Raw genomic sequence first — 52,050 nt, 5'->3', positions numbered from 1 at the left:
GTTAGCAGTGTGCAGAAACAAGTGTTTCGGTTTGATGACAGATCAAGCGAAGCCCTTCTTTCTGATCACTGGGTCAGATTTGCTCTTTAACAAATTGGACGAGATAGAACACGAATATTGTTTCTCATTATCTCCGAGGAACAATGTTCAATGTGATAGCGATTTCAAGCGTTATCCGGTGTTGTCGTTGAAGTGGTTGTTATATCGCTTCAAGAGACTGTCTCGAAACAAGATTCTTTGTCAGGCTTGCCTGGTGAAGGGTGTTGGGTCGTGATCAGTTGTCTTGGGGTTATATAGTCAAGCAACTAAGCGCATACGGTGGATGCCTTGGCAGTCAGAGGCGATGAAAGACGTGGAAGCCTGCGATAAGGTTCGGGGAGCTGGCAAACGAGCTGTGATCCGGACATCTCTGAATGGGGAAACCCACCGACTTTCGGGTCGGTACCGTGCGGTGAATACATAGCCGTACGGGGCGAACTCGGGGAACTGAAACATCTAAGTACCCGAAGGAAAAGAAATCAACCGAGATTCCCTCAGTAGCGGCGAGCGAACGGGGACCAGCCCTTAAGCTGGACAACTGGTAGGAGAAGGCCCTGGAAAGAGCCGCCATAGTGGGTGATAGCCCCGTATCCGAAACCTGAGTCCAGTGAAATCGAGTAGGACGGGACACGAGACATCCTGTCTGAACATGGGGGGACCATCCTCCAAGGCTAAATACTCCTGACTGACCGATAGTGAACCAGTACCGTGAGGGAAAGGCGAAAAGAACCCCTGTGAGGGGAGTGAAATAGATCCTGAAACCGTATGCGTACAAGCAGTCGGAGCGGACTTGTTCCGTGACGGCGTACCTTTTGTATAATGGGTCAGCGACTTATGTTCAGTGGCGAGGTTAACCGTCTAGGGGAGCCGTAGGGAAACCGAGTCTGAATAGGGCGATTTAGTCGCTGGGCATAGACCCGAAACCGGGCGATCTATCCATGAGCAGGTTGAAGGTTGAGTAACATCAACTGGAGGACCGAACCCACTGTCGTTGAAAAGCCAGGGGATGACTTGTGGATCGGAGTGAAAGGCTAATCAAGCCCGGAGATAGCTGGTTCTCCCCGAAAGCTATTTAGGTAGCGCCTCGGACGAATACCACAGGGGGTAGAGCACTGTTTCGGCTAGGGGGTCATCCCGACTTACCAACCCGATGCAAACTCCGAATACCTGTGAGTACTATCCGGGAGACACACGGTGGGTGCTAACGTCCATCGTGAAGAGGGAAACAACCCAGACCGCCAGCTAAGGTCCCCAAGTACCAGTTAAGTGGGAAACGATGTGGGAAGGCTCAGACAGCTAGGAGGTTGGCTTAGAAGCAGCCATCCTTTAAAGAAAGCGTAATAGCTCACTAGTCGAGTCGGCCTGCGCGGAAGATGTAACGGGGCTCAAACTGGTCACCGAAGCTGCGGCTGCATACTTTGTATGCGGGGTAGGGGAGCGTTCTGTAAGCCTGCGAAGGTGTGTTGAGAAGCATGCTGGAGGTATCAGAAGTGCGAATGCTGACATGAGTAACGACAATGGGAGTGAAAAACTCCCACGCCGGAAGACCAAGGGTTCCTGCGCAACGCTAATCGGCGCAGGGTGAGTCGGCCCCTAAGGCGAGACCGAAAGGTGTAGTCGATGGGAAACGGGTTAATATTCCCGTACCTTGGATCACTGCGATGGAGAGACGGAGAAGGCTAGGTGAGCCGGGCGACGGTTGTCCCGGTTTAAGCGAGTAGGGAGAGGACTTAGGCAAATCCGGGTCCTCAATCCTGAGACGCGACGACGACTGCTCATGAGAGCGGGAAGTCATTGATGCCCTGCTTCCAGGAAAATCTTCTAAGCTTCAGGTGATTCGAGACCGTACCCCAAACCGACACAGGTGGTCAGGTAGAGAATACCAAGGCGCTTGAGAGAACTCGGGTAAAGGAACTAGGCAAAATGGTGCCGTAACTTCGGGAGAAGGCACGCCGGTATGTACGTGAAGCCCCTGCGGGTGGAGCGGAAGCCGGTCGAAGATACCAGGCCCCTGCGACTGTTTATTAAAAACACAGCACTGTGCTAACACGAAAGTGGACGTATACGGTGTGACGCCTGCCCGGTGCCGGAAGGTTAATTGATGGGGTTAGCATTCGTGCGAAGCTCTTGATCGAAGCCCCGGTAAACGGCGGCCGTAACTATAACGGTCCTAAGGTAGCGAAATTCCTTGTCGGGTAAGTTCCGACCTGCACGAATGGCGTAACGATGGGGGCGCTGTCTCTACCCGAGACTCAGTGAAATTGAAATCGCCGTGAAGATGCGGTGTATCCGCGGCTAGACGGAAAGACCCCGTGAACCTTTACTATAGCTTCACAGTGAACTTTGAGCATGTTTGTGTAGGATAGCTGGGAGGCTTTGAAGCGAGAACGCCAGTTCTCGTGGAGCCAACCTTGAAATACCAGCCTGATATGTTTGAGGTTCTAACTTGGTCCCCTGATCGGGGATGAGGACACTGTGTGGTGGGTAGTTTGACTGGGGCGGTCTCCTCCCAAAGCGTAACGGAGGAGCACAAAGGTGGGCTAAGCACGGTCGGACATCGTGCGGTTAGTGTAATGGCACAAGCCCGCTTAACTGCGAGACAGACACGTCGAGCAGGTACGAAAGTAGGTCATAGTGATCCGGTGGTTCTGTATGGAAGGGCCATCGCTCAACGGATAAAAGGTACTCCGGGGATAACAGGCTGATACCGCCCAAGAGTTCACATCGACGGCGGTGTTTGGCACCTCGATGTCGGCTCATCACATCCTGGGGCTGAAGCCGGTCCCAAGGGTATGGCTGTTCGCCATTTAAAGTGGTACGCGAGCTGGGTTTAGAACGTCGTGAGACAGTTCGGTCCCTATCTGCCGTGGACGTTGGAGATTTGAGGAAAGCTGCTCCTAGTACGAGAGGACCGGAGTGGACGAACCGCTGGTGTTCGGGTTGTGTCGCCAGACGCATTGCCCGGTAGCTATGTTCGGATAGGATAACCGCTGAAAGCATCTAAGCGGGAAGCCCCTTCCAAGATGAGATCTCCCTGGACCCTTGAGGTCCCTGAAGAGCCGTTCAAGACCAGGACGTTGATAGGTCGGGTGTGTAAGCGCTGCGAGGCGTTGAGCTAACCGATACTAATTGCTCGTGCGGCTTGACTATATAACACCCAAGACAATTGCGGATAACGCAACGAAATCGATATCACAGTCGAAAGACACACGTTCCATCTCGTCCACCCAGTGATCAACCGTTTTGCCTGACGACCATAGCGGTCTGGAACCACCTGATCCCATCCCGAACTCAGAAGTGAAACAGACCTGCGCCGATGGTAGTGTGGCGTTGCCCATGTGAGAGTAGGTCATCGTCAGGCTCCTAATACCAAAAACCCCAGCATCCTTGATGTTGGGGTTTTTTATTTTGGATCGAGGCCCTGCTGTGCACTACAACGGCCCCCATGTGACCAGCTTGCCGCAGGCAAGCGCAGGACGCGGGAGCGCAGCGACGGCGGGCCCGAAGGGCCGAAGGCCGCAGGCCTGAGCAATGTAGGTCATCGTCAGGCTCCTAATACCGAAAACCCCAGCATCCTTGATGTTGGGGTTTTTTATTGCCCGAAAGATAAGTTCATCCAGCTGCCACATGCCGGTGCGTCCCATGTGTGCGTCGCCTTCCTATAGTGCGTTCTTAGTGGCTCCTGCCCGGCCATTTGGTTGTAGGGTGTTGATTAATATAAAAAATACATCTGTGGAATGTATCTTGCTGTAGTTCCGGTGAACAATTCCCCATCAGGCAATCGGCAACGGCGCCGTCGCATGAAGTCACCCGGTGTCGACCAGGTCGGTTCCTGATCCAGATCAGTTTCCCTCGTTGGTATCTGTAGGCTTCATTCAACCCGGTGGGACCATTTGCCAGGTTTTGACAGGATCAGCCATGACGGATACAGCTTTTCGCTTCTTTTCCTATGCCGGAAAAATCAAGGTGCTCCACCTCAGTTGGGTGGCCTTTTTTATCAGCTTTCTGGTGTGGTTTAACCACGCACCGCTGATGTCTGCAATCCGCGAGCAGTTTGGCCTCAGTGCAGCGGAGGTCAATACACTGCTGTTGCTCAATGTGGCGCTGACCATACCGGCGCGAATCCTGATCGGTATGCTGGTTGACGGGCTCGGACCGCGTAAGGTTTACAGTCTGGTGTTGGTCATCTCAGGTGTTCTGTGTATAGCGTTTGCGTTGTCGACCACCTTTGAGCAGCTGGCCTTTACCCGCTTCCTGCTGGGGTTTGTCGGTGCCGGATTCGTGGTCGGGATTCGCTTGATCAGCGAGTGGTTCCCGGCCCGGGAATTGGGGCTGGCCGAGGGCATCTACGGAGGCTGGGGGAATTTCGGTGCTGCCTTTGCTGGCCTTTCACTACCGGCCCTGGCGCTCTGGTATGGAGGCGATGATGGCTGGCGCTGGGCCATAGGTACAACCGGTGTTATTGCCATCCTGTATGCCGCAGTGTTCTACCATCAGGTCAGGGACACGCCCAAGGGCTCTACTTATTTCAAACCCAAGCGCGGCGGCGCCATGGAAGTGACCAGTCGGGGGGATTTCATTCTCTATGTGGTCATGAATCTGCCATTGTTCCTGGCTCTCGGATTAATCGTCTGGCAATTGGGCCCGCAAAAGCTAGGCATGCTGGGCGCGGTAACAACCTACGTTTTATACAGTGTCATTCTGCTGATGCTGGTGGTGCAGGTTGTTCGTATCTGGCAAATCAACGGCCATGTATTCCAGCGCCCGGTGCCGGCTTTTGATCGCTACCCTTTCAAACAGGTGGCGCTTCTGAATCTGGTTTATATGGCCAGCTTTGGTTCCGAGCTTGCCGTGGTGTCCATGCTGCCACTGTACTTCCTGGATACCTTTGATATTTCACCGGTACTGGCCGGTATGTTGGGTGGCAGTTTTGCGCTGATGAACCTGTTTGGTCGTCCGGGCGGCGGATACCTTGCCGATCGGTTTGGCCGCAAGTTCATTACTCTGGTGATGTTGGCCGGTATTGCCCTGGGCTATTTGTTGATGGCGCAGATCGATAGCCATTGGCCATTGCCGGTAGCTGTGGCCCTGGTTCTGTTCTGTTCTGTGTTTGTGCAGGGAGGCTGCGGCGCGGTGTATGCCTCCGTACCGCTGGTCAAGCGCCGGTTGACCGGGCAGGTGGCCGGTATGGCCGGAGCCTATGGCAACGTTGGTGGTGTGGTGTTCCTGGTGGTTTTGGCGATGGTCACGCCCAAGGTGTTTTTCCTGGTGCTGGGTGGGATCGCCGTCGTGATCATGGCGATGGTGATGATCTTCATGGATGAGCCCAGCCCGCAGACGAGCGAAGTTATGCCGGATGGTTCCGTACGGATGATTGATGTGACATGAGCCCGCAATTGCACCTGCGAATCGGCCAACACAGCACGGCCGGTCGCAAGGAGACCAATGAAGATAGCCTGGGCGTCTGTTATCCGGAGGGTGAGGCGCTTGCCCTGAAGGGGGTTGTGGCGGTGGTTGCTGACGGCGTCAGTGCTTCCGAGTCCGGGCGCGAGGCGGCTGAGGCATGCGTCAAGGGCGTATTGCACGATTACTACAGCACCCCCGACTCCTGGTCTGTGGAAACGTCGGTTGGACGGGTGCTCGGAGCCCTCAACCGGTGGTTGCATGGCCGGGGACATCGCAGTCATGGTGATGCCAGGGGCATGGTATGCACCTGTAGTCTTGTGGTGGTCAAGAATAATCGTGCCTACGTGTTCCATGTGGGGGACAGCCGTGTCTATCTGTACCGTGACGGACGGCTGGAGTGCCTGACTCGCGACCATCACGTTCTGCTGGGATCTGACAGAACGGCCTTGTCCCGTGCCATGGGCGTGGAACTCAACGTCGAAATCGACATGAATCGGGTCGGTTTGCAGCCGGGAGATTGCCTGGTGCTGACCACGGATGGCGTTCATGGTTATCTGAGTGATGCGGCGATGGCTGAAAGGGTCCGCGACGCTCATCCGGAGGATGCAGCCAGGGCCCTGGTAGAGGCGGCCATGAAGCAGGGTAGTCCGGATAACCTGAGCGCTCAGGTGTTGGTGGTGGACAGACTGCCAGAGGAGGATATTGAGGCCCATTACGAACGTTTGCTAGCCTTGCCGTTTCCGCCGCCCCTGGAGCCTGGCCAACGTCTTGATGGCTATCGCATCGTTCGGGAGATCCATGCCAGCAGCCGAACCCAGGTGTACCTCGCGGAGTCGCAGGAAAGCGGGGAGCTGGTGGCCATGAAAACGCCTTCGCCCAATTTTGTCGATGATGCAGCCTACATTGATCGCTTCCTTACCGAATCCTGGGTGGCGAATCGGATTCAGAGCCCGCATATCGTGCGTTTTCTTGATCCCCCCCAGAATCGCCAATGCCTCTACTGCCTGACCGAATTTATTGAAGGTCAGACCTTGCGCGAGTGGATGAATGATAACCCCATGCCAGCTCCCGCTGTGGTGAGGGGTATGGTACGGCAGGTGGTGTCCGGGCTGCGTGCACTGCATCGCCTGGAAATGGTGCATCAGGACCTGAAGCCGGAAAACCTGGTGATCGACCAGCAAGGCACCATCAAGATCATAGATCTGGGGGCGGTCCGTATCCGGGGTATTGAGCAGATCGACGTGCCCTGGGGGCATGATGCGCGTCTGGGTACGGAAAGCTATGCCGCACCTGAATGTCTGGAGGGGGAGTTGGCCACTGCCGCCTCTGATCGGTACTCCCTGGGAGTGATCGCCTATGAGCTGTTAACCGGTCGCCTCCCGTACGACAAGCCCCCCAGGCCGTCCAGTCGGCATAAGCTGGTCTATCGGAGCGCTCGAGAGGTGAACCCAGATTTGCCGGTATGGCTGGATGCCTGCCTGCAGAAGGCCGTGGCTCTGAAGCCGGACGCCCGGTATTCCGCCTTGTCAGAATTCCTGAGGGATCTTGAGTTCCCGAATCCTTCTCTCACACCGTCCACCCGTGGCCCTCTGGTGGAACGTGTTTCAACCAAGGACTGGCGTTTTATCGCGGCGCTGTCACTGATGTTCAATCTGGTCTTGCTGGCTGCCCTGCTGCTCGATTACTAATGGTATACTCTCCCGACACGATAAAGTTCCGTTGCCATGGAGAATCAAATGCCGGTCCAAGATCACCTGGTCATTTTTGATACCACCCTGAGGGATGGCGAGCAGAGCCCTGGCGCTACCATGACCAAGGCAGAGAAGCTGCGTATTGCCAAGGTACTGGAGAAGCTTCGGGTGGACGTCATCGAGGCCGGCTTCCCCATTGCCAGTCAAGGCGATTTTGACGCGGTAAAGTCCATTGCAGAGGCCATCAAGGATTCCACTGTTTGCGGCCTGGCACGTGCGACAGACGGCGACATAGACCGCGCAGCCGAAGCGATACAACCTGCGCAAAGCGGTCGTATTCACACCTTTATCGCGACCTCCCCGATTCACATGAAGCACAAGCTGCAGATGCAGCCGGACGAAGTCGTAGAGCAGGCTGTCCGGGCGGTGAAACGGGCCCGTGGCCATGTCGACGATGTTGAATTCTCCTGTGAGGATGCCGGTCGCTCCGAGCTGGATTTCCTGTGCCGTATCATTGAGGCGGCCATTGATGCCGGTGCCCGCACGATCAATATTCCCGACACCGTTGGTTACGCCATCCCGGAACAGTTCGGGGAAACCATTCATCAGCTGCTGAACCGTATTCCCAATGCCGACAAGGCGGTATTTTCCGTGCATTGCCACAACGACCTGGGACTGGCAGTGGCGAACTCGTTGGCAGCAGTCAGCCGCGGCGCGCGCCAGGTAGAATGTACGATCAACGGTCTCGGCGAACGGGCGGGCAATGCTTCGCTGGAAGAAATTGTCATGGCGGTGCGCACCCGTCAGGATCTGTATTCCATCGATACCCGCATTGACACCCAGCACATTGTGCCCGCCTCACGACTGGTTTCGACTATTACCGGCTTCCCGGTACAACCCAATAAGGCAATTGTTGGCGCCAACGCCTTTGCCCATGAATCCGGCATCCATCAGGATGGCGTGCTCAAGCATCGTGAAACCTACGAGATCATGCGGGCCCAGGACGTCGGCTGGCACACCAACAGTCTGGTTCTGGGCAAACACTCCGGGCGAAATGCGTTCCGCACCCGCCTGCTTGAACTGGGTATCCAGTTTGAGACAGAGACCGAACTTAACGAAGCCTTCACCCGCTTCAAGGCATTGGCGGATCTTAAACACGAGATCTTCGACGAGGATCTGCAGGCAATTGCCAGCGATACTCGACAAAAAGAGGAAGAAGGCCGGTTCGGGCTGGTGTGCCTGCAGGTATGTTCGGAAACCGGCGTCGTCCCCAGGGCCAGCCTCACGTTGCTGATGGACGGCAGAGAGCACAAGGTTGAAGCCGAGGGTAGTGGGCCGGTGGATGCCACCTTCAAGGCGATAGAATCCCTGGTCGACTCCGGCTGTAATCTGCAGCTGTATTCAGTAAACAATATTACCAGTGGCACCGATGCCCAGGGTGAAGTGACGGTTCGTCTTGAGCGAGGTGGTCGGATTGTGAATGGCGTTGGCGCGGATACCGATATTATCATCGCCTCCGCCAAGGCCTACATTGAGGCCCTGAACCTGATCAGTCGGGGCGGCATTCGCCAGCACCCCCAGGTTGCCGATGTTTGATGTGTTCGATGTGAGAGTAACAACCGGGGCGTTCGGATGAGAGTGTCGGAAGCTGAGAGACAGTTCTATCTCGGGGTCGCAGGTATCCGTACATGGTATGCCCGTGAGCCCCTGCCGGGCGCCGCTCCCAGTCCGGTTTTTGAGTTTCCCGAGGAGGTTGCGCCGCCCGAATCGGCGGAGCCAGCGGCCCGCGTTGCCCCGGTGGCTGCGAAAACGTCGGCCAACAGGAAGCCTGCTCCGGAAGTGGCAGGGCGGGCCGTTGAGCGGATTGCCCATCTGCAGGCGCTGATGGCTGGAGAAAATACACCTGCGAATGCCTCTGCCCCGGAAGCGACGACGGAGTCCGGGACTGACGATGTCGTGTCCCGGCAGGCATCGGATGACGATGTGAATGAGGCGCCTGAGGAGCTGAGCCTGGCGCCATTGAAGGGGGGCGAGCTGAAGGTAACCCTCGGACTATGGGCGGTTGATGGCGTGCTGTTGTTGGGAGAAGTGTCGGATGACGCCAGTGCCCGTCTGCAGGACTCTCTGGCCGGCAATATTCTCAAGGCCCTGGGTTATGCGGAGCAGGCGAAGACTGAGAGTCTGCAATGGCCGGTTTTTGCCAACCCGCTGGTGCCGGGGAACGGCTTCGCCGATTTTACCCGGGTATTGAAGTCCCTGGCGGGAGAACGCGACGGTCGGCGGATCATCCTGCTCGGGGTCTTGCCCGCGGATTTGCCTACTGATCGCGATTCGTGGCTGGCCAGCACGCTGGGACAGGTGACCGTTGATTTTCCCCACACCCTGGCAGAGCTGGCTGCGGTGCCTTCCTACAAGCGCGCACTCTGGAAGCAGCTCAAACCGTTGACAAGGTCCCGGGCGTGACCCAATCGCAATACGATCAGGTTCGCCAGAATGACCGGGTGATCCGTCCGCTGTTGCCCGACGACTTGCCAGCTGTTCTGGATATCGAACTGCGGTGCTATTCCCACCCCTGGAGCGAGTCCGTGTTCCGTGACTGTTTCCGGCAGGATTACCGGCTATGGGCCTACCATTGTGGCGGCGCGCTGAGCGGCTATGCGATTGTTGCGTACCTGTATGATGAAGCACATCTGCTGAACCTGTGCATTGCCCCGGACATTCGCCGGGAAGGAGCCGGTCGTCGGTTGCTGCGGCATCTGCTGGCATACGCAGCGCACGACGGGATGCAGCAGGTGATTCTCGAAGTCCGCGAGTCCAATCGCAATGCAGCGGCGCTCTACCAGTCGGAAGGGTTTCGGGTTATCGGGGAGAGGCCGGGCTATTACCCTGCGCCCGAAGGGCGGGAGGACGCCATTGTCATGGCCTTCGGCTTGCCCGGCGCCTAGGGGCTATCCACGACTTTCCGGCCGCTACAGTGTTCGCGTCTGGATCTTATTCCCCCTATAATGGCGGCCTTTTCAGCGTATTTGATTCAGGTTGCTGTCCATTATGTCCACCCTTTCACAAGAAGTTTCCAAACGTCGTACCTTTGCGATCATCTCGCACCCCGACGCCGGTAAGACCACCATCACGGAAAAGGTCCTGTTGTTCGGGCAGGCGATCCAGAAAGCCGGAACCGTCAAAGGCAAGAAGTCCGGCCAGCATGCCAAATCCGACTGGATGGAGATGGAGAAAGAGCGGGGCATATCGGTGACCACCTCCGTCATGCAGTTCCCCTATGGCGACCGTTTGGTGAACCTGCTGGACACGCCGGGTCACGAAGACTTCTCCGAGGATACCTACCGCACGCTGACGGCGGTCGATTCCTGCCTGATGGTGATTGACAGTGCCAAGGGTGTTGAGGAACGGACCATCAAATTGATGGAGGTCACCCGTCTGCGGGATACCCCGATCCTGACGTTCATGAACAAGCTTGACCGGGATACAAGGGATCCGGTGGAGCTGATGGACGAAGTGGAGGATATCCTCAAGATCGCCTGCTCCCCGGTGACCTGGCCCATTGGCATGGGCAAGAATTTCAAGGGGGTTTACCACCTGCTGCGTGATGAGGTGATTCTGTACCAGTCGGGGCAGGGTCATATGATCCAGGAGCGTCGTGTCATTTCCGGTCTGGACAATCCGGAGCTGGATGACGTACTGGGCGCTTATGCCTCCGAGCTGCGTGATGAAATCGAACTTGTAAAAGGGGCGTCCCACGAGTTCGATCATGACGCGTTTCTCAAGGGCGAACTGACCCCGGTTTTCTTCGGGACTGCCCTGGGTAACTTCGGCGTCGACCATATGCTGGACGGTCTGGTGGAGTGGGCTCCGGCGCCGCAGCCAAGGGAGACCGATTTGCGGCCGGTGGAGCCGGCTGAAGATGTGTTTTCCGGCTTTGTCTTCAAGATCCAGGCGAACATGGACCCCCAGCACCGGGACCGGGTAGCGTTCCTGCGGATCGTGTCGGGGCGTTACAATCAGGGCATGAAAGCCCGCCATGTGCGGATTGGCAAAGAGGTGCGTTTTTCAGATGCGCTGACCTTCATGGCAGGTGATCGTGAACATGCGGAGGAAGCCTTTGCCGGGGATATTATCGGGCTTCACAATCACGGTACCATTCAGCTCGGTGACACCTTCACCTCCGGTGAGAGCATGAAATTTACCGGTATTCCGAATTTCGCCCCGGAACTGTTCCGTCGTATCCGCCTCAAGGACCCGCTCAAGTCCAAGCAATTGCAAAAAGGGCTCATCCAGCTGTCCGAGGAAGGCGCCGTCCAGGTATTCCGGCCGCTCAAGAACAACGACCTGATTGTGGGAGCCGTCGGTGTCCTGCAGTTCGATGTGGTGGTTAGTCGTCTCAAGAGTGAGTACAAGGTCGAGGCTGTGTACGAGGCAATCAATGTGGCGACCGCGCGATGGGTAAGCAGTAGTGATGAGCGTAAACTGGACGAGTTTCAGCGCAAGAACAATGATTACCTGGCACTGGATGGCAGCGACCAGCTGGCTTACATCGCACCGACCATGGTGAACCTGCAGCTGGCCCAGGAGCGTTATCCCGACATCCAGTTCCACAAGACCCGGGAACATTAATCACGGCGGAACGCTATGGAACTGGTTGATGCCCATTGTCACTTCGATTTCCCGGAATTTGACGGGCAGCGAGAGAGGGTGCTTGACCAGACGCGCGATGCAGGCGTTTCCCGGCTGGTGATACCCGGTGTTGATCGACAGAATTGGGAGCGGGTTATCGCGACCGCCGCCAGTTTGCCCGGCGTGTCGTATTGTCTGGGCATCCATCCGTGGTTTGTTGATGAGCACCAGCAGGACGATCTGGTCGTCCTGGAGGCGTTGCTTTCAGGCCAGGACAGGCGCTGCGTAGGGCTCGGGGAGTGCGGGCTGGATCGCCTGAGGGGCGAGTTGTCCAGCCAGATTCCGTGGTTCGAGGCGCAGGTGGACCTGGCCGGTCGGCTGGGGCGTTCCCTGGTTATCCACTCGGTACGAACCCACGATGAAATCCATGGAATATTGAGGGCTCGGGGCTTTCACGGCAAAGCGCTGGTTCATGGTTTTTCCGGAAGCTATCAGCAGGCCCGTAAACTGGTGGACCTCGGATGTTATATCGGTGTTGGTGGCGTCATTACCCATCCGCGCGCGAAGAAGACGCGGGATACGGTGGCGCGCCTGCCGCTGGAAGCTCTGGTGCTGGAGACCGATGCGCCGGACATGCCGCCGGAGGGTGTGAGGAAGGGGGCGAATTCGCCCGTTTTCCTGCCCCGGATATTCAGTGCGCTCGCAGGGCTGCGCCACGAAAACGCCGATCAGTTGGCCGGGCAGCTTAGGGATAACGTCTACCGGCTTTATGACTGGAAGCTGCAGGTGTAAGGGAATAACGAAACACCGAGCTTCGGGGTTGGCTTTCCTGTGAGGTTCGGATATACTTCGCGCCCTGGCTTTTCAAGGCGATGCCATCATCTCAGCCCCGAATGATGTCACTGCCAATCAATACAGGTACAGAACCCCTCCGGATGCCAAGCGTTTACCGGTGGTGGTTTTTAACGTTTCTTATATAGCGTTCAAGGCGGAATCAATGAAGACTCTGAGTGCGAAACCAGAAACAGTAACACGTGACTGGTACGTTGTAGACGCAGCCGGCAAGACGCTGGGTCGTCTGTCAACCGAAATCGCCCGTCGTCTGCGGGGCAAGCATAAGCCTGAGTATACCCCTCATGTAGACACTGGCGATTACATCGTTGTTATCAACGCAAGCCAGGTCCGGGTTACCGGGAAAAAAGCATCTGCAAAGATGTACTACAGCCACACTGGCTTTCCGGGTGGAATCAAGTCCATCAACTTCGAGAAGCTGGTCGACAAGGCTCCTGAGCAAATCATTCAGAAGTCTGTCAAAGGCATGCTTCCGAGTGGCCCGCTCGGCCGTGCCATGTTCAAGAAGCTGAAAATCTATGCCGGCGCTGAGCACCCTCATGCAGCCCAGCAGCCCAAAGAACTCGACATTTAACGGAAGGCGGATATGTCTGTAGCACAAAATTACGGTACTGGTCGCCGCAAGACATCCACGGCTCGGGTTTTCATCAAGCCGGGAAGCGGTAACATTTCTATTAACGGTCGCTCCATCGAAGAATTCTTCGGTCGTGAGACCCTGCGCATGATCGTTCGTCAGCCGCTGGTTGTTGCTGAGTCTACTGATCGTTTCGACATCAACATCACCGTCAAGGGTGGTGGTATCAGCGGTCAGGCAGGCGCGATCCGCCACGGTCTGACCCGTGCCCTGATGGATTACGATGAGACTCTGCGCCCGGCGTTGCGTCAAGCGGGTTACGTTACCCGTGATGCGCGTGAAGTTGAGCGTAAGAAAGTGGGTCTGCGCAAGGCGCGTAAGCGTCCTCAGTTCTCCAAGCGTTAATTTCGCTGGAGTATTGCAGCAGTCCAGAAAGCCCGGCCCGATGGTCGGGTTTTTTGTTGTCTGGAAAGTATGTTCCAATCTGTCGGGAGGTTGGGCGTTGGGTTTGCCTCCGGCTTTCCGACTTGTAAGGTCAGGGTAATTTCATTACCATTTGTGCGCTTATAATTTTGGGTTGTGAAGTCCTTTATGAAGTGTGGCAGCGCCGATTCGCGGTGCTCTGCGCCTCGCCTGATGGGAGAAAACCATAATGAGTAATGGCGACGTGAGCCAAGGCCGGCGCCGGTTTCTGATCGGTGCTACGTCGGTGGTAGGTGGAGTCGGCGTCGTCGGTGCGGCAGTCCCTTTCGTGGCGTCCTGGAATCCCAGCGCCAAAGCGGAAGCAGCTGGTGCGCCGGTTACCGCTAATGTCAGTAAACTGGAGCCGGGTCAGCAGATGACTGTGGAATGGCGAGGTAAGCCTGTCTGGGTTATCCGCCGTACACAGGAAATGCTGGACAACATTGAGAAGCTGAACGATGAGGTCAAGGATCCTCGGTCAAAGGATGCCGCTCAGCCTGCCTACATTGACGGCATTTACCGTGCCGTCAAGGAAGAGTACGTGGTTCTGGTCGGTATCTGTACGCACCTTGGCTGCTCGCCGCAGTTCCGCCCCGAAGTGTCTCCTGCCGATCTGGGAGAGGGCTGGCTGGGCGGATTCTACTGCGCCTGTCACGGTTCCCGGTATGACCTGTCCGGACGTGTCTTTGCAAACCAGCCGGCACCGCAGAACCTGGAGGTTCCTCCGTATCGTTTCGATGATGAGAACACTCTGACCATAGGTCTTGATCCGGAGGGGGCAGCGTAATGCAAAAGCTAGTATCCTGGATTGATGAGCGTCTTCCGGTTGTTGACGCCTGGAACAAACACGTTGGCAAGTATTACGCGCCAAAAAACTTCAACATGTGGTACTTCTTTGGCTCACTGGCCATGCTGGTGCTGGTCAATCAGCTGATTACCGGTATCTGGCTGACCATGAGTTACAACCCGACCGCCGAGGGCGCCTTTGCGTCGGTCGAGTACATCATGCGTGATGTCGAGTGGGGCTGGCTGCTTCGCTACTTGCACTCCACCGGCGCGTCAGCGTTCTTCGTGGTGGTTTACCTCCACATGTTCCGTGGCCTGATGTACGGCTCCTACCAGAAGCCCCGGGAGCTGATCTGGATCTTCGGCATGTTGATCTATCTGGTGCTGATGGCAGAGGCCTTTATGGGGTACCTGCTGCCCTGGGGGCAGATGTCCTACTGGGGTGCTCAGGTTATTGTTAACCTGTTTGGAGCCATTCCGGTTATCGGTGATGATCTGTCTCTGTGGATTCGCGGTGACTATCTGATCTCCGGCATCACCCTGAACCGTTTCTTTGCGCTCCATGTGGTCGCTCTGCCGATCGTTCTCCTTGGTCTTGTTGTGCTGCACATCCTGGCGCTCCATGAAGTGGGTTCCAACAACCCCGATGGCATCGATATCAAGAAGAACAAAGACGAGAACGGTATCCCCAAGGATGGTATTCCTTTCCATCCGTATTACACCGTCCACGACTTGCTCGGTGTGGGTGTGTTCTTCTTCATTTTCTTTATCGTGGTGTTCTACTTCCCGGAGATGGGCGGCCTGTTCCTGGAGAAGCCGAACTTCGAACCTGCCAACGCTCTGAAGACGCCGGATCATATCGCGCCGGTATGGTACTTCACGCCATTCTACGCAATGTTGCGGGCCGTGACCGTGGATCTGTTCGGTCTCGACGCGAAGTTCTGGGGTGTTGTCGTCATGGGTGCGGCCATCGCTATCCTGTTTGTCCTGCCCTGGCTTGACCGGAGCCCGGTACGTTCCATGCGTTACAAGGGCTGGATCAGCAAGATTGCCCTGGCGATCTTTGCCGTCAGCTTTGTGATTCTGGGCTACCTGGGTATCGTACCGGCAACAGAAGGGCGGACCATCGTTGCTCAGATTCTGACAACGCTGTACTTCCTCTACTTCATTCTCATGCCGTTCTACACGCGCATGGAGAAAACCAAGCCAGTACCAGAGAGGGTGACAGGATAATGAGAAAGCTGATTTTTGGTCTTTTCATCGCGATCCTGCCAGCCCTCGGGCTGGCAGCGGGTGCCGCCGTGCCTCTGGACACCATGGAGCCTGATCACACTAACAAGGCATCTCTTCAGCGTGGTGCGGCCTTGTTCACCAACTATTGCATGGGTTGCCACTCTGCCGAGTTTGCACGTTACAAGCGTGTTTCCGACGATCTGGGTATTCCGGCAGAGCTTTACGAGGAGAATCTGATCTTCACTGGTGCCAAGATTGGCGAGCTGATGAAGGTTTCTATGAGCAAGGACCAGTCCGCTGACTGGTTTGGTGCGCCTCCTCCTGACCTGACCCTGGAGTCCCGTCTGCGTGGCGAGAGCTGGATTTATTCCTACCTTCGGGGGTTCTACAAGGATGACACCCGCCCACTCGGCGTGAACAATGTTGTCTTTGAAAATGTTGGTATGCCCCATGTTTTGGCTGACTTGCAGGGGCTGTGTGCGGTTGAACCCAGAATTGGTGAGGGTTCCAGCGTTGATCCGTTGAGCGGTAACATTAACAATGCCGATGTCTGCCCTGAATATGCCATTGAGGGCAGCATGTCTGCAGCGGAGTTTGATCGGGCAATGTACGACCTGACCAACTTCCTGTCCTATATGGGCGACCCGGTGAAACAGGAGCGTGAACGTCTGGGGATCTTCGTACTGATCTTCGTGGCGATCTTCTTTATTTTCGCCTACCTGCTCAATCGGGAGTACTGGAAGGACGTACACTGAGATTTCAGGTATAATCTCGTACCCTGAGTTCCAGCGGGCAATCGCCGGCCCGCTGGATTTTTGCGTTTTTCAGGATCATTTCGGTTTGTTTACTCGTGAGGTAGTTCTATGGGCGTTGTGACCAAGCGGTCATCAATGACGTTTTTCTCGGACCCGGCCAGCCATTACAGTCATCGTGTACGCATTGTACTGGCAGAGAAGGGTGTAACGGTTGATGTCGTCGATGTTGACCCGGATAACCCCCCGGCGGAGTTGGCCGACCTTAATCCGTATAATGCCCTGCCTACCCTGGTGGATCGTGATCTGGTTCTCTATGAACCGAATATCATGATGGAATATCTGGATGAGCGTTTTCCCCATCCGCCGTTGCTGCCGGTGTATCCGGTCGCGCGGGCCAATAGCCGGCTGATGATCCATCGGATCCAGAAAGACTGGTGTGGCCTGGTAGACCAGATCCTGGCACAACCGGGAGCCAAGGCTTCCGAGGCTGCCCGCAAGGAGCTGCGGGAAAGCCTGCTGGCGACAGCCCCCCTGTTCGGAGAGATGCCATTCTTCCTGTCCGAAGAGTTCACGATCGTGGATTGCTGTATCGCTCCGATCCTCTGGCGTCTTCCGGCTCTGGGGATTGAGCTTGACGACAAGCAGGCCAAGCCATTACAGAAATACATGGAAAGTATCTTCAGTCGTGAGGGGTTCAAGGCGAGCCTTTCCGATCTGGAAGAAGATATCCGTAGCTAACACAGCAATGCAGGGCCTGAAGAACGGGTCAGGAGAAAGGCAGTGCCTGATAGCAAAGTTACCATGACGTCCAGTCGCCCTTACCTTGTCAGGGCGTTCAATGAGTGGGTCCTGGACAATGACTGTACTCCCTATATCGTCGTTGATGCGGGTGTGCAGGGGGTTCAGGTGCCAACCGAGCATGTTGCCAATGGTCAGATCGTTCTGAACATCAGTCCGGGTGCGGTGCGTGGGCTGGTGATCGGTAACGGTGCGTTGGAGTTCAGCGCCCGGTTTGGTGGTGTCCCCATGCAGGTGTTTATACCGTTGCAGGCGGTCATGGCCATTTATGCCAAGGAGAATGGAGAAGGGATGGTGTTTGGCAGCGAGCCGGGCTCCCCCGATCCTGATGACGACGGTACCCATGATTCCGGGGGAAGTGGTCAAAGCTCCGGAGAGCGTCCGTCAGGTCGTCCAACACTGAAGGTCGTCAAATAGGCGTCCAGAAGTAAAAAAGCCAGCATCCCGCTGGCTTTTTTATTACCCGCCGAAAAGTTTGCCGTCGATCAGTCCGCAGAGGGCATTGATAATGACAAGCAGCAATGGCGTCGCTGCGGTGGCGGACAGGTTGTCCAGGGCTATTTCATGGTCCTCCGGGTGGAGAAGGGAGGTGATGTCGGATTTTTCCTTCGCGCTTAGAACCACTACCCGCATTTCCCGGTCATGGGCGGCCTGGATGGCCTGAATAAGGTTTGCTTTGTGCCCGTCATCCACAATGACAAAGAGCAGGTCATCGGCCTTTCCAATGGCGCGAACCTGCCTGGAAAACGTGTCATTAAAACGATTGTCGCGACAGATCGCGGAGTAGGTGGTGGCGTCAGCGCCGAGGTTGATGGCGGGGAGTGCTGGCCGGTCGTTTTCAAAGCGGTTCAGCAGCGCCGTGCAGAAGTACTGGGCAAGGATATTGGCATTCCCGTTGGCGCAGGTGATGATCTTGCCGTCGCTCAGGAGGGTGTGCACAAAGGCATCCGCCGCTGCTTCAATGGCGGGCGCTGTCGTGCTGGCAGCGTGGGCAGTGTGCTCCATGTGCGCAGCAAACCACTGGTTGATCTGTTGTTCGGTATCGGTCATGTTCACGCCTGAATTGCATTTTTTATCCATTGTACCCGGTATTTTTTGATATCGCCGGGCGCGATCGCAATGACATCAATGCGGCTGGGCACGTTCCAGAGTCCGTTCCGATGCAGATAAAAGGATGCTGCTTTCACCAGTCTGCGCTGTTTTTCCCGGGTCACAGACTCCGCGCCGCCACTGAAGCTGCCATGGCCGCGGTAGCGGACTTCGAAGAAGACCAGTGATTCACCGTCGCGGCCGATGAGGTCAATTTCGCCACCACGACTGAACACGTTACGTTCCAGGATGGTGACGCCGCGGCTCTGCAGATATCTTGCAGCGACAGCCTCTGTGTGGTTCCCAATGGCTTTGCTGCCTGGTTTGCCGTCCATGGCGAGTTTCCCGTTTTCTGGTGGTTATTCTTCTTCCCTGGTGATGTCATCTTCCGGCCCGGATGTTAACAGTTCTGGCGTTCCGCCCGAGAAGCGTGCCCACAGCTGTTGGCGGTGAATGCTCCCTTGCGGCGCCATGGTCAGAACCCCGGTCTGACCCTTGATGCTCGATCCTTCGACCTGCCGCAGAAGTGGCAGGCGCTTGCTCAGGTTCCACGCATCCGCGCCCATGGCGAACAATCTGCCCAGTTGGCCCCGCATGTCCGGTAGTGCCTGGAGCGCAGTATTGCGGAACTCGTTTTCGTCATCAAGAACCCAGGGAATGTCAGTGAAGATGACGTTGTTGAGGTCGCGATCCCGAGAGGGATCCTCATTGCCCTCATACACCATGGATGGTGAATACACGGGAAGATCACCGCCAAAATAGAAAGCAAACAATGGCTTGAACTGCCTGGCAATGGTGGGTTCGGCGACCATCACCACGGCATCCGCGTCTTGCCTGCGACGGGGTTCAAACTCGACATTCACCCCTGCGGTGCGCTCTACATCAATCGCCCGCTCACGGGAAGCGGTGATGCCGAGTAAGTCGGCGGTTACTGCCCGGAAATTGTCTTCCTTGAAGTAGCGTTCAATGTCCAGTGCGATACTGCCATTCTCCGCCATGCGCTCCAGCAGCGCGGATTCCAGGCGGTCCCCCCATTCACCCTGGGGAATCAATGCCAGTATCTGGTCATTGTTTTCGCTGGCAAGCCGGTCGGCGATCTGGCGGGCTTCGTCTTCGGCGGAGAGGCCAAACTGGTATAGGCCGGATGGTGCTTCAGAGCCCTGTGGCAGATAGTTCAGGCCAAGTACCGGTACCGGCATGGACTCCATCTCGGCGAGGCTGGCCAGTGCCTCTTTTTCCAGCGGGCCGACAACAAGATCCTGCCCGTCCGCCGCAAACTCCTGATAGAGGTCCCGGAAGTCCTTGCCGGAAGAATCGACTACCCGAATCTCGGTTTTGCTGCGGTCGGCGGACTGGTCATCATAGTAGGCGGCAAAAAAGCCGTCCCTGATGGCTTTGCCTGCGTTTGCCAGTGGGCCATCTAGCGGCAGTGCGAGTGTGATTCGCTCTGGCCGGGTCTCGGCCAGGCTGGCAATCAACTGAAGCTCGGAAGGCATGGCGATGGCGGCGGGATGCCCTGGCCAGTTGCTTTGCCACTGGCGTACTGTGCGACCCTGCTCATCCAGATTCATGCCAGGTTTCCTCAACATCCCGGCAAGCTCTATCCAGCCCTGACCTTCATATCCGATGATCTGACCGCTGTCCTCTGATAGCTGCTTGTCTGAGGTGGCCTTGAGGGCTTGCCAGATGCGGTCGTGGATTTCCTGCATATCCTGGTGGGAGTCGGATTGCGCAAGCAGTATCAGGGTAGCTGCGGCGGACAGGTTGTCGCCGGCCAGCTGCAGGGTGTCGGCCTGCAGATTGGCAGCGCGCGCCATCAGGCCTCGCTCATAGTTCAGGAACTGCTCTGGCTTCAGGCTGCTGGAGAGTTCGTCGGCCCATGCCCGATCCTCCAGGGCGGTGGCACTGCCCATCGAAAGTAACAGATACTGATCCATCAGGTTGCCAGTGGGCTGGCTCAGCAGGTCGCTCTGTAGAATGATTCGTGCGGCTTGGTGATCACCCTGATTCTGGAACCGGTCTGCGGTGCGTAGCAGGTATTTCTGAGCCTCGTTCCGGTCACTATGGGCACTTGCGGTCTCAATAGCCTGGCTGGCGGTTTCGGCCACCTCGGACTCCAGGTTGACGCTGGCACATCCGGCGGCCAGCATTGTCAGTAGCAGAACGGTGATGAAAGTTCTCGGGGTCAGACAGTGTTTGGTCATGGCGGGCTCACGATACTCCGGGTAAATACGCTTGTGACGCTGGATAAACGACGGCATCATGCCGGGAGTCCGGAATTTGGCGGGCTCCCCTGTATCATTCTCAGGCCGGCAAGTTTAACAGCTCCCGGGCCATTTCACATGACGTTGGTGTCATGGTCCCCAGACAAGAGAGGCATAAGTGAAATCAGCCCCCGGTTCCCAGGCCAGGTCAGGCACCCTATACATTGTGGCAACGCCCATTGGTAATCTGGAGGACCTGTCCCCCAGGGCGTCCTCAACGCTGGCAAGTGTCGCCGTAATTGCCGCTGAGGATACGCGCCACAGTGGCCGGCTGTTGCAACACCTTGGTATCAGCAAGCCGATGCTGGCGCTTCACGATCATAACGAGCGCGACAGGGCTTCCCGATTGCTCGATCGACTGGAATCCGGGGAGGATGTGGCGCTGGTATCCGATGCCGGTACGCCGTTGATTTCTGACCCGGGTTATGTGCTGGTGCGCCAGGCGAGAGAGCGGGGTATCAGGGTGAGCCCGGTTCCCGGTCCTTGCGCCCTGGTAACCGCCCTGAGCGCGGCCGGCCTGCCTACGGACCGTTTTCTGTTTGCTGGCTTTTTGCCTTCCAAACGTGGCGCCCGTCGGTCCGAGCTGGAGGCGTTGGCTGCGGAGACGGCTACGCTGGTCTTCTATGAGTCGCCCCACCGGATCCTGGAAACCGTTGCTGAAGTTCGCGATGTGATGGGGGGGGAGCGCGAAATCGTCCTTGGTCGCGAACTTACGAAAACCTTCGAAACCTTCTACGCCGGGCCGGCGGGTGAGGTCTGTCAGGTTATTGAGGCGGACCCCAACGGGGCTCGTGGTGAGTTTGTGGTGATGATCCATGGGGTGCGACGTGAGTCGGACATGGATGACACCGGGGCTGTCGATACGGATAAACTGTTGCAGTTGCTGGCGGCTGAGTTGCCGGTCAAGAAGGTGGCGAAGATAGCCGCGGAACTGACGGGGCGCTCCAAAAACGAATTGTATCAGCGCGTGTTAGCCCTGAAACCGGAGTGAGTGAGCGGGTTTCGCTTGCACGCTTTCGTTCGCAGGAGTATTGTCGTGCCCGAGCTCGCCAGACAGTCGCCGCCAGTACGCTGGGGGAGGAAAGTCCGGGCTCCGCAGGGCAAGGTGCCAGGTAACGCCTGGGCGGCGTGAGCCGACGGAAAGTGCAACAGAAAGCAGACCGCCTAAGCGCCTTCGGGCGCCGGTAAGGGTGAAACGGTGCGGTAAGAGCGCACCGCGTGACTGGTAACAGTTCACGGCGATGGTAAACCCCACCTGGAGCAAGACCAAATAGGAATCCAATGGCGTGGCCCGCGCTGGATTCGGGTAGGTTGCTTGAGGCCTGTGGTGACGCAGGCCCTAGATGAATGACTGTCCACGACAGAACCCGGCTTATCGGCGAGCTCGTTTTTCCTGCCTTTGCTGTTTGTCATTCTCAGACGGCGCCTTTTATAGCCAAAAAATCTTAAACCTCACTTGCCATCTTCAGACCTTTTTGCAGGTCTATGATTTTTATCCCTTTCTTTTTCGTAATCCGTGTCCTCTGGTGAATCCTGAGCTGTAACCTCTTGTCATAAAAGGAACTTTTACAGGTGCGACGCCGTTAGCGGCGCTTGCATTGTGTATTGCGTGTTTCTATAGTGTGCAGAAGTGGGAAAAAGTGGTTTTTAGTGGTTTTTTTTGGTTTCTGAACCCCAGAGTCGGTGCAAATGAGCAATTTTCTTGGCAGTCATGCCATCAATATGGATGCGAAGGGTCGCTTGGCGATCCCCGCCAAGGTGCGTGAGGAACTCGCGCAAGCCTGTGGTGGTCGCATTGTATTGACTGCCAATGCTGATGAAGAGCGCTGTCTGTTGGTGTATCCAGAGCCGGAATGGGAAATCCTCCGGCCCAAGATTGAAGCCTTGCCCAATATGAACAAAGCGGCCCGTCGGCTGCAGCGCTTGATTCTGGGTAATGCTGCGCCCATGGAGCTTGATGGCGCGGGGCGCATTCTTGTTCCGCCTACACTGCGCAGTTATGCGCACCTGGAGAAAAAACTGATGCTGATCGGGCAAGGCAAAAAGCTGGAGCTCTGGAGCGAAGAGCGCTGGTTCGCCTGGCTGGATGAGTCCTCGGACGACGAAGACATGCCGCCAGAGATGGAGGCACTTTCCTTATGACCTCCGAGCGCAAGCAGGGGGCTGCGGGCCAGAAGTTCTCGCATCGCTCCGTGCTCCTGGATTCGGCGGTCGATTATCTGATTAATGACCCCGATGGTTTGTACGTCGATGGCACCTTTGGTCGTGGTGGCCACAGTCGGTTGGTGCTCGGAAAGCTCGGGGAGCAGGGCCGGTTACTGGGAATAGACAAGGATCCCGAGGCAATTAGGGCGGCCCGTGAGCTGGCTTCCGAGGATACACGCTTCTCCTGTTATCACGGATCTTTTGCCGAGCTTGATGCGGCTATCCGGGAGCAGGGATGGGAAAGCGTGAACGGAGTGTTGCTGGATCTGGGGGTGTCTTCGCCGCAACTGGATGACGCCGCCCGTGGATTCAGCTTCATGCGCGATGGTCCGTTGGATATGCGCATGAATCCCGAGCAGGAGCCCAGCGCCGCGCAATGGCTGGCGAAGGCCGAGGAACGCGAAATTGCGGACGTCATCTACCGCTACGGAGAGGAGCGTTTCTCCCGTCGCATCGCTCGCCGAGTTGTCGAACGTCGGCAGGAAGCGCCGCTGCAGACCACCCGGGAGCTGGCGGAGCTGGTCAGTCAGGCGGTCCCGAAAAAGGAAAAGAACAAGCATCCTGCAACCCGGACATTTCAGGCAATCCGGATTTTTATCAATCGGGAGCTTGAGGATCTGGAGGTGGTGCTTGCTGCGGCGGCGGAGCGGCTTGCACCGGGTGGGCGTCTGGTGGTGATCAGTTTCCACTCGTTGGAGGACCGTTTGGTCAAGCGGTTCATGCGGGATATTGCCCGTGGGCCCAGGTTGCCAAAAGGGGTGCCGGTGACGGCTGCCGAGGAGGCCTCGGAGTTTCGTTTGATCGGCAAGGCCAATAAAGCCAATACGGAAGAAGTGAGCGATAACGTTCGGGCGCGAAGTGCAGTCATGAGAGTGCTTGAGCGTGTTCATAACAATCAGGGTTTACAGGGGAGCGCATGAGTATGGGCGCCGTAGCTATTGAGCCAGCGGTCAGGACCGCGGGTCTGAACAAGCAGAAGGTCAAGGACGGGCTGGCGAGTGCGGTTCGTGTGTCGCAGCAGGTGTTTGAGTCGTTGCAACAGAAACGAGTGCTGATTTCCGTTGCGCTGGTGGGCTTGCTGATTGCGTCTTCCATTGGCGTGGTTGTGAGCGCTTATGAGAACCGGGAGCTGTTCAACACCTTGTCACAGCTCCAGGGTGAGCGGGATCAGTACCAGCGTGAATGGAGTCAGTTGCTGCTGGAGCAGAGCGCATTAAGTGCCCATAGCCGGGTGGAAGCTCTTGCGGCTCAGCGTTTTGGAATGGTTGTGCCCGGTAAAGAGGATATTGTGCTGGTGCCGCTGATGACGCCGGTAGCGGGCCTTTGAACACTGATAATAACTAACTCAGGGTGACTGTTTTGTCCGATCAGGGAAAGAACTCAACATGGAGTCAGCGATTGGCTGCCGGGCTGAAAGCCTGGCGCTATGGCTCTGTGCTGGGCGTTTTCCTGGTTGTGGTGGCCGCTCTCGGCTGGCGCCTGGTGGACCTGCATGTGGTCGATAACGAATTCCTGCGCAAGCAGGGCGATGTGCGCACCATCCGCGTGGAATCCATCGATGCCCACCGGGGTGTTATCACGGATCGTCATGGGGAATCCCTGGCTGTCAGCACGCCGGTACAGACGGTGTGGGCCAATCCATCCGAACTGGGCCCGGACGAACCCCGTTTAAGTCATCTGGCGCGCCTGCTCGACATCAATGAAGCTCGTTTACGGCAGCGGCTGGCATCCTACGAAGGTCGTGAGTTCATGTACCTTCGTCGCAAGATCCAGCCGGGCCTTGCCGAACAGGCGTTGGCGCTGGGTATCCCGGGGGTATACAGCCGTCAGGAATATCGCAGGTATTATCCGGCGGGCGAGGTGACTTCCCATGTGGTCGGGTTTGCCAACATAGATGAAAGCGGGCAGGAAGGCATAGAGCTGGCCTACAACCAGTGGCTGAGTGGCGAGAGTGGCCGCAAGCGGGTGCTCAAAGATAATCGCGGACGGGTCATCAAGGATCTGACGTTGATCCGTGATGCCAGACCCGGAAGAGATCTCGCCTTAAGCATTGATCTGCGCCTGCAGTACCTGGCCTATCGGGAGCTCAAGGCGGTTGTCGGAGCACACAGTGCCCGCGGCGGAACCCTGGTCATGCTGGACGTGGATACCGGGGAAGTGCTGGCGATGGTCAACCAGGGCTCCTACAACCCCAATGACCGTAGTCAGTTGAGTGCGGGCCGGTTGCGGAACAAAGCCATTACGGATCTGTTTGAGCCCGGTTCCACCATGAAACCGGTCACTATGGCGGCGGCCCTGGAGTCCGGAAAGTTCAATCACAACAGCACGATTGATACAGCGCCGGGTTATCGGCGCTTTGGTCGTTTTACCATCCGCGACAGTCGCAATTACGGCGTAATAGACATGACCACCATCATTTCCAAGTCCAGCAACGTGGGGATGAGCAGAATTGCCACAGAGCTTGGTGGTGACGTCATCCGGGATCTTTACTCCCGACTCGGTATTGGCCAGCCGACAGGAATCGGGTTCCCCGGCGAAGCCGTTGGCGTTCTGCCGGCACCGCCCAAGTGGCGCCCCGTGGAAGAGGCGACCTTGTCCTATGGCTACGGCATGAGCGTGAACGCCCTGCAACTGGCGCAGGCATACATGGTGCTGGCCAATGGCGGCATTCGCTATCCATTGAGTCTGCTGAAGCGGGAAGAGCGGCCACCGGGGGAACGCGTGCTGTCTGAAAAGGTCTCATTTCAGATACGGGAAATGCTGCGCGAGGCCGTTGAGCATGGCACGGGCAAACGCGCGCAGCCGGGTTTTTATTCCGCCGGCGGCAAGACCGGTACTGTGCACCTGGTGGGGAAAGGTGGCTATCAAGACAGTCAGTACAAGGCCATCTTCGCCGGTATGGCACCTATTGATCATCCGAGAATCGTAACAGTGGTGGCGGTAGACGCACCTCAATCCGGTGAATATTACGGTGGCGAAGTGGCGGCACCGGTATTTGCCAGAGTCATGAGCGATGCGCTGCGGCTGCTGAATGTGAAACCGGAACTGGAAGTCGGTGACGCACCAGCAGGACCGAAAACACCCGGGGAGCGGGGGTAAGCTATGTGTATCACATCACTCAGCACATTGTTACAGGGTATCGCACCGGTACCGTCGGTCTTCGACGTGACCATCCACGGCTTGCAAACGGACAGCCGGGAGGTGACCTCGGGGGACGCCTTTATTGCACTGGCTGGCAGTCAGACCCCCGCCGATTATTATGTCGATCAGGCCGTGGCGGCGGGAGCAACCGTCATTATTCTTGAGGTCGATGAGCCCGGCGAGTGCCGTGAACACCACGGTGCCCTGATCGTTCCTGTCACCGGCCTGCAAAGCAAGCTGGGCAAGATTGCCGATCGATTTTTCGAACACCCCTCCCAGCGCCTGCGCCTGATCGGGGTGACCGGAACCAATGGCAAAACCTCGGTCAGTCAGTACATCGCACAGCTGCTCCAGCAAACCGGAACACCCTGTGGGGTGCTGGGTACCCTGGGGTACGGCATGCCGGGTGCGCTTCAGGTGGCATCCCACACCACGCCGGATGTGGTTCAGGTCAACCGGGTGTTATCCCGGATCCTGGCGCAGGGTGGCCGTGCCGCGGCGATGGAAGTGTCTTCCCACGCGCTTGTGCAGGGCAGGATCGACCGGCTCACCATGACGGGTGCCGTGTTTACCAACCTGACCCGGGACCATCTTGATTATCACGGCTCCATGGAAGCCTACGGCGCGGCCAAGGCCCGCCTGTTTGAGCGAGAGGAACTGCACTTCGCCGTGGTCAATTTTGATGATCCGTTCGGACGTCAGCTGTACGAGCAGCTTGAAGGCAAATGTGATCGTGTGCGCTACAGCCTGCACGAGGCCCAGACGGAATTGTGGCTGACGGAATTCGAGCCAACCCTGCACGGGTTCAGCGCATCGGTGGATGGCGAATGGGGCGCGTTCGACATCAGTGTGCCGTTGATGGGCAGCTTCAACGCCAGCAACGTGCTCGCGGCGATGGCAGCTGTGCTCAGTCTTGGCGTGCCGGTAGAGCGGGTTCAGAAAGCCGTCGACTCGCTGCAACCCCCGCCCGGTCGGCTGGAACCGTTCACCGGCGCCAATGGCGTGCGTGTGGTGGTGGATTATGCCCACACACCGGATGCCCTGGCCAATGCGCTGGCGGCGCTTCGTCCCCATGTAAAAGGCCGGTTGTTCTGTGTGTTCGGTTGTGGTGGTGACCGGGACAGCGGCAAGCGTCCCGAAATGGCGGCGGAAGCGGAAAAGGGTGCGGATGTTGTCGTGGTGACTGATGACAACCCCCGGGGTGAGCATCCGGACTCCATTGCCCGCGATATTCTGGAAGGGTTTTCAGATCCGGGCCAGGTTGCGGTGATTCATGATCGCGCTGAGGCGATTGCCCGAACGGTCCGTCAGGCTGGCGAGGGTGATGTCGTGCTGATCGCTGGCAAGGGCCATGAGACCTACCAGGAAATCGCCGGGCAGAGGAGCCATTTCAGCGACGCGGAACAGGTTCGCCATATTCTCCAGCTCAATGGAGGTGTGGCGTGATCCGCGCCTTCTCGCTGGCGGAAGCCATCGCGCTGACAGGCGGCCAGTGTCGGGCGGCCGACGCCGGGCAGCGTCTGTTTTCAGGTGTTTCCACGGATACCCGCAGGATTGGTCGTGGGGATCTGTTTCTGGCGCTACGGGGCGAACACTTTGACGGTCACCAGTTCCTTGCGACCGCTCGGGATGCCGGCGCCGTGGGTGCGGTGGTGGATGCCGAAGACCGGACCGTGGATATACCGCAGGTTGTGGTCAAGGATACCGTGGAGGCATTGGCACAGCTGGCAGCAGGCAACCGTAACGAGAGCGCCGCCCGGTTTGTGGCGGTCACCGGCAGCAGCGGCAAAACCACGGTTCGGGAAATGGTGGCGTCCATTCTGTCACAGATGGGAACCACCCTGGCGACAGAGGGCAATCTGAACAACCACATCGGAGTTCCTCTCACCCTGTTCCGGCTGGAGAAGGAACACCGTTTTGGCGCCATTGAACTGGGCGCCAGTGGGCTGGGGGAAATTGCCCACACAGTGGCGATTACCCGTCCGGACGTGGCCATCCTGACCAATGCCGGTCAGGCCCACCTGGAGGGGTTCGGCAGTTACAAGAATATTGTCGGCGCCAAAGGCGAGATCATTGATGGCGTTGGCCCCGACGGACTGGTGGTCCTTAACAGCGATGATCCTGCGTTTGGTGCCTGGCAGCAGCGGGCGGGCCAACGAAGGGTCGTTGCCGTCAGTGGCAAGGCCCGGGACTCAGTGGATTATTACCCGTCCGGGATCAGCGTTGATATCGATGGACAAAGTTTCATCGCACACGGCGCCGATGACTGGCAGTGTAGCGTCTCTCTGGCTCTCCAGGGCGAACACAATATCACCAATGCCCTTCTGGCTATCGCTGCTACCCGTGAGCTCGGGGCGACGGATGAAGCCATCCGCAAGGGGCTGGCGGCGTTGGAAGCAGTGAAGGGGCGGTTGCAGATGGTGGCGCTGTCCGGAGATCTGACGCTGATCGACGACAGTTATAACGCCAACCCGTCGTCCATGAAGGCCGCCATCGATGTTCTGGCGGCCAGGCCGGGTACCCGCGTAGCGGTATTTGGCGCCATGGCGGAGCTCGGGCCCGAGAGCCTGGCGTTGCATCGCGACGTGGGCGCCCATGCCCGCGACTGCGGGATAGAACGCCTGGTGGTCGTGGGCCCGGGGTGTGAGGGGTATGTCGAAGGTTTTGGGGAAACGGCTGAAATATGCCCGTCCCACAATGATGCCGTGGACCGCCTGTTGGCTGGCCCGCAGCTTCCGATGACCGTTTTGGTCAAGGGTTCTCGCAGTTCCGCCATGGATCGCGTGGTGGAGGGAATGAAAGAAAAGGTGAATAACTCATGCTGCTCTGGCTAACAGAGGTTCTATCACAATATTTTACCGCCCTGACGGTGTTTCAGTATCTGACGCTGCGCGGGATTCTGGGCACGCTGACGGCGTTGGCCATATCGCTGCTGATCGGTCCGGTGATGATTCGCAAACTGAGTCAGTATCAGATCGGTCAGGCGGTGCGTGACGACGGTCCGCAGACACATCTGAGCAAGGCCGGAACGCCTACCATGGGAGGCGCGCTGATCCTGGTTGCCATTGGCATCAGTACCCTGCTGTGGGCGGATCTCAGCAACCGCTATGTGTGGGTAACGATTCTGGTCACGCTGCTGTTTGGCGCTATCGGCTGGGTCGACGATTACCGCAAAGTTGTGGAGCGCAATCCGCGGGGCCTGCCGGGCCGCTGGAAATACTTCTGGCAATCGGTGATTGGTGGCGCCGCCGCGGTTGCATTGTTCTTCAGTTCTTCGTTGCCACAGGAAACGTCGTTGTATGTGCCCTTTTTCAAGAGCGTATCGCTGACCCTCGGCCCGGTGATTTTTATCCTGCTGACCTATTTCGTGATTGTCGGTAGCAGCAACGCGGTCAACCTGACGGATGGTCTGGACGGCCTGGCGATCATGCCAACGGTCATGGTGGCCGGCGCACTGGGTCTGTTTGCCTATCTGTCCGGCCACGCCCAGTTTGCCAATTACCTGCTGATTCCGCACTTGCCGGGTACCGGGGAACTGATTGTGTTCTGTGGCGCCCTCGTTGGCGCCGGCCTCGGCTTTCTCTGGTTCAACACCTACCCGGCCCAGGTGTTCATGGGGGACGTCGGTGCCCTGGCTCTCGGGGCAGCCCTGGGGGTCGTGGCCGTGATCGTCCGCCAGGAAATTGTGCTGTTCATCATGGGCGGGGTGTTCGTCATGGAAACCGTATCGGTGATCCTGCAGGTGGCGTCCTACCGGCTGACCGGTCGGAGGATCTTCCGCATGGCGCCGTTACATCACCATTTTGAATTGAAAGGCTGGCCCGAACCACGAGTCATCGTGCGTTTCTGGGTCGTTACTGTGGTTCTGGTTCTGATTGGCATTGCTAGTCTGAAACTGCGATAGGGGAATGGCGTCTCTATGAGTGTCATCGTGTCAGATCGTCGCACACTGGTCGTGGGGCTCGGTAAAACCGGGCTTTCCTGCGTGCGCTATCTGTGCGGGCAGGGGCGCGAAATTGCCGTGGCTGACAGTCGTCAAAATCCGCCGGGTCTGGACGAGCTGACGTCCGGTTGGCCAGACGTGCCGGTACAAACCGGACCGTTCGATGAGCAGTGGTTTGCCGGCTTCAATGAGCTGGTGGTCAGCCCCGGGGTCAGTGTGGAAACGCCTGCCATCCGGGCGGCGGTGGCCGGGGGTGCGAAGATCCGCGGCGATATCGATCTGTTTGCCGAAGCGGCGGATGCTCCCATTGTTGCCATTACCGGCTCCAACGGTAAAACCACGGTCACCACGTTGCTGGGTGAGATGGCCAGGGCGGCGGGGCGCGGGGTCGAAGTGGGCGGTAATATCGGTACCCCGGCACTGGACCTGTTGGGGCGTCAGGCTGATCTGTATGTGCTGGAACTCTCCAGCTTCCAACTGGAAACGACCGATGAGTTGAATGCCCTGGCGGCCACGGTACTGAATGTCAGTGACGACCACATGGACCGTTATCCGTCCAAGATGGCCTACTTCCAGGCCAAACAACGTATTTTCCGGGGCTGCCAGAACGCCATTGTGAATCTGGACGATGCCCTGAGCACGCCGATGGCACGGGATAACCTGAGGTTCCTGTGCTTCGGTTTTCACCGAGTGAATCCGGATACGTTCAGTACCCGTGACGATGATCAGGGCACCTGGATCACCTTCGGTTTTGACAACCTGTTGCTGGCGGAAGAGCTCAAACTCCTGGGCCGCCACAATATCAGCAACGTCATGGCTGCGCTGGCGTTGGGGCAGGCGGCTGGTTTGCCCATGGAAACCATGTTGACGGTGGCGCGGGAGTTTCGTGGCCTGCCGCATCGGTGTGAGTTCGTGCGCCGGGTCAATGATGTGGATTACATCAACGACTCCAAGGGCACCAACGTTGGCGCTACGGCCGCGGCTATTGACAGCCTGGTCCCGGCGGACGGGAAAATTGTTCTGATCGCCGGTGGCGATGGCAAGGGGGCTGACTTTTCGCCACTTGAAGTGCCGGTCACCCTGCATTGCCGCGCGGTGGTGCTGATCGGCCGGGATGCCAACCGCATTGCTGAAAACATTGGAACGGCGGCGGCGATTGCGCATGCGGAAACCATGGCGGACGCGGTTGTCCAGGCGGCAGCCCTGGCTCAGCCAGGGGATCGGGTATTGTTGTCCCCGGCCTGTGCGAGTTTTGACATGTTCCGCGACTACAGCGATCGCGGGGATCAGTTCCGGCAACAAGTGGAGGGGCTGTGATGCAGACTGATTTCACACTCCCAAGCCGGCAGCAGTTGTTCAGTGATCTGCGACCACTGCCACTGCTGATCCTCAGTTCCGTGGCCCTGCTGGTCATGGGGGTGGTCATGATCTCCTCTGCCTCCATGGATATAGCCGCGGAAACCGTCGGCAACAGCTACCACTATGTGATCCGGCAATTGATTTTCGCCGGTATCGGGTGCTTTCTGGCTCTGGTGGCGGTGAATGTCCCTGTATCTTGGTGGGAGCGTAGCGGATGGCTTCTGCTCGGTGTCGGCTTGCTGGTACTGGTGCTGGTACTCACCCCCCTGGGGCGGACCGTCAACGGCTCCACTCGATGGATCCCGTTCGGACTGTTCAATGTCCAGGTGTCGGAAGTGGCCAAACTGTGTCTGATCGCCTACCTGGCCGGGTATGTGGTTCGGCGCCGTGATGAATTGCTGAACACCTGGCCAGGCTTTCTCAAACCCCTGGTCGTGTTGGCTGTGGCTTCGATGTTGCTGGTTATTCAGCCGGATTTCGGCGCCACGGTGGTACTGGTGAGCGCGGCTGCCGGCATGATTTTCCTGAGTGGTGTCCGGCTGACCCGGTTTATACCGCTGATCGGGACCCTGGTGGTTCTTGGTGTGGTGTTGGTGGTAACCCAGCCGTATCGCCTCAAGCGGGTGGTCAGCTATCTCGACCCCTGGAAAGATCAGTTTGACACCGGCTATCAGTTGACCCAGTCACTGATCGCCTTCGGGCGCGGTGAGTGGGCTGGCGTCGGTCTGGGAAACTCGGTGCAGAAGCTGTTCTATCTGCCGGAGGCTCACACGGATTTCATCTTCGCCATCATTGCCGAGGAGTTCGGTTTGATGGGATCGCTGGTTGTACTGGCGCTGTTTACGGTTCTGGTGGTAACGGGCTTCGTGATTGCCCGTCGCGCCGAGTTGGCCAATATGCCATTTGCCGCGTGTTTCTCCTACGGCATTACGCTACTGATTGGTCTGCAGGCCGGAATCAACATGGCGGTGAGTACCGGATTGTTGCCGACCAAAGGGCTGACCCTGCCGCTGGTCAGTTACGGCGGATCGAGCCTGATGATTACCTGCATCTCCCTGGGCATCCTGGCGCGCGTGGAAATGGAACGCCTGGATCGGGAGCGGCTGGCACGGGAAAAAACCGGAAAGCGGGTCAGGGGAGGCGCAGTGTATGACTGACAAGCGTCGTTTTCTGATGATGGCCGGCGGCACCGGTGGGCATGTGTTCCCGGCACTGGCGACCGCACGGGCTCTGCAGCAAAAGGGCCACGAGGTGTTCTGGCTCGGCTCCGCGGGTGGTATGGAAGAGCGTCTGATCGACGAAACCGACATTCCGCTGTCGCTGGTTCACGTCTCCGGGCTACGGGGCAAAGGCAAGCTGGCGTTGCTGGCAGCGCCTTTCCGGCTGATGCGCGGTCTAGGCGAAGCCTTCACCGTCATTCGCAGAATCCGGCCCGATTGTGTGGTCGGCATGGGTGGTTTCGTCACCGGGCCCGGGGGGCTCGCCGCGTGGCTGAACCGTATCCCGCTGGTGATCCATGAGCAGAATGCCGTGGCCGGTATGACCAACCGTCTACTGGTGCGTTTCGCCGAAACCGTTCTGGAAGCGTTCCCGGGCAGCTTCGGTGACAAGGTCGTGACTCGCTGTACCGGTAATCCTGTACGGCAGGATCTGGCGGAACTGGCCGCGCCGGAGCAGCGGATGGCGCAGCGGGAAGGGCCACTGCGTTTGCTGGTGGTCGGTGGCAGCCTGGGTGCGCAGGTTTTTAACCAGCAGGTGCCCGAGGCCCTGGCGAAACTCCCGCAAGCCGAACGGCCAGTGGTGCGACACCAGTGTGGTGAAAAACATGCGGATGCTGCCCGGGATGCCTATGAGCAAAGTGGGGTTGAGGCGTCCGTGGAACCGTTTATCAAGGATATGGCGGAAGCCTACAGCTGGGCGGATCTGGTGTTGTGTCGCTCCGGCGCCCTGACCGTATCAGAGCTCTGTGTGGCGGGCCTGGGGGCGATCCTGGTGCCTTTCCCCCATGCCGTGGACGATCACCAGACCATGAATGGCCAGCACATGGTAAGCGCTCAGGCGGCGGTTCTTGTTCCGCAGCCGAAGCTGAACCCGCAATCGCTGGCGGAAACGTTACGGGACCTGTCGAACGACCGGTCCCGGGTACTGAACATGGCGAAGGCTGCGCGATCGCTGGCCCGCCCGGATGCAACGGAGAGAGTCGTGAATTACTGTCTGGAGGCCGCCAATGGCTGACTCAACAAACCCGCCGCTGGTCTATCAGGTGCCGGAAATGCGCCGTATTCGTCATATCCATTTTGTGGGTATTGGCGGTGCCGGCATGAGCGGTATTGCCGAGGTCCTCAAGAACCAGGGCTACGACGTGTCGGGTTCTGATATTCGCGAAGGCGCGGTGACCGACCGGCTGAAGGCCATGGGCGTTGAAGTCCACATCGGCCACCGGGAGTCGAACAGCGCCAAGGCAGATGTCGTGGTGGTATCCACTGCCGTATCCGGTGATAACCCGGAAGTGGCAGCGGCCCGCAGCCGGCGGGTGCCGATTGTGCCCCGTGCCGAGATGCTGGCGGAAATCATGCGCTATCGCCATGGTATTGCGGTGGCGGGCACTCACGGTAAAACCACCACCACCAGCCTGATTGCCTCGGTACTGGGCGAAGCCGGGCTGGATCCCACCTTTGTGATCGGTGGCAAGCTGAACAGCGCCGGCACCAACGCCCAATTGGGCGGTTCCCGATATCTGGTGGCAGAGGCGGACGAAAGCGACGCGTCTTTCCTTCACCTGACGCCGGTTATCTCGGTGGTAACGAACATCGAAGCCGATCACATGGACACATACGGTGGTGATGTCGAGCGCCTGAAACAGACTTTCGTCGATTTCCTGCACAACCTGCCGTTCTACGGCGTTGCGGTGATGTGTGTGGACGATGGCTACGTGCGGGAGATCATCCCACGCATCTCCAGGGCGATTATTACCTATGGCATCGACAACCCGGAAGCGGATTACCGTGCTGAACAGATCAGCTCCGACGGCTTGCGTACCCACTTCCTGGTGCGCCGGCCGGGTGGCCGGGCGGACCTGCAGGTGGAACTGAAGATGCCGGGCCGTCACAACGTACTGAATGCCCTGGCGGCCATTGCGGTAGCCACTGATGAGGGTGTTGATGACGCGGCTATTTGTAGCGGATTGGCCGGATTTGCAGGCGTGGGCCGACGGTTCCAGGTGTATGGCGACTATCAGACCCCCAACGGCAACATCACGCTGGTGGACGATTACGGTCATCACCCGACCGAAGTGGAAGCGGTTATTCGCGCAGCGCACGATGCCTGGCCCGAGCGTCGTCTGGTAATGCTTTACCAGCCTCACCGTTACACCCGTACCCGGGATCTTTACGAAGATTTCGTACGGGTGCTGTCGGAGGTGGACGGACTGTTGCTGATGGATGTGTATTCCGCTGGCGAGCCCGCGATTCCCGGAGCCGATGGCCGGGCTCTGTGCCGCAGCATTCGTCAGCGCGGGAATGTGGAGCCGGTGTTTGTGGAAGACAACAGTGAAATTGAACAGTTGCTGGCCAATACCTTGCGGGACGGGGATCTGCTGATTACCCAGGGTGCCGGGGATATTGGCGGCGTTGCTGCCCGCCTCGCGGCGGCAGGAGTGATTGCCAGTGAGTGATGCAAAGCGCATGGATACACAGGGTTATCAGGCGGCGCCGGAAACCGTGCGGGCGCTCGGTCGCGTGGCTGTGTTCATGGGTGGTGATTCCGCGGAGCGGGAAGTGTCCCTGAAAAGCGGGAACGCGGTCCTGGCCGCGCTGCAGTCCGCCGGCGTCGACGCCTACGGCGTTGACGTCAAGGGGTGCCTGTTGCGTACGGTGGACAGCCCGGAGTTTGATCGGGTGTTCATTGCACTTCATGGCCGTGGCGGTGAAGACGGAACCCTGCAGGCGATTCTGTCCCAGGCTGGTATTCCCTACACCGGCAGCGAAATGCTGGCTTCCGCTCTGGCGATGGACAAGCTGCGCACCAAATACGTGTTTGAGGGTTGCGGTCTGCCGACGCCAAAGTTTCGCGCCATGGGAGCGGTGAGTGAAGTCGACGACATTCTGCGGAACCTGTCGTTGCCCCTGAGCGTCAAGCCATCCCGTGAGGGATCGAGCATTGGCATTCGCAAGGTGACCAATCGCGACGAACTGGTGGAAGCCTATCAGGAGGCTTGCACGCTGGACTCGCTGGTACTGGTGGAAGAGTGGGTTGAAGGTCCGGAGTTTACGGTCAGCCTGCTGCAGGACCAGGCGCTGCCAGCCATCGGGTTGAGCACCGATCATGTGTTCTACGACTACGAGGCAAAGTACGAGGCGGACGACACCCGTTATCGCATTCCCTGTGGCCTTGATCCGGAGACTGAACTGGAGTTGCAGCATCTGGCCCTGGACGCTTTCCGGGTCGTTGGCTGTCGCACCTGGGGGCGAGTGGACATCATGCAGGACCGCGATGGCGGTTTCTGGTTGCTGGAAGTCAACACCGTTCCGGGGATGACGGATCACAGCCTGGTCCCCATGGCCGCAAGAGCGGCGGGTATCAGCTTTGAAGAACTGGTTGTACGGATTCTCAAGGACACCCTGGAGGACAGCCATGCTTGACAGCCTTCTGATCCGGAGCCGGGCGGTACCGCCCGATCCCCCTCGGCGGCGGGGGGCAACGACCCTGGGGCCAGAGCGGAACCGGTTCGGATTGTTGAAGGCAGTGCTGGCGGCCGTGCCCTGGCTACAGGTTGGTATGGGCGCCGCGATTGTTCTGGCAGCGGCGATGGTGCCCTGGGGGACCAGCCAGGTGCTGAGCGCGATGGATCGCCAGATCATGGGTATTGATGTGACCGGCACCCTGGTGGGCGAGAGTCGCACCGACCTGGAGCGTAAGGCGGGTGACTGGATTGGCAAGAGTTTCTTCGCCACGGATCTGTCTGAAATCAAGAGCTCTCTCGAGCGGCGTCCGTGGGTGGAATCGGCAGCCGTGCGTCGGGTCTGGCCGGATCGGCTGGAAATCGAGATTCGCGAAAAGAAGCCACTGGCTTACTGGAACGCAGATCGGCTGGTGAGTCGTGCCGGCGAATTGTTTTCTCCGGACAACCCGGAAGTGGCAGGCAGGTTACCCAGGCTTGCCGGACCGGATGAGCGGGTCAAGGACGTGATTCGCATGGCTCGAACCATGAGCGATACCTTGACGGGGCATGGCCTTGGTTTTGCTGGCCTGACTCTGGAACAACGGGGCGCCTGGACCCTCAGCCTGGCCAACGGCATTGAAGTGGTGCTGGGGCGTGATCAGGTGGAAGAGCGCTTTGCGCGTTTTCTTACAGTGTATGAAAACCGGCTGATTTCCCGTGCGGATGAAGTCAGTCGGGTGGATGCCCGCTACACCAATGGTGTGGCGGTGAAGTGGAAGTCGGAAGCGTCTGGCTCCGGAAAAAAATCATAGCAACGTCAAATTCAGACCTACGGTTTGGTGAAACACATGTCATCGGTTGAAACGGAAAACATGATTGTCGGCCTCGATATCGGAACCTCGAAGGTGGTTGCGATTGTCGGCAAGCGCAAGATGGACGGGACCATTGAGGTGGTGGGCATCGGCTCGCACCCGTCACGGGGGCTGAAGCGTGGTGTGGTGGTGAATATCGAAACCACCGTGCAAGCCATCCAGCGCGCGGTTGAAGAAGCCGAACTCATGGCGGGGTGTCGGATTCACTCGGTGTATGCCGGCATTGCTGGCAGTCACATCAAGAGTCTCAACTCCCACGGCATTGTCGCCATCCGTGACCGGGAAGTGACCCAGGCGGATATCGACCGGGTGATTGACGCGGCTCAGGCGGTGGCCATTCCGGCGGACCAGAAAATCCTGCACATACTGCCGCAGGAGTTCGTCATCGATAGCCAGGAAGGCATCAAGGAGCCCATGGGCATGTCCGGCGTGCGTCTGGAAGCCAAGGTGCATCTGGTGACCTGTGCCGTGAATGCCGCCCAGAACATTGAGAAGTGTGTGAAGCGCTGCGGCCTGGAGGTGGATGACATCATTCTGGAGCAGCTGGCGTCGAGCCACGCCATCCTGACGGAAGATGAAAAAGAGTTGGGCGTGTGTGTGGTTGATATTGGTGGCGGCACCACCGACATCGCCGTGTTCACCGGCGGTGCGATTCGTCACACCGCGGTGATTCCCATTGCCGGGGATCAGGTCACCAATGACATTGCCATGGCCCTGCGCACACCCACGCAGAATGCCGAAGAAATCAAGATCAAGTATGCCTGCGCACTGACCCAACTGGCCGGTGCGGATGAAACCATCAAGGTGCCCAGTGTCGGAGACCGCGCACCGCGGGACCTGTCGCGTCAGGCCCTGGCGGAAGTGGTTGAGCCCCGCTACGAGGAGCTTTTCACCCTCGTGCAGTCGGAGCTGAGACGGTCCGGATTCGAGGATCTGATTCCCGCAGGCATCGTGATTACAGGCGGTTCCTCCACCATGGAAGGGGTGGTGGAGCTGGCCGAAGAGATCTTCCACATGCCGGTAAGGCTGGCCTGTCCGCAGGCGGTCTCCGGTATGACGGAAGTGGTCAACAATCCGATCTACGCCACCGGCGTGGGGTTGTTGATTCATGGTTTCCGCCAGATGGATCTGGGGCGGACGCCGGTGCTCAAGGGTGAAGACGCACCCTCGCTGTTGGAGCGCATGAAAGCCTGGTTTACCGGTCACTTCTGACGGTTCCGGGGTAGCAGTAAACGAAGGTATCTCGAAAACACAATCTCGAACAAACAGCCTGGAACAAGGCTGAAAACAGCACGAAGGAGTAGGGGAATGTTTGAACTCGTCGATAATGTCCAGCAAAACGCTGTCATTAAAGTAGTGGGTGTAGGTGGTGGCGGTGGTAACGCCGTACGCCACATGCTTAACAGTGACATTGAAGGTGTGGAGTTCATCTGCGCCAATACCGATGCCCAGGCACTGACCGACCTGGATGCACGCCAGATCATCCAGCTTGGTGGTAACATCACCAAGGGGCTGGGTGCCGGCGCCAATCCGGAGGTAGGGCGTCAGTCCGCTCTGGAGGACCGTGACCGCATTGCCGAGTCGCTTAAAGGCGCCGACATGGTCTTTATTACCGCGGGCATGGGCGGTGGCACCGGGACCGGTGCGGCGCCTGTTGTGGCCGAGGTGGCCCGTGAAATGGGTATCCTGACCGTTGCCGTGGTCACCAAGCCGTTTATGTTTGAGGGCGGCAAGCGCATGAGTGTGGCAGAGGCCGGGCTCAAGGAGCTGGAAGAAACGGTTGACTCGCTGATCACCATTCCCAATGAAAAGCTGTTGGCGGTCATGGGCAAGAAAACCAGCCTGCTGGATGCTTTCGGTTCCGCCAACGATGTTTTGCTTGGGGCAGTTCAGGGGATCGCTGACCTGATTACCCGTAACGGTATGATCAACGTCGACTTTGCCGACGTGAAGACGGTGATGTCCGAGATGGGCAACGCCATGATGGGGACTGCACGTGCCACTGGCGAGAACCGCGCCCGCGAAGCGGCCGAAGCCGCTGTGCGCAGCCCGTTGCTGGAAGATATCAACCTGCAGGGCGCCAAGGGCATTCTGGTCAACATCACCGCTGGCATGGACCTCAACCTGGGCGAGTTCTCCGAGGTTGGCGACATTGTGCGTGAGTTTGCATCGGATTCCGCAACTGTGGTTGTCGGCACGGTGATTGATCCGGAGATGACTGACGAACTGAAGGTTACCGTGGTCGCGACCGGCCTGGGCGGTGACCGTGAGAAGCCGACCAAGGTGGTGGATAACACCCGTACCCTGGATGGCACAACCGATTACAATCAGCTCGATAGGCCTGCAGTGCTGCGTCGGCGCGCGGTTGCCCATGGTAATGTGGCTGTTGACCAGAGCAAAGAAAGCGAAGAGCAGGGGGTCGACTATCTCGATATTCCCGCATTCCTTCGCCGTCAGGCTGATTGATAATCTGTCTCAACTGTGATCCGGAAACGGTTTTCTGGAGTACTTGAGAGCCGACGGCCCGGATTGAACGTGGGCTGATTGCTGTGTTGGCTTATTGTAAATTTAAGGCAAAGCCACACTGGTTAAATGGTACTCAGTCTTACTTTCTGATATTCTCCGGGCAGATTTTTGCCTAGAATATCGCCAATTTGTGACGGAATGATGAACCGATGATCAGACAACGGACACTTAAAAACACTATCCGTGCGACCGGTGTAGGCTTGCATTCAGGGGAGAAGGTCTATTTGACCCTGAAGCCCGCGCCTGTTGATTCAGGGATCATTTTCCGCAGAACGGACCTGGACCCGATGGTCGAGATTCGCGCCTGCGCGGAAAATGTGGGTGAGACCATGCTGTCCACGACGCTGGTAAAAAACGGTGTCCGTGTGGCAACAGTAGAGCATCTGCTGTCGGCCATGGCTGGTCTCGGGATTGATAACTGTTTTGTGGAGCTCAGCGCTGCCGAGGTACCCATTATGGACGGCTCCGCCGGTCCGTTTGTGTTCCTTCTGCAGTCTGCCGGCATTGCCGAGCAGGAAGCCGCCAAGCGGTTTATCCGCATCAAGCGCGAAGTGACCATTGAAGAAGACGACAAGAAGGCCACCTTCCTGCCGTTTGAAGGCTTCAAGGTCAGCTTCGGGATTGACTTTGATCACCCCGTGTTCAAGGGGCGCGCCCAGACCGCGACCGTTGACTTCTCCAGCACGTCGTTCGTGAAGGAAGTCAGCCGCGCACGCACCTTCGGTTTCATGCGTGATATCGAAAAGCTGCGGGCGATGAATCTGGCGCTGGGTGGCAGTGTGGATAATGCCATTGTGGTTGATGACTACAAGATTCTTAACGAAGACGGCCTTCGTTACGATGACGAGTTCGTCAAACACAAGGTGCTGGACGCCATTGGCGACCTGTACCTGCTGGGCAACAGCCTGATTGGCGAGTTCCGCGGCATCAAGTCCGGTCATGACCTGAACAACAAGCTGCTGCGCAAGCTCAGGGCGGAAGAGGATGCCTGGGAAGTGGTGACCTTCGACGACGAGGCCACTGCCCCGATTTCCTATATGAAACCTGTGCTGGCGGCCCAGGCTTAAAGCAGGACGCTTTAATCCCGGACGTGGCTTGCGAGTTTTTCGAGAACCTCGCGTAATTGTTTGTCCTTCGTGTGCCCGGCTTCTTCCTTAAGGAGTCGGGCATTTTCTTTGCTCAGGGGTGTCTTTTCCACTTTGGGTTTTTCGCGGAAACGCGGTGGGGCTACTTTTACCCTCAGCTTCCAGACAAAGCGGAACAGTTCTTCCTTCCTGAGATTCTCCATGATCTCGTGCTGACGGAAGCGTATCTGGCTGGCGGTGCCGCCGGTTTCTGCTGACAGTACCAGCTCTCCTTCCTGGCAACTGACAAATCGGGTGCCGGTCGCCAGATGGTTCGGTAACGCCGCCAGTACCACGGCCTCAGCTTGCTGGTGGAGCTCGGCCTTGCTCATCAGTTCGCGAAGCACGGGGGCCCGGCGGAAGGTTTCCGGGGTCATTTTGGTGTCAGAGGTCTTTTTCATGGCCGCAGTTTTTCTCGACGACTCCGGTTACGATTGGTTACACTTCGGCACGGTTTGCGCGCAGTGCCTGTATTACACTCCTTTTACATTGTCTCATGTGTATATGTCCACGGGCGGCTGCGAGTAATTAAATACGTAGTTGTTGCTAAGGATAGCAGGCCCGGCCAGAACGTCTGAGGCGCAACACTACAGGATCAGGTTGCGGCTCTTCTATGAAACCAGAAGACGATATGAATATAATTTTCGTTGGCAAGCACCACGGAAAATCACGAGTGGTCGCAGTAAATGCCCCGGTTGCAGCCGGTCTGGTGTTGGTTGTGCTTGCTCTGCTGGCATTGGCGGGCTGGTCCGGTTACCGGGTTGCTGTCAGTCAGGCAGAAGCGGCAAAGCCTTCACCTTCGGAGCTGGTGGTTGAATGGAAAACCAAACTCAAAAACCAGAAATCCGAGCTTGCCCAGATAGAGCACAATGTTCAGCAGCAGATTGATGCGCTGACCTTACGTCTGGGCGAAATGCAGGGCCGCTTGCTACGGCTGGATGCCTTGGGCCAGCGATTCGTGGAGTCTGGCCTGGTAGCCAGCGATGAGTTTGATTTTGATCAGCCAGCCGCCGTGGGTGGGCCGGAGGATGATGGGCTTTCTGGTGATTCTTTTACCGCTCCGGAGCTCACGAGCATGATTGACCAACTGTCGCGGCTTATTGATGATCGGGAGCAGCAGCTGCGTCTGCTGGATCAGGTGGCTTCCCGCAAGAAGCTTGAAGATGAGCTGTTTGTTGAGGGGCGCCCGATTACCTGGGGCTGGTTGTCATCCCGCTATGGGTACCGTTCTGACCCTTTCACCGGCAAGCGTACCTGGCATTCCGGGGTTGACCTGGCCGGCAAGGACGGCAGCGATATCATTGCGGTCGCAGGTGGTGTCGTGACGTACGCTGACAAACGTTACGGGTACGGCAACCTGGTGGAGGTCGATCACGGTGACGGTCTGGTGACCCGCTACGCTCACGCCAAGTCCATCAAGGTAGAAGTGGGTGATGTGGTGCAGAAGGGGCAGGTGGTCGCGCTGATGGGGAGCACCGGCCGATCCACTGGTCCGCACGTTCATTTCGAAGTGATCCGTAACGGCAAATCCGAAAATCCGGAAACCTATATCCAGCGCGCCAGTCGCTGACATCGCCTTTACGGGGGTGAATCCAGCCCCCGCGCCTTTTCCTTTGTAAACCACTCCCGTAATATCAGAGCGTTACCACGGACGGGGGCGTATCATGGGTGCAATTCGCGCTGGTGTGAGCCCTGCCTTTTGTACTGTCGGCAAATAAGGTTAGAATGCCGGCTTCCTCCGATTAATCAAAGAAGCAGTGGTCTATGTTCACAAAGCTTGCAACGAAGATGTTCGGCAGTAAAAACGCCAGAGAAATCAAGAGAATGCGCAAAACAGTCATGCGCGTTAATGAACTTGAGGAGCAGTTTGGCAATTTGTCCGATTCCGAGTTGCAAGGCAAGACCGCAGAGTTCCGCCGTCGCCTTCATGACGGTGAAAAGCTTGACGCCATCTTGCCAGAAGCCTTTGCCACCGTCCGTGAGGCCAGTCGCCGGGTGATGGGTATGCGTCACTACGATGTCCAGCTCATTGGCGGCATTACCCTGCACGAAGGCCACATCGCCGAAATGAAGACCGGTGAGGGTAAAACCCTGGTGGCAACGGCTTCTGTATATCTGAACTCGCTGTCCGGCAAGGGCGTGCATCTGGTTACCGTAAACGACTATCTGGCCCGCCGTGACGCCGAGTGGATGGGTAAGCTCTATCGGTTCCTCGGCCTGCAGGTGGGTGTTGTGGTGGCCGGCCAGACCCCGGAAGAAAAGCGTGCGGCATACCAGGCGGACATCACCTACGGTACCAACAACGAATTCGGCTTTGATTACCTGCGTGACAACATGGCGTTCAGCACTGAGGACAAAGTCCAGCGCGGTCTGCACTATGCCATTGTGGATGAGGTGGACTCCATCCTCATTGATGAAGCCCGTACCCCGCTGATCATCTCCGGCGCGGCTGAGGACAGTTCCAGGCTTTACCAGGCCATCAATACCCTGATTCCCAATCTGGAAATGGGCGAGGTCAGCGAAGAGGAAGGCGAGCCCAGCGGTGATTTCACCATCGATGAGAAATCCCGCCAGGTGGAGCTCACCGAGGGTGGCCATGAAAAAGTCGAAGAACTGCTGCTCGAGCGGGGCCTGCTGAAGGAAGGCGAAAGCCTGTACTCCGCTGCCAATCTGAGCCTGTTGCACCATGTGCACTCGGCCCTGCGTGCCCACCACCTGTTCCAGAAAGACGTTGACTACATTGTTCAGGGTGACCAGGTGGTTATCGTCGACGAGCATACCGGCCGGACCATGCCCGGACGTCGCTGGAGCGAAGGGCTGCATCAGGCGATTGAGGCCAAGGAAGGGGTGCGTATCCAGGCCGAGAGCCAGACCCTGGCCTCCACGACCTTCCAGAACTATTTCCGTCTGTACGACAAGCTGGCGGGCATGACCGGCACCGCCGATACCGAAGCCTTCGAATTCCGCCAGATCTATGGCCTTGATGTGGTGGTGATTCCGCCCAACAAGCCGATTCAGCGTATTGACTACAACGATCTGATCTATCTGACGCAGGAAGAGAAGTTCCACGCCATCATCGATGAGATCAAGGATGTCACGGCGGAAGGTCGCCCCATTCTGGTGGGTACCGCCTCAATCGAAGCGTCTGAGCTGTTGTCCATGCTGCTCAAAAAGGCACGTATCGACCACAAGATCCTCAACGCCAAACAGCACGAAAGTGAAGCACAGATTATTGCCCAGGCCGGCCGCCCGGGCGCGGTGACCATCGCCACCAACATGGCGGGTCGTGGTACCGACATCGTGCTGGGTGGTAACTGGGAATTCGAGGTCGCGGGGCTGGATAATCCGACCGAGGAAGAGATTGCCCGCCTCAAGGCGGAATGGACTGAGCGCCATAACCAGGTGCTGGACGCAGGTGGCCTTCATATCATCGGTACCGAGCGTCATGAGTCTCGCCGGATCGACAACCAGCTGCGTGGCCGTGCCGGTCGCCAGGGTGATCCGGGCTCCTCCCGTTTCTTCCTGTCCCTGGAAGATAACCTGATGCGTATCTTTGCCCCGGATCGGGTCAAGAGCCTGATGCAGGCCATGGGCATGAAGAAAGGTGAGGCGATTGAGCACCGGATGGTGACCAACGCCATTGAAAAATCCCAGCGCAAGGTTGAAGGCCGCAACTTTGATATGCGGAAAACCCTGCTGGAGTATGATGACGTTGCCAATGACCAGCGTACGGTCATTTACGAGCAGCGCAACGAAGTCATGTCCTCGGAAGACATTTCCGACATGATTAACACCATTCGCGAGGATGTCGTGGATGCGTTGATCAGTGAATACATTCCGCCGCAGAGCATGCCCGAGCAATGGGATGTGGCGGGTCTTGAGTCCCAGCTGCAGTCTGAAATGGCCATTGATCTGCCGATTCAGAAGTGGCTGGATGAAGACAGCAAGCTGTATGAAGAGAACCTGCGCCAGAAGGTTCTTGATGCCATCGTGGGTGAGTACAAGGCCAAGGAAGAGGTTGCCGGTTCCGAATCCATGCGCAAGTTCGAGAAGCAGGTCTTCCTGCAGGTGCTGGATACGCTCTGGAAAGAGCACCTTTCGAACATGGATCACCTGCGTCGCGGTATTCACCTGCGTGGCTATGCCCAGAAGAACCCGAAGCAGGAATACAAGCGTGAGGCCTTCAACCTGTTTGAAACCATGCTTGAAACAATGAAGCGGGATGTCACCCGTGTGCTCAGCCATGTGCGCGTTCAGAGCCGGGAAGAGATGGAAGAGGTTGAGCGTCGTCGCAAGCAGGAACTGGAGCAGGAGCTGGCGAGAGCCAAGCTGCAGCATGAAGAAACCAGCGCCACAGCGCAGAAGCAGAACGAAGACGACCAGGGGCGTAACCAGCAGGGGACACCGGATACCTTCGTTCGACAGGAGCGCAAGGTGGGTCGAAACGAGCCTTGTCCCTGCGGGTCTGGCAAGAAGTACAAGCAGTGTTGCGGTAAGGTCAGTTAACTACCCGGCAACATCGCAGTGAACCGGATGACCCGCACCTGATACTGTCAGGCTGCGGGTTTTTTGTTAAACAGTGACGGATTTGAATACGTTGAGGAGAGGCCGTATGGCGGTAGGTCCCGGTACCTTGCCCGAATTTTTCCCGATCGCCGGTGTCAGGCTTGGCATTGGCAGTGCAGGCATCAAGAAGCCGGGGCGCAAGGACCTGGTGGTCTTTGAGCTGGCTCCCGGAAGCCGCGTGGCTGGGATATTTACCCAAAACCAGTTTTGCGCGGCTCCGGTGACCGTAAGTCGTCAACATCTGGCCCAGGGTGCGCCACGATATCTCCTGATTAACACCGGGAATGCCAACGCCGGTACCGGTGAGCGGGGCATGAAAGATGCGCTGGCCTGCTGCCAGGCATTGGCGGATACGGTCGGGGTAGATGCCTCAGCAGTACTGCCGTTCTCCACTGGTGTGATCGGAGAGCCGCTGCCGGTGGACAAGATCGTCTCGGCCTTGCCAGCCACCGTTGGGGATACCGATGAGAACCACTGGGCGGAAGCAGCGTCCGGTATCATGACCACCGACACCCGCCCCAAGGGAGCGTCCTGCCAGGTGGATCTGGACGGCCACACGGTATCGATTTCTGGCATCAGCAAAGGCGCCGGCATGATTCGTCCCAACATGGCGACCATGCTGGGTTTCATTGCCACCGATGCGAGAATTGCTCCGGATGCGTTGGCGTCACTGGCTTCCGAGCTGGGAGAGAAGTCCTTCAACCGCATCACCATTGATGGCGACACCTCCACCAATGATGCGTGCATGCTGATTGCCAGTGGCCAAAACAGCGGTCCGGAAATCACATCAGACAGCCCGCTGCTGCCCAAGCTCCGCGAGGCGTTGCGGCAGGTGTATCTGGATCTGGCCCACGCCATCGTGCGTGACGGCGAGGGCGCCACCAAGTTCGTTACTATCGAAGTCAGTCAGGCGGCAAGTCAGCAGGAGGCCCTGGACGTTGCCTACACCGTTGCCCACTCGCCGCTGGTCAAGACCGCGCTGTTTGCTTCCGACCCCAACTGGGGGCGGATTCTTGCGGCGGTTGGTCGCGCCGGAGTAGAGGGGCTGGATCTCAACGCCCTGGAAATCTACCTCGATGACGTCTGTCTCGTTCGCAATGGGGGGCGCGCAGATGATTATTCCGAAGAACGCGGGCAGGCAGTGATGGACCGTGAGGACATCACCATTGCTATCGACCTCAAGCGGGGAACGGTCATGGAGCGGGTCTGGACCTGCGATTTCTCCCACGATTACGTCACCATCAACGCAGAATACCGTACCTGAACCATGGCACTTACTGAAATCCACGTTGCTGTAGCGGTGATCATTCGCGAAGGCCGGGTGCTGATCGCGCGCCGCCCGGACCACGTCCATCAGGGCGGGCTTCTGGAGTTCCCCGGTGGCAAGGTTGAGCCCGGTGAAACGGTGCAGCAGGCCCTGGCCCGGGAGATTCAGGAAGAGACCGGTCTCCAGGTGCCTTTAGAGTCCCTGAGCCCGGTTATTGCTGTTCGCCATGATTACGGTGACAAGCGGGTCTTTCTCGATGTCTGGCGCACCGAAGCCGCCATTGGCGAGGCGGAAGGTCGGGAAGGCCAGCCGGTTCAATGGCGGTCGGTGGCTGAACTCCGGGATGAAGATTTTCCGGCTGCCAACCGGCCGATTATCCGCGCGATCAAGCTGCCGTCATGGCTGGCGATTACCGGGGAATACCGGGTGCCAGCGGACATACTGAACCAGTTTCAGGAGCGCATCCGCATGACCCGGCCGGAGCTTGTGGTCCTGCGCGCTCCGAAGCTGAATGCCACCGAATACCAGGCGGTTGCCCGCGATCTGGTGATGGTTGGTCGTGATCAGGGAGTGGAAATCCTGCTTCACGGCGCCGCTGACCGGTTGGAGATGGTGCCTGAAGCTGCGGGCGTGCATCTGCCATGGCGTGAAGCCGGCGAGTGTGGGCATCGCTCGATTCCGGCTGACAAATGGCTGGGGGTGTCCTGCCACAATAACGCTGAAGTCAGCCACGCAGTAGCCATAGGGGCGGACTATGTCACCCTCGGTCCGGTCTCGCCGACGCCTTCCCACCCTGGTGCCCCGGCCATGGGGTGGGAGTCCTTCCGTCAGCAGGTGGCCGTCGCCCAGGTGCCGGTATACGCCCTCGGGGGACTCACGCCGGATGACCGTAACGTTGCGACCGGGCTGGGTGCACAAGGTATTGCCGGCATCAGCCTCTGGTGGCCCGGGATCTGACGATTGTCAGGTCGTTGGGAGGTCGGCTTCTGTTATCATGGAGTCTCTGAGATTCTTTCCAATTATCGCATTGCCGGATAACCGGACACAGGAGAAAGCGTGAGCAAGCTGACCCACCTGGATGAGAAAGGCGAAGCCCGGATGGTGGATGTGACCGCCAAGGACGTGACCGAGCGTGAGGCCCGCGCCGAGGCCCTGATACGAATGTCGCCACAGACGCTCGCGATGATTGTGGATGGTCAGCATCCGAAAGGGGATGTACTGGCGGTTGCCCGTATTGCCGGCATCATGGCGGCAAAAAAGACCCATGACCTGATCCCGCTCTGCCATTCGCTGAACCTTTCATCGGTCAAGGTGGAACTGACGCCGGGGGAAGATGGTGCATCCGTACATATCGCCACGTTCTGTAAGCTCGCTGCTCAGACTGGCGTCGAGATGGAAGCACTCACTGCAGCCAGCGTAGCGGCCCTGACCCTGTACGATATGTGCAAGGCCGTTGATCGCGGCATGGTGATAGACCAGGTTCGCCTGCTTGAAAAGAAAGGTGGTCGCAGTGGCCACTGGTCCGCATTGCCGTCGGGATCGTAAGTCCGTAAATATCCATTACGCTGGAAGCGACGGTGCAGAGACTACGCCAAGAGGGCGCCCACGTGATAGAATGCGCGGCCCGATTGATTGAACCACGAGGAAACACTGTGGCTGTTCGTTACATCCAGACCTGCCGGCTGCCTACACCGTTCGGGGTCTTCGACATGCACGGCTTCGAAGAGCCGGACACCGGAAAGGAACACGTGGCTCTGACCTTGGGTGATCTGAACAGCGATGAGCCGATGCTGGCACGTACCCACTCCGAATGCCTGACTGGCGATGCCCTCTACAGCATGCGGTGTGACTGCGGCTATCAGTTGGAAGAAGCGTTACGCAGTATTGCCCGCGAAGGCCGTGGCATCCTGATGTACCTGCGCCAGGAAGGCCGTGGCATCGGGTTGCTGAACAAGATTCGCGCCTACCACCTCCAGGATCAGGGCGCGGACACCGTTGAGGCTAACGAGAAGCTGGGCTTTGCCGCGGATCTGCGTGATTACAGCATGTGCAAGGACATGCTGGAGCACCTGGGCATCAAGAGCCTCAGGCTGATGACCAACAACCCGCGTAAAGTGGATGCTCTGACGTCTTACGGCATCGATATCACCGAACGGGTGCCGTTACACGTTGGCCGTAACCCCCACAATGAGCATTACCTCAACACCAAGCAGAGCAAGCTGGGCCACTGGTTTGAGACCCATCAGGACGACGATCCGCAAGAATAAAGCGACCGTGCTCAACCGGGGTGCCTTTTAACAGGGTGTGCCGGTTGGGCGGTTGGTTACTTGACCGCTTTCAGGGTCTGGTGCCGAAGCCGCTCCAGGCGCATTTCAATTGAGCGGCGAATGCCGTCTGCATCCAGCCCGCAGTCACTGAGCAATTCCCCGTGCTTGCCATGATCGATAAAGCTGTCCGGCAGCCCCAGTTGCAGGACCGGCTGGCTGACGTCGTGCGCGTTGAGAAACTCAGTAACGGCACTGCCGGCGCCACCGGCGATGCTGTTTTCTTCCAGGGTGACCAGCAGCTCGTGGCGTTCGGCCAGTGACAGGATCAGCTCTTCATCCAGGGGCTTTACGAACCGCATATCCGCCACGGTCGCTCCCAGGGCCTCGGCTGCCTCGAGCGCCGGCGTCAGTAAGGTGCCGAAATTGAGAATGGCGACACCCTTTCCTTCCTTCACCATGCGTCCCTCACCAATGGGCAGGGGGGTTAACGCTTCGACGATGTCCGCTCCCGGCCCGGTTCCCCTTGGGTAGCGCACAGCGGCCGGCCCCTGGAACATCAGGCCGGTATGAAGCAGTTGCCGGGTTTCATTCTCATCGGACGGTGTCATTACCAGCATATTGGGAATACAGCGCAGGTAGCTGATATCAAAGGATCCGGCGTGGGTCGGGCCGTCCTCGCCGACCAGGCCGGCGCGATCAATGGCAAACAGCACATCCAGGTTCTGGATGGCCACATCATGGATCAGCTGGTCGTAGGCGCGCTGAAGGAAGGTGGAGTAAATGGCGACCACCGGTTTCGCACCATCACAGGCCAGACCGGCAGCCAGGGTCACGGAGTGTTGCTCGGCAATGGCCACGTCGTGGTAGCGATCCGGGAAGCGTTCGGAGAACGCCAGCAGGTCCGACCCTTCGCACATGGCCGGGGTAATGCCGACGACCCGCTCATCCTGTTCCGCCGCATCGCACAACCATTGACCGAACACATTGGCGTACTTGGGCCTGGACGGCTTTGGTTTTACCGGTTCCGGTTTACTGGCGGGCACCGGCTCAATCTTGTTGATGGCGTGGTAGCCGATCGGATCGGCCTCGGCCGGAGCAAAGCCCTTTCCCTTGGTCGTTACCACATGGAGAAATTGCGGGCCGTCGAGCTCGCGGATGTTCTCCAGGGTCTCGATCAACAGGGGCAGATCGTGCCCATCGATCGGGCCAATGTAGTTGAAGCCCAGCTCCTCGAAGAGTGTGCCCGGGGCGATCATGCCCTTGAAGTGTTCTTCGGTCTTCTTCGCCAGCGCCATCAGGTGGGGCGCGCCCTGAAGGACCTTCTTGCTGCTGTCCCGCACCTGGTTGTAGGTACGGCTGGCCAGCAGCTTGGCAAAGTAGTTGGACAGCCCGCCAACGTTGCGGGAAATGGACATGTCATTGTCGTTCAGCACAACCAGCATGTCGGCATGCAGGTGACCGGCGTGGTTCAGTGCCTCGAAGGCCATGCCGGCCGTCATTGCGCCGTCGCCAATAACCGCAATGCTCTTGCGTCCGGTATTCTGCATGCGGGCGGCCATGGCCATGCCCAGGGCAGCACTGATGGACGTACTGGAATGCCCCACACCGAAGGTGTCGTATTCGCTTTCAGCGCGCTTGGGGAAACCCGCCAGTCCGCCCTTGCGGCGAATGCTGCCCATCTGCCCGCGGCGGCCGGTCAGGATCTTGTGGGGGTAGGCCTGGTGACCCACATCCCAGACCAGACGGTCCTCCGGGGTATTAAAGACATAGTGCAGGGCAACGGTCAGTTCGAGTACACCCAGCCCCGCGCCGAAATGGCCGCCAGTCTGGCCAACGGACCACAGCAGAAACGCCCGCAGCTCGCGGGCCAGTTGCGTCAACTGCTCGGCCGGCAGTTCGCGTAACTGGTCCGGAGTATCGATCCTGTCCAGTAGCGGCGTATTGGGCCGCTGTGGCGGGATTTCCTTGAATATGTATGTGTCCTGCATCTGCTCGGGTCTTTCTCGATCTGTGTGACGAATCAATGGTTGTCGGATGACGCCTGGGGCGAATCCGACCTACGGGGTAATGACAGTGTGCGCTTCCTGTCCCGGATCAATCAATGGCTCCGGGCGACCACGTAATCCGCCATCGCTCTCAGTGGGTCTGCTTCGGGCCCGAAGTCGTCCAGGTGGTCGAGAGCGGTCTCCAACAGCTGCGATAGAAGCTCCCTGGCGCCGTCGTTGCCAAGCAGTGACGGGAACGTGGGTTTGCCCCTGGCAAGGTCGGAGCCCTGGGGTTTTCCGATGACGGAAGTATCACCTTCGATGTCCAGCAGGTCGTCCTGGACCTGGAACGCCAGCCCGAGCGCTTTTGCGTAGCCTGTCAATGCAGTGAGGTGCTGGTCCGGCAGTGATTCAGCCGTCAAGGCGCCGATGCGGACACTGGCTTCGATCAATGCGCCGGTTTTATGGCGATGCATGTTTTCCAGCGCATCAATGCTGAGGGTCATGCCGACAGACGCCAGGTCAATGGCCTGACCGCCGACCATGCCACGGTGGCCACTGGCGGCGGCCAGTTCGCGAACCATCGTCAGCCGTGTGGCATCGCTCAACGCAGGGGCTTCCGCCAACCAGCCAAAGGCCAGCGCCTGCAGGGCATCACCGGCCAGGATGGCGGTGGCCTCGTCGAAGGCGATGTGGGTCGTGGGGCGGCCCCTGCGCAATTCATCGTTGTCCATGGCGGGAAGATCGTCATGGATCAGCGAATAGGCATGGATCAGCTCCAGGGTGCAGGCCGGAACCAACGCTCGTTCTGATGTCTGGCCCACTGCACGCGCGGCCGCGAGGCACAGTGCCGGTCGGATACGCTTGCCACCGCCCAGCACGCTGTAACGCATGGCTTCCTGCAGGCGGTCCGACGCATGGCCACCGGCTTCGATGCGTTCATCCAGTGCGGCATCCACCTGGGCCCGTGAGGTTTCAAGAAAGTCTTCCGCAATCAGGGGCTGTGCGGTCATCAGGCGGACTCATCCGGAGTGAAGGGGCGGGTTTCCAGGGTGCCATCGTTATTCTGTACCAGCTGTTCAACGCGCTGTTCTGCTGTTTTCAGGGCTTGCTGGCACTCGCGGGTCAGCTTGACGCCCCGTTCAAAGGCGGTCAGTGACTGCTCCAGGGACAATTCGCCCTGCTCCAGGTCACGAACCAGCTTTTCCAGCTCATCCAGGGATTTTTCAAAGTCGGCGATGGATGTTGCGCCTTGTTCACCGGCCATGGGAGGCCCTCCGGTTGCTTCGCGGGTTTTGGCGGATTATATCAAAGGTTGCGTGTTACCGCTGCCAACAGAACTGCCGACGTTCGCCCGGTTCGCCCATGGGGTTCCAGCCCTGTTCGGTCACCCGGATTTCCCCGGAGCGGCTGACAGACACAATGGTGGTCGCACGGGTGCCGTAATCGCTGCCGACGATAAAGGGGGAGGACAGGAAGCGCTCGGTTTCCAGGCCGACACCGGTATCGGGCAGATCCCGGTCCGGAGCGGGTGTGGTGTCCTGCAACAGTTTGATC

General features: G+C 58.2%; 45 protein-coding genes, 2 rRNA genes and 1 other RNA gene (1 of these 48 running past the window's edge). 40 read left to right on the top strand and 8 right to left on the bottom strand.

What is annotated here, in order from left to right; genetic code table 11:
* Positions 1–295: 295 nt before the first annotated feature.
* The 16 genes from ACJO3M_RS04600 to ACJO3M_RS04525 all read left to right on the top strand — a co-directional run bounded on the left by ACJO3M_RS04600 (position 296) and on the right by ACJO3M_RS04525 (position 17,642).
* Positions 296–3,189, top strand: a 23S ribosomal RNA gene (locus ACJO3M_RS04600).
* A 96-nt stretch (positions 3,190–3,285) separates the two neighbouring features.
* Positions 3,286–3,400, top strand: a 5S ribosomal RNA gene (gene rrf, locus ACJO3M_RS04595).
* Positions 3,401–3,957: 557 nt separating this feature from the next.
* Positions 3,958–5,427, top strand: a complete 1,470-nt coding sequence (locus tag ACJO3M_RS04590; protein ID WP_407000093.1) for an MFS transporter — start codon at positions 3,958–3,960, stop codon at positions 5,425–5,427.
* On the top strand, positions 5,424–7,133 hold the full coding sequence (locus ACJO3M_RS04585) for a bifunctional protein-serine/threonine kinase/phosphatase (RefSeq protein WP_407000091.1): 1,710 nt from the start codon (positions 5,424–5,426) through the stop codon (positions 7,131–7,133). The genes ACJO3M_RS04590 and ACJO3M_RS04585 overlap by 4 nt, the downstream gene beginning before the upstream one ends.
* 48 nt (positions 7,134–7,181) lie before the next feature.
* Complete coding sequence (locus ACJO3M_RS04580; protein WP_407000089.1) at positions 7,182–8,732, top strand: 2-isopropylmalate synthase; 1,551 nt, start codon at positions 7,182–7,184, stop codon at positions 8,730–8,732.
* A gap of 36 nt (positions 8,733–8,768) precedes the next feature.
* On the top strand, positions 8,769–9,599 hold the full coding sequence (locus ACJO3M_RS04575; protein WP_407000087.1) for a 2-isopropylmalate synthase: 831 nt from the start codon (positions 8,769–8,771) through the stop codon (positions 9,597–9,599).
* Positions 9,596–10,081 carry a ribosomal protein S18-alanine N-acetyltransferase gene (gene rimI, locus ACJO3M_RS04570; RefSeq protein ID WP_407000085.1) on the top strand — a complete coding sequence of 162 codons (486 nt, stop codon included), beginning with the start codon at positions 9,596–9,598 and terminating at the stop codon, positions 10,079–10,081. The genes ACJO3M_RS04575 and rimI overlap by 4 nt, the downstream gene beginning before the upstream one ends.
* 103 nt (positions 10,082–10,184) lie before the next feature.
* Positions 10,185–11,765: a peptide chain release factor 3 gene (gene prfC, locus ACJO3M_RS04565; protein ID WP_406985974.1), complete on the top strand. Its 1,581-nt coding sequence runs from the start codon at positions 10,185–10,187 to the stop codon at positions 11,763–11,765.
* A gap of 15 nt (positions 11,766–11,780) precedes the next feature.
* The gene (locus tag ACJO3M_RS04560) at positions 11,781–12,557 is read left to right on the top strand and encodes a TatD family hydrolase (protein ID WP_407000083.1); all 777 of its coding nucleotides are present in this window, start codon (positions 11,781–11,783) and stop codon (positions 12,555–12,557) included.
* Positions 12,558–12,762: 205 nt separating this feature from the next.
* Positions 12,763–13,191 (top strand): 50S ribosomal protein L13, encoded by a 429-nt coding sequence (gene rplM / locus ACJO3M_RS04555; protein WP_012139003.1) that lies wholly within the window; start codon positions 12,763–12,765, stop codon positions 13,189–13,191.
* A 12-nt stretch (positions 13,192–13,203) separates the two neighbouring features.
* Complete coding sequence (rpsI, locus tag ACJO3M_RS04550) at positions 13,204–13,596, top strand: 30S ribosomal protein S9 (protein WP_407000081.1); 393 nt, start codon at positions 13,204–13,206, stop codon at positions 13,594–13,596.
* Positions 13,597–13,843: 247 nt separating this feature from the next.
* Complete coding sequence (gene petA, locus ACJO3M_RS04545; protein ID WP_407000079.1) at positions 13,844–14,440, top strand: ubiquinol-cytochrome c reductase iron-sulfur subunit; 597 nt, start codon at positions 13,844–13,846, stop codon at positions 14,438–14,440.
* Complete coding sequence (locus ACJO3M_RS04540) at positions 14,440–15,672, top strand: cytochrome b (protein ID WP_407000077.1); 1,233 nt, start codon at positions 14,440–14,442, stop codon at positions 15,670–15,672. The genes petA and ACJO3M_RS04540 overlap by 1 nt, the downstream gene beginning before the upstream one ends.
* On the top strand, positions 15,672–16,427 hold the full coding sequence (locus ACJO3M_RS04535; protein ID WP_407000075.1) for a cytochrome c1: 756 nt from the start codon (positions 15,672–15,674) through the stop codon (positions 16,425–16,427). Before ACJO3M_RS04540 ends, ACJO3M_RS04535 begins: the two co-directional genes overlap by 1 nt.
* Positions 16,428–16,535: 108 nt before the next feature.
* Positions 16,536–17,165 (top strand): glutathione S-transferase N-terminal domain-containing protein, encoded by a 630-nt coding sequence (locus tag ACJO3M_RS04530; RefSeq protein WP_406985986.1) that lies wholly within the window; start codon positions 16,536–16,538, stop codon positions 17,163–17,165.
* A gap of 63 nt (positions 17,166–17,228) precedes the next feature.
* Entirely contained in the window at positions 17,229–17,642 is a 414-nt protein-coding gene (locus ACJO3M_RS04525) for a ClpXP protease specificity-enhancing factor (RefSeq protein ID WP_407000102.1), read from the top strand.
* A gap of 42 nt (positions 17,643–17,684) precedes the next feature.
* Here ACJO3M_RS04525 and ACJO3M_RS04520 read toward each other — a convergent pair whose 3' ends face one another.
* From ACJO3M_RS04520 to ACJO3M_RS04510, 3 genes are read right to left on the bottom strand one after another with little or no spacing between them, the layout of a single operon-like run.
* Positions 17,685–18,275, bottom strand: coding sequence for an SIS domain-containing protein (locus ACJO3M_RS04520; RefSeq protein WP_407000073.1), 591 nt, complete (start codon positions 18,273–18,275; stop codon positions 17,685–17,687).
* A 2-nt stretch (positions 18,276–18,277) separates the two neighbouring features.
* Positions 18,278–18,649, bottom strand: a complete 372-nt coding sequence (locus ACJO3M_RS04515; protein WP_407000071.1) for a YraN family protein — start codon at positions 18,647–18,649, stop codon at positions 18,278–18,280.
* 24 nt (positions 18,650–18,673) lie between these two features.
* Positions 18,674–20,578 carry a penicillin-binding protein activator gene (locus tag ACJO3M_RS04510; protein WP_407000069.1) on the bottom strand — a complete coding sequence of 635 codons (1,905 nt, stop codon included), beginning with the start codon at positions 20,576–20,578 and terminating at the stop codon, positions 18,674–18,676.
* 118 nt (positions 20,579–20,696) lie between these two features.
* On the opposite strand from ACJO3M_RS04510, the gene rsmI reads away from it, so the two are divergent.
* The 18 genes from rsmI to lpxC all read left to right on the top strand — a co-directional run bounded on the left by rsmI (position 20,697) and on the right by lpxC (position 40,351).
* Entirely contained in the window at positions 20,697–21,569 is an 873-nt protein-coding gene (gene rsmI, locus ACJO3M_RS04505; protein WP_407000067.1) for a 16S rRNA (cytidine(1402)-2'-O)-methyltransferase, read from the top strand.
* A 50-nt stretch (positions 21,570–21,619) separates the two neighbouring features.
* Positions 21,620–21,969, top strand: an RNA gene (gene rnpB / locus ACJO3M_RS04500) — RNase P RNA component class A.
* Positions 21,970–22,267: 298 nt separating this feature from the next.
* The gene (mraZ, locus tag ACJO3M_RS04495) at positions 22,268–22,720 is read left to right on the top strand and encodes a division/cell wall cluster transcriptional repressor MraZ (protein ID WP_406985999.1); all 453 of its coding nucleotides are present in this window, start codon (positions 22,268–22,270) and stop codon (positions 22,718–22,720) included.
* Positions 22,717–23,703 (top strand): 16S rRNA (cytosine(1402)-N(4))-methyltransferase RsmH, encoded by a 987-nt coding sequence (gene rsmH / locus ACJO3M_RS04490; RefSeq protein ID WP_407000065.1) that lies wholly within the window; start codon positions 22,717–22,719, stop codon positions 23,701–23,703. Before mraZ ends, rsmH begins: the two co-directional genes overlap by 4 nt.
* Positions 23,704–23,705: 2 nt before the next feature.
* Positions 23,706–24,110: a cell division protein FtsL gene (gene ftsL / locus ACJO3M_RS04485; RefSeq protein WP_407000100.1), complete on the top strand. Its 405-nt coding sequence runs from the start codon at positions 23,706–23,708 to the stop codon at positions 24,108–24,110.
* 32 nt (positions 24,111–24,142) lie between these two features.
* Complete coding sequence (locus tag ACJO3M_RS04480) at positions 24,143–25,882, top strand: peptidoglycan D,D-transpeptidase FtsI family protein (protein WP_407000063.1); 1,740 nt, start codon at positions 24,143–24,145, stop codon at positions 25,880–25,882.
* Between the two features lie 3 nt (positions 25,883–25,885).
* Entirely contained in the window at positions 25,886–27,370 is a 1,485-nt protein-coding gene (locus ACJO3M_RS04475) for a UDP-N-acetylmuramoyl-L-alanyl-D-glutamate--2,6-diaminopimelate ligase (protein ID WP_407000061.1), read from the top strand.
* Complete coding sequence (locus ACJO3M_RS04470; protein ID WP_407000059.1) at positions 27,367–28,758, top strand: UDP-N-acetylmuramoyl-tripeptide--D-alanyl-D-alanine ligase; 1,392 nt, start codon at positions 27,367–27,369, stop codon at positions 28,756–28,758. Before ACJO3M_RS04475 ends, ACJO3M_RS04470 begins: the two co-directional genes overlap by 4 nt.
* Entirely contained in the window at positions 28,743–29,828 is a 1,086-nt protein-coding gene (gene mraY / locus ACJO3M_RS04465; protein WP_407000057.1) for a phospho-N-acetylmuramoyl-pentapeptide-transferase, read from the top strand. The genes ACJO3M_RS04470 and mraY overlap by 16 nt, the downstream gene beginning before the upstream one ends.
* A 15-nt stretch (positions 29,829–29,843) precedes the next feature.
* The gene (gene murD / locus ACJO3M_RS04460) at positions 29,844–31,184 is read left to right on the top strand and encodes a UDP-N-acetylmuramoyl-L-alanine--D-glutamate ligase (protein ID WP_407000055.1); all 1,341 of its coding nucleotides are present in this window, start codon (positions 29,844–29,846) and stop codon (positions 31,182–31,184) included.
* The gene (gene ftsW / locus ACJO3M_RS04455; protein ID WP_407000053.1) at positions 31,184–32,383 is read left to right on the top strand and encodes a putative lipid II flippase FtsW; all 1,200 of its coding nucleotides are present in this window, start codon (positions 31,184–31,186) and stop codon (positions 32,381–32,383) included. Before murD ends, ftsW begins: the two co-directional genes overlap by 1 nt.
* Positions 32,376–33,461, top strand: coding sequence for an undecaprenyldiphospho-muramoylpentapeptide beta-N-acetylglucosaminyltransferase (gene murG, locus ACJO3M_RS04450; protein ID WP_407000051.1), 1,086 nt, complete (start codon positions 32,376–32,378; stop codon positions 33,459–33,461). The genes ftsW and murG overlap by 8 nt, the downstream gene beginning before the upstream one ends.
* Positions 33,454–34,899: a UDP-N-acetylmuramate--L-alanine ligase gene (murC, locus tag ACJO3M_RS04445; protein ID WP_407000049.1), complete on the top strand. Its 1,446-nt coding sequence runs from the start codon at positions 33,454–33,456 to the stop codon at positions 34,897–34,899. The genes murG and murC overlap by 8 nt, the downstream gene beginning before the upstream one ends.
* 10 nt (positions 34,900–34,909) lie before the next feature.
* Positions 34,910–35,866: a D-alanine--D-alanine ligase gene (locus ACJO3M_RS04440; protein ID WP_407000098.1), complete on the top strand. Its 957-nt coding sequence runs from the start codon at positions 34,910–34,912 to the stop codon at positions 35,864–35,866.
* Complete coding sequence (locus ACJO3M_RS04435) at positions 35,859–36,698, top strand: cell division protein FtsQ/DivIB (RefSeq protein WP_407000047.1); 840 nt, start codon at positions 35,859–35,861, stop codon at positions 36,696–36,698. The genes ACJO3M_RS04440 and ACJO3M_RS04435 overlap by 8 nt, the downstream gene beginning before the upstream one ends.
* A gap of 36 nt (positions 36,699–36,734) precedes the next feature.
* On the top strand, positions 36,735–37,970 hold the full coding sequence (gene ftsA / locus ACJO3M_RS04430; protein WP_213479051.1) for a cell division protein FtsA: 1,236 nt from the start codon (positions 36,735–36,737) through the stop codon (positions 37,968–37,970).
* 96 nt (positions 37,971–38,066) lie between these two features.
* Positions 38,067–39,224: a cell division protein FtsZ gene (ftsZ, locus tag ACJO3M_RS04425; RefSeq protein ID WP_407000045.1), complete on the top strand. Its 1,158-nt coding sequence runs from the start codon at positions 38,067–38,069 to the stop codon at positions 39,222–39,224.
* A 209-nt stretch (positions 39,225–39,433) separates the two neighbouring features.
* Positions 39,434–40,351, top strand: coding sequence for a UDP-3-O-acyl-N-acetylglucosamine deacetylase (gene lpxC, locus ACJO3M_RS04420; protein ID WP_406986027.1), 918 nt, complete (start codon positions 39,434–39,436; stop codon positions 40,349–40,351).
* A gap of 11 nt (positions 40,352–40,362) precedes the next feature.
* Here lpxC and ACJO3M_RS04415 read toward each other — a convergent pair whose 3' ends face one another.
* Positions 40,363–40,809 (bottom strand): DciA family protein, encoded by a 447-nt coding sequence (locus ACJO3M_RS04415; protein ID WP_407000043.1) that lies wholly within the window; start codon positions 40,807–40,809, stop codon positions 40,363–40,365.
* Positions 40,810–41,021: 212 nt separating this feature from the next.
* Between ACJO3M_RS04415 and ACJO3M_RS04410 the strand changes: the two genes are divergently transcribed.
* The 6 genes from ACJO3M_RS04410 (at position 41,022) to ribA (ending at position 48,508) form a co-directional block, all read left to right on the top strand.
* Positions 41,022–41,978: a M23 family metallopeptidase gene (locus ACJO3M_RS04410; protein WP_407000041.1), complete on the top strand. Its 957-nt coding sequence runs from the start codon at positions 41,022–41,024 to the stop codon at positions 41,976–41,978.
* Positions 41,979–42,172: 194 nt separating this feature from the next.
* Entirely contained in the window at positions 42,173–44,914 is a 2,742-nt protein-coding gene (gene secA, locus ACJO3M_RS04405; protein WP_407000039.1) for a preprotein translocase subunit SecA, read from the top strand.
* Between the two features lie 106 nt (positions 44,915–45,020).
* Positions 45,021–46,238 (top strand): bifunctional glutamate N-acetyltransferase/amino-acid acetyltransferase ArgJ, encoded by a 1,218-nt coding sequence (gene argJ, locus ACJO3M_RS04400; RefSeq protein ID WP_407000037.1) that lies wholly within the window; start codon positions 45,021–45,023, stop codon positions 46,236–46,238.
* Positions 46,239–46,241: 3 nt separating this feature from the next.
* Positions 46,242–47,198, top strand: coding sequence for a Nudix family hydrolase (locus tag ACJO3M_RS04395; RefSeq protein WP_407000035.1), 957 nt, complete (start codon positions 46,242–46,244; stop codon positions 47,196–47,198).
* Between the two features lie 99 nt (positions 47,199–47,297).
* Complete coding sequence (gene moaC, locus ACJO3M_RS04390) at positions 47,298–47,786, top strand: cyclic pyranopterin monophosphate synthase MoaC (RefSeq protein ID WP_407000033.1); 489 nt, start codon at positions 47,298–47,300, stop codon at positions 47,784–47,786.
* 107 nt (positions 47,787–47,893) lie between these two features.
* The gene (gene ribA, locus ACJO3M_RS04385; protein WP_406986044.1) at positions 47,894–48,508 is read left to right on the top strand and encodes a GTP cyclohydrolase II; all 615 of its coding nucleotides are present in this window, start codon (positions 47,894–47,896) and stop codon (positions 48,506–48,508) included.
* A gap of 56 nt (positions 48,509–48,564) precedes the next feature.
* Here ribA and dxs read toward each other — a convergent pair whose 3' ends face one another.
* The 4 genes from dxs to ACJO3M_RS04365 all read right to left on the bottom strand — a co-directional run.
* Positions 48,565–50,496 carry a 1-deoxy-D-xylulose-5-phosphate synthase gene (dxs, locus tag ACJO3M_RS04380; RefSeq protein WP_407000031.1) on the bottom strand — a complete coding sequence of 644 codons (1,932 nt, stop codon included), beginning with the start codon at positions 50,494–50,496 and terminating at the stop codon, positions 48,565–48,567.
* 110 nt (positions 50,497–50,606) lie between these two features.
* Positions 50,607–51,506, bottom strand: a complete 900-nt coding sequence (locus ACJO3M_RS04375; RefSeq protein ID WP_407000029.1) for a polyprenyl synthetase family protein — start codon at positions 51,504–51,506, stop codon at positions 50,607–50,609.
* Positions 51,506–51,760, bottom strand: coding sequence for an exodeoxyribonuclease VII small subunit (locus ACJO3M_RS04370; RefSeq protein WP_127330714.1), 255 nt, complete (start codon positions 51,758–51,760; stop codon positions 51,506–51,508). The genes ACJO3M_RS04375 and ACJO3M_RS04370 overlap by 1 nt, the downstream gene beginning before the upstream one ends.
* Before the next feature lie 55 nt (positions 51,761–51,815).
* Positions 51,816–52,050, bottom strand: partial view of an NRDE family protein gene (locus ACJO3M_RS04365; RefSeq protein WP_407000027.1) — the end only. It continues 542 nt past the right edge of the window; only the last 235 of its 777 coding nucleotides appear in the window; its start codon lies off the right edge, out of view — the gene reads right to left on this strand; it ends in the stop codon at positions 51,816–51,818.

The organism is Marinobacter alkalisoli (genome assembly GCF_045449795.1).
Classification (GTDB): Bacteria; Pseudomonadota; Gammaproteobacteria; order Pseudomonadales; family Oleiphilaceae; genus Marinobacter.
Note: the sequence above shows the minus strand (reverse complement) of the source record. Positions and strands in the feature narration are given on the sequence as shown.

Excerpts from the sequence above, each read along its gene's own strand:
- prfC (WP_406985974.1), top strand. The coding sequence starts at position 10,185 with ATGTCCACCCTTTCACAAGAAGTTTCCAAACGTCGTACCTTTGCGATC.
- ACJO3M_RS04435 (WP_407000047.1), top strand. The coding sequence starts at position 35,859 with ATGCTTGACAGCCTTCTGATCCGGAGCCGGGCGGTACCGCCCGATCCC.
- ACJO3M_RS04560 (WP_407000083.1), top strand. The coding sequence starts at position 11,781 with ATGGAACTGGTTGATGCCCATTGTCACTTCGATTTCCCGGAATTTGAC.
- mraY (WP_407000057.1), top strand. The coding sequence starts at position 28,743 with ATGCTGCTCTGGCTAACAGAGGTTCTATCACAATATTTTACCGCCCTG.
- ACJO3M_RS04575 (WP_407000087.1), top strand. The coding sequence starts at position 8,769 with ATGAGAGTGTCGGAAGCTGAGAGACAGTTCTATCTCGGGGTCGCAGGT.
- ACJO3M_RS04535 (WP_407000075.1), top strand. The coding sequence starts at position 15,672 with ATGAGAAAGCTGATTTTTGGTCTTTTCATCGCGATCCTGCCAGCCCTC.
- ACJO3M_RS04375 (WP_407000029.1), bottom strand. The coding sequence starts at position 51,506 with ATGACCGCACAGCCCCTGATTGCGGAAGACTTTCTTGAAACCTCACGG.
- ACJO3M_RS04585 (WP_407000091.1), top strand. The coding sequence starts at position 5,424 with ATGAGCCCGCAATTGCACCTGCGAATCGGCCAACACAGCACGGCCGGT.
- ACJO3M_RS04415 (WP_407000043.1), bottom strand. The coding sequence starts at position 40,809 with ATGAAAAAGACCTCTGACACCAAAATGACCCCGGAAACCTTCCGCCGG.
- rplM (WP_012139003.1), top strand. The coding sequence starts at position 12,763 with ATGAAGACTCTGAGTGCGAAACCAGAAACAGTAACACGTGACTGGTAC.
- argJ (WP_407000037.1), top strand. The coding sequence starts at position 45,021 with ATGGCGGTAGGTCCCGGTACCTTGCCCGAATTTTTCCCGATCGCCGGT.
- ftsZ (WP_407000045.1), top strand. The coding sequence starts at position 38,067 with ATGTTTGAACTCGTCGATAATGTCCAGCAAAACGCTGTCATTAAAGTA.
- secA (WP_407000039.1), top strand. The coding sequence starts at position 42,173 with ATGTTCACAAAGCTTGCAACGAAGATGTTCGGCAGTAAAAACGCCAGA.
- ACJO3M_RS04515 (WP_407000071.1), bottom strand. The coding sequence starts at position 18,649 with ATGGACGGCAAACCAGGCAGCAAAGCCATTGGGAACCACACAGAGGCT.
- ftsA (WP_213479051.1), top strand. The coding sequence starts at position 36,735 with ATGTCATCGGTTGAAACGGAAAACATGATTGTCGGCCTCGATATCGGA.
- ACJO3M_RS04410 (WP_407000041.1), top strand. The coding sequence starts at position 41,022 with ATGAAACCAGAAGACGATATGAATATAATTTTCGTTGGCAAGCACCAC.
- ACJO3M_RS04395 (WP_407000035.1), top strand. The coding sequence starts at position 46,242 with ATGGCACTTACTGAAATCCACGTTGCTGTAGCGGTGATCATTCGCGAA.
- murC (WP_407000049.1), top strand. The coding sequence starts at position 33,454 with ATGGCTGACTCAACAAACCCGCCGCTGGTCTATCAGGTGCCGGAAATG.
- rpsI (WP_407000081.1), top strand. The coding sequence starts at position 13,204 with ATGTCTGTAGCACAAAATTACGGTACTGGTCGCCGCAAGACATCCACG.
- ACJO3M_RS04530 (WP_406985986.1), top strand. The coding sequence starts at position 16,536 with ATGGGCGTTGTGACCAAGCGGTCATCAATGACGTTTTTCTCGGACCCG.
- ACJO3M_RS04510 (WP_407000069.1), bottom strand. The coding sequence starts at position 20,578 with ATGATGCCGTCGTTTATCCAGCGTCACAAGCGTATTTACCCGGAGTAT.
- ACJO3M_RS04370 (WP_127330714.1), bottom strand. The coding sequence starts at position 51,760 with ATGGCCGGTGAACAAGGCGCAACATCCATCGCCGACTTTGAAAAATCC.
- rsmH (WP_407000065.1), top strand. The coding sequence starts at position 22,717 with ATGACCTCCGAGCGCAAGCAGGGGGCTGCGGGCCAGAAGTTCTCGCAT.
- mraZ (WP_406985999.1), top strand. The coding sequence starts at position 22,268 with ATGAGCAATTTTCTTGGCAGTCATGCCATCAATATGGATGCGAAGGGT.
- dxs (WP_407000031.1), bottom strand. The coding sequence starts at position 50,496 with ATGCAGGACACATACATATTCAAGGAAATCCCGCCACAGCGGCCCAAT.
- ACJO3M_RS04475 (WP_407000061.1), top strand. The coding sequence starts at position 25,886 with ATGTGTATCACATCACTCAGCACATTGTTACAGGGTATCGCACCGGTA.
- ACJO3M_RS04525 (WP_407000102.1), top strand. The coding sequence starts at position 17,229 with ATGACGTCCAGTCGCCCTTACCTTGTCAGGGCGTTCAATGAGTGGGTC.
- lpxC (WP_406986027.1), top strand. The coding sequence starts at position 39,434 with ATGATCAGACAACGGACACTTAAAAACACTATCCGTGCGACCGGTGTA.
- petA (WP_407000079.1), top strand. The coding sequence starts at position 13,844 with ATGAGTAATGGCGACGTGAGCCAAGGCCGGCGCCGGTTTCTGATCGGT.
- ftsL (WP_407000100.1), top strand. The coding sequence starts at position 23,706 with ATGGGCGCCGTAGCTATTGAGCCAGCGGTCAGGACCGCGGGTCTGAAC.
- ACJO3M_RS04440 (WP_407000098.1), top strand. The coding sequence starts at position 34,910 with ATGGATACACAGGGTTATCAGGCGGCGCCGGAAACCGTGCGGGCGCTC.
- ACJO3M_RS04540 (WP_407000077.1), top strand. The coding sequence starts at position 14,440 with ATGCAAAAGCTAGTATCCTGGATTGATGAGCGTCTTCCGGTTGTTGAC.
- ACJO3M_RS04580 (WP_407000089.1), top strand. The coding sequence starts at position 7,182 with ATGCCGGTCCAAGATCACCTGGTCATTTTTGATACCACCCTGAGGGAT.
- ACJO3M_RS04590 (WP_407000093.1), top strand. The coding sequence starts at position 3,958 with ATGACGGATACAGCTTTTCGCTTCTTTTCCTATGCCGGAAAAATCAAG.
- murD (WP_407000055.1), top strand. The coding sequence starts at position 29,844 with ATGAGTGTCATCGTGTCAGATCGTCGCACACTGGTCGTGGGGCTCGGT.
- ACJO3M_RS04520 (WP_407000073.1), bottom strand. The coding sequence starts at position 18,275 with ATGACCGATACCGAACAACAGATCAACCAGTGGTTTGCTGCGCACATG.
- murG (WP_407000051.1), top strand. The coding sequence starts at position 32,376 with ATGACTGACAAGCGTCGTTTTCTGATGATGGCCGGCGGCACCGGTGGG.
- ftsW (WP_407000053.1), top strand. The coding sequence starts at position 31,184 with ATGCAGACTGATTTCACACTCCCAAGCCGGCAGCAGTTGTTCAGTGAT.